General features: G+C 35.8%; 55 protein-coding genes and 1 pseudogene (1 of these 56 running past the window's edge). 45 read left to right on the top strand and 11 right to left on the bottom strand.

What is annotated here, in order from left to right; genetic code table 11:
• From TS1_RS04185 to TS1_RS12780, 14 genes are all read left to right on the top strand, one after another.
• Positions 1–1,900, top strand: partial view of a sigma 54-interacting transcriptional regulator gene (locus TS1_RS04185; protein WP_068708160.1) — the 3' portion only. It extends 830 nt beyond the left edge of the window; 1,900 of the gene's 2,730 nt are visible here — the last part of the coding sequence; the start codon falls outside the window, past its left edge; it ends in the stop codon at positions 1,898–1,900.
• Between the two features lie 55 nt (positions 1,901–1,955).
• Complete coding sequence (locus TS1_RS04180; protein WP_068708158.1) at positions 1,956–2,387, top strand: PTS sugar transporter subunit IIA; 432 nt, start codon at positions 1,956–1,958, stop codon at positions 2,385–2,387.
• Positions 2,362–2,844, top strand: a complete 483-nt coding sequence (locus TS1_RS04175; protein WP_068708155.1) for a PTS sugar transporter subunit IIB — start codon at positions 2,362–2,364, stop codon at positions 2,842–2,844. Before TS1_RS04180 ends, TS1_RS04175 begins: the two co-directional genes overlap by 26 nt.
• A gap of 22 nt (positions 2,845–2,866) precedes the next feature.
• Positions 2,867–3,658, top strand: coding sequence for a PTS mannose/fructose/sorbose/N-acetylgalactosamine transporter subunit IIC (locus TS1_RS04170; RefSeq protein ID WP_068708149.1), 792 nt, complete (start codon positions 2,867–2,869; stop codon positions 3,656–3,658).
• Complete coding sequence (locus tag TS1_RS04165) at positions 3,651–4,448, top strand: PTS system mannose/fructose/sorbose family transporter subunit IID (protein WP_068708147.1); 798 nt, start codon at positions 3,651–3,653, stop codon at positions 4,446–4,448. Before TS1_RS04170 ends, TS1_RS04165 begins: the two co-directional genes overlap by 8 nt.
• A gap of 18 nt (positions 4,449–4,466) precedes the next feature.
• Positions 4,467–5,522 carry an SIS domain-containing protein gene (locus TS1_RS04160; protein ID WP_068708145.1) on the top strand — a complete coding sequence of 352 codons (1,056 nt, stop codon included), beginning with the start codon at positions 4,467–4,469 and terminating at the stop codon, positions 5,520–5,522.
• 292 nt (positions 5,523–5,814) lie between these two features.
• Positions 5,815–7,440: a BglG family transcription antiterminator gene (locus tag TS1_RS04155; RefSeq protein WP_068708143.1), complete on the top strand. Its 1,626-nt coding sequence runs from the start codon at positions 5,815–5,817 to the stop codon at positions 7,438–7,440.
• Positions 7,437–7,868 carry a PTS sugar transporter subunit IIA gene (locus tag TS1_RS04150; RefSeq protein WP_068708141.1) on the top strand — a complete coding sequence of 144 codons (432 nt, stop codon included), beginning with the start codon at positions 7,437–7,439 and terminating at the stop codon, positions 7,866–7,868. The genes TS1_RS04155 and TS1_RS04150 overlap by 4 nt, the downstream gene beginning before the upstream one ends.
• A gap of 14 nt (positions 7,869–7,882) precedes the next feature.
• Positions 7,883–8,164 (top strand): PTS sugar transporter subunit IIB, encoded by a 282-nt coding sequence (locus TS1_RS04145; protein ID WP_068708139.1) that lies wholly within the window; start codon positions 7,883–7,885, stop codon positions 8,162–8,164.
• A gap of 2 nt (positions 8,165–8,166) precedes the next feature.
• Positions 8,167–9,417 carry a PTS ascorbate transporter subunit IIC gene (locus tag TS1_RS04140; protein ID WP_068708137.1) on the top strand — a complete coding sequence of 417 codons (1,251 nt, stop codon included), beginning with the start codon at positions 8,167–8,169 and terminating at the stop codon, positions 9,415–9,417.
• A 1-nt stretch (position 9,418) separates the two neighbouring features.
• Entirely contained in the window at positions 9,419–10,153 is a 735-nt protein-coding gene (locus tag TS1_RS04135; protein ID WP_068708135.1) for a sugar isomerase domain-containing protein, read from the top strand.
• Between the two features lie 196 nt (positions 10,154–10,349).
• Positions 10,350–12,413: a BglG family transcription antiterminator gene (locus tag TS1_RS04130; protein WP_068708133.1), complete on the top strand. Its 2,064-nt coding sequence runs from the start codon at positions 10,350–10,352 to the stop codon at positions 12,411–12,413.
• Between the two features lies 1 nt (position 12,414).
• Positions 12,415–12,687: a PTS sugar transporter subunit IIB gene (locus TS1_RS04125; RefSeq protein ID WP_068708182.1), complete on the top strand. Its 273-nt coding sequence runs from the start codon at positions 12,415–12,417 to the stop codon at positions 12,685–12,687.
• A gap of 17 nt (positions 12,688–12,704) precedes the next feature.
• Entirely contained in the window at positions 12,705–12,836 is a 132-nt protein-coding gene (locus tag TS1_RS12780) for a hypothetical protein (RefSeq protein WP_281177358.1), read from the top strand.
• On the opposite strand, the gene TS1_RS04120 is transcribed toward TS1_RS12780, so the two are convergent.
• The 6 genes from TS1_RS04120 to TS1_RS04100 form a co-directional block, all read right to left on the bottom strand.
• Positions 12,819–13,232 (bottom strand): divalent metal cation transporter, encoded by a 414-nt coding sequence (locus tag TS1_RS04120; RefSeq protein ID WP_068708131.1) that lies wholly within the window; start codon positions 13,230–13,232, stop codon positions 12,819–12,821. The two genes, TS1_RS12780 and TS1_RS04120, sit on opposite strands and share 18 nt — an antisense overlap.
• 314 nt (positions 13,233–13,546) lie before the next feature.
• Entirely contained in the window at positions 13,547–14,653 is a 1,107-nt protein-coding gene (locus TS1_RS04115) for an Ldh family oxidoreductase (protein ID WP_068708129.1), read from the bottom strand.
• A 417-nt stretch (positions 14,654–15,070) separates the two neighbouring features.
• Complete coding sequence (gene pepG1 / locus TS1_RS12370; RefSeq protein WP_083498237.1) at positions 15,071–15,214, bottom strand: type I toxin-antitoxin system toxin PepG1; 144 nt, start codon at positions 15,212–15,214, stop codon at positions 15,071–15,073.
• A gap of 193 nt (positions 15,215–15,407) precedes the next feature.
• Positions 15,408–16,055, bottom strand: coding sequence for a pyroglutamyl-peptidase I (gene pcp / locus TS1_RS04110; protein WP_068708127.1), 648 nt, complete (start codon positions 16,053–16,055; stop codon positions 15,408–15,410).
• Positions 16,056–16,369: 314 nt separating this feature from the next.
• Complete coding sequence (locus TS1_RS04105) at positions 16,370–17,290, bottom strand: DUF979 domain-containing protein (RefSeq protein ID WP_068708126.1); 921 nt, start codon at positions 17,288–17,290, stop codon at positions 16,370–16,372.
• A complete protein-coding gene (locus TS1_RS04100) occupies positions 17,274–17,981 on the bottom strand; it encodes a DUF969 domain-containing protein (protein ID WP_068708124.1) in 708 nt (235 codons plus the stop codon). Before TS1_RS04100 ends, TS1_RS04105 begins: the two co-directional genes overlap by 17 nt.
• A gap of 319 nt (positions 17,982–18,300) precedes the next feature.
• Between TS1_RS04100 and TS1_RS04095 the strand changes: the two genes are divergently transcribed.
• Genes TS1_RS04095 through TS1_RS04085 form a run of 3 tightly spaced genes read left to right on the top strand, consistent with a single transcriptional unit; the run spans position 18,301 to position 22,492 of the window.
• Complete coding sequence (locus TS1_RS04095; RefSeq protein WP_068708122.1) at positions 18,301–20,142, top strand: beta-glucoside-specific PTS transporter subunit IIABC; 1,842 nt, start codon at positions 18,301–18,303, stop codon at positions 20,140–20,142.
• 20 nt (positions 20,143–20,162) lie between these two features.
• Positions 20,163–21,635 (top strand): glycoside hydrolase family 1 protein, encoded by a 1,473-nt coding sequence (locus TS1_RS04090; protein ID WP_068708120.1) that lies wholly within the window; start codon positions 20,163–20,165, stop codon positions 21,633–21,635.
• Positions 21,636–21,652: 17 nt separating this feature from the next.
• A complete protein-coding gene (locus tag TS1_RS04085; RefSeq protein ID WP_068708118.1) occupies positions 21,653–22,492 on the top strand; it encodes a PRD domain-containing protein in 840 nt (279 codons plus the stop codon).
• A gap of 205 nt (positions 22,493–22,697) precedes the next feature.
• Here TS1_RS04085 and TS1_RS04080 read toward each other — a convergent pair whose 3' ends face one another.
• Positions 22,698–23,285, bottom strand: a complete 588-nt coding sequence (locus TS1_RS04080; protein ID WP_068708116.1) for a TetR/AcrR family transcriptional regulator — start codon at positions 23,283–23,285, stop codon at positions 22,698–22,700.
• Between the two features lie 225 nt (positions 23,286–23,510).
• On the opposite strand from TS1_RS04080, the gene TS1_RS04075 reads away from it, so the two are divergent.
• The 9 genes and pseudogenes from TS1_RS04075 (at position 23,511) to TS1_RS04035 (ending at position 35,796) form a co-directional block, all read left to right on the top strand.
• Entirely contained in the window at positions 23,511–24,449 is a 939-nt protein-coding gene (locus TS1_RS04075; RefSeq protein ID WP_068708114.1) for an ABC transporter ATP-binding protein, read from the top strand.
• Positions 24,436–25,338: an ABC transporter ATP-binding protein gene (locus TS1_RS04070; RefSeq protein WP_068708111.1), complete on the top strand. Its 903-nt coding sequence runs from the start codon at positions 24,436–24,438 to the stop codon at positions 25,336–25,338. Before TS1_RS04075 ends, TS1_RS04070 begins: the two co-directional genes overlap by 14 nt.
• Positions 25,331–26,776 (top strand): ABC transporter permease subunit, encoded by a 1,446-nt coding sequence (locus tag TS1_RS04065; protein ID WP_068708109.1) that lies wholly within the window; start codon positions 25,331–25,333, stop codon positions 26,774–26,776. The genes TS1_RS04070 and TS1_RS04065 overlap by 8 nt, the downstream gene beginning before the upstream one ends.
• Positions 26,777–27,002: 226 nt before the next feature.
• Entirely contained in the window at positions 27,003–27,671 is a 669-nt protein-coding gene (locus TS1_RS12365) for an HXXEE domain-containing protein (RefSeq protein ID WP_217994580.1), read from the top strand.
• Between the two features lie 294 nt (positions 27,672–27,965).
• The gene (locus TS1_RS04055; protein ID WP_068708107.1) at positions 27,966–29,300 is read left to right on the top strand and encodes an NCS2 family permease; all 1,335 of its coding nucleotides are present in this window, start codon (positions 27,966–27,968) and stop codon (positions 29,298–29,300) included.
• A gap of 49 nt (positions 29,301–29,349) precedes the next feature.
• The gene (locus tag TS1_RS04050) at positions 29,350–31,143 is read left to right on the top strand and encodes an adenine deaminase (RefSeq protein ID WP_068708105.1); all 1,794 of its coding nucleotides are present in this window, start codon (positions 29,350–29,352) and stop codon (positions 31,141–31,143) included.
• Positions 31,144–31,431: 288 nt separating this feature from the next.
• Entirely contained in the window at positions 31,432–33,225 is a 1,794-nt protein-coding gene (locus TS1_RS04045; RefSeq protein WP_068708103.1) for a heavy metal translocating P-type ATPase, read from the top strand.
• Positions 33,226–33,470: 245 nt separating this feature from the next.
• Positions 33,471–35,049: pseudogene (locus TS1_RS04040) on the top strand (alpha-glucoside-specific PTS transporter subunit IIBC).
• A gap of 24 nt (positions 35,050–35,073) precedes the next feature.
• Entirely contained in the window at positions 35,074–35,796 is a 723-nt protein-coding gene (locus tag TS1_RS04035) for a phosphatase (protein WP_068708101.1), read from the top strand.
• A gap of 19 nt (positions 35,797–35,815) precedes the next feature.
• Here TS1_RS04035 and TS1_RS04030 read toward each other — a convergent pair whose 3' ends face one another.
• Positions 35,816–36,574: a MurR/RpiR family transcriptional regulator gene (locus TS1_RS04030; RefSeq protein WP_068708099.1), complete on the bottom strand. Its 759-nt coding sequence runs from the start codon at positions 36,572–36,574 to the stop codon at positions 35,816–35,818.
• A 65-nt stretch (positions 36,575–36,639) separates the two neighbouring features.
• Between TS1_RS04030 and TS1_RS04025 the strand changes: the two genes are divergently transcribed.
• Complete coding sequence (locus tag TS1_RS04025) at positions 36,640–37,380, top strand: HAD-IIB family hydrolase (RefSeq protein ID WP_068708097.1); 741 nt, start codon at positions 36,640–36,642, stop codon at positions 37,378–37,380.
• A 34-nt stretch (positions 37,381–37,414) separates the two neighbouring features.
• Here TS1_RS04025 and TS1_RS04020 read toward each other — a convergent pair whose 3' ends face one another.
• A complete protein-coding gene (locus TS1_RS04020; RefSeq protein ID WP_068708095.1) occupies positions 37,415–37,669 on the bottom strand; it encodes a helix-turn-helix domain-containing protein in 255 nt (84 codons plus the stop codon).
• A 113-nt stretch (positions 37,670–37,782) separates the two neighbouring features.
• Entirely contained in the window at positions 37,783–38,013 is a 231-nt protein-coding gene (locus tag TS1_RS04015; RefSeq protein WP_068708093.1) for a helix-turn-helix domain-containing protein, read from the bottom strand.
• A 630-nt stretch (positions 38,014–38,643) separates the two neighbouring features.
• On the opposite strand from TS1_RS04015, the gene TS1_RS04010 reads away from it, so the two are divergent.
• From TS1_RS04010 to TS1_RS03925, 18 genes are all read left to right on the top strand, one after another.
• On the top strand, positions 38,644–39,735 hold the full coding sequence (locus TS1_RS04010) for an alcohol dehydrogenase catalytic domain-containing protein (RefSeq protein ID WP_068708091.1): 1,092 nt from the start codon (positions 38,644–38,646) through the stop codon (positions 39,733–39,735).
• A 23-nt stretch (positions 39,736–39,758) separates the two neighbouring features.
• The gene (locus TS1_RS04005) at positions 39,759–40,184 is read left to right on the top strand and encodes a PTS sugar transporter subunit IIA (RefSeq protein WP_068708089.1); all 426 of its coding nucleotides are present in this window, start codon (positions 39,759–39,761) and stop codon (positions 40,182–40,184) included.
• 131 nt (positions 40,185–40,315) lie between these two features.
• A complete protein-coding gene (locus TS1_RS04000) occupies positions 40,316–41,152 on the top strand; it encodes a class II aldolase (protein WP_068708087.1) in 837 nt (278 codons plus the stop codon).
• 17 nt (positions 41,153–41,169) lie between these two features.
• A complete protein-coding gene (locus TS1_RS03995) occupies positions 41,170–42,213 on the top strand; it encodes a zinc-binding dehydrogenase (RefSeq protein ID WP_068708181.1) in 1,044 nt (347 codons plus the stop codon).
• Positions 42,214–42,234: 21 nt separating this feature from the next.
• Complete coding sequence (locus tag TS1_RS03990) at positions 42,235–43,704, top strand: xylulokinase (RefSeq protein WP_068708085.1); 1,470 nt, start codon at positions 42,235–42,237, stop codon at positions 43,702–43,704.
• 70 nt (positions 43,705–43,774) lie between these two features.
• Positions 43,775–44,248: a PTS sugar transporter subunit IIB gene (locus tag TS1_RS03985; RefSeq protein ID WP_068708083.1), complete on the top strand. Its 474-nt coding sequence runs from the start codon at positions 43,775–43,777 to the stop codon at positions 44,246–44,248.
• A gap of 31 nt (positions 44,249–44,279) precedes the next feature.
• Complete coding sequence (locus TS1_RS03980) at positions 44,280–45,035, top strand: PTS mannose/fructose/sorbose/N-acetylgalactosamine transporter subunit IIC (RefSeq protein WP_068708179.1); 756 nt, start codon at positions 44,280–44,282, stop codon at positions 45,033–45,035.
• On the top strand, positions 45,036–45,917 hold the full coding sequence (locus TS1_RS03975) for a PTS system mannose/fructose/sorbose family transporter subunit IID (protein ID WP_068708081.1): 882 nt from the start codon (positions 45,036–45,038) through the stop codon (positions 45,915–45,917).
• A 273-nt stretch (positions 45,918–46,190) separates the two neighbouring features.
• Positions 46,191–47,108, top strand: a complete 918-nt coding sequence (locus TS1_RS03970) for a nucleoside hydrolase (protein WP_068708079.1) — start codon at positions 46,191–46,193, stop codon at positions 47,106–47,108.
• A gap of 17 nt (positions 47,109–47,125) precedes the next feature.
• Positions 47,126–48,532 (top strand): C4-dicarboxylate transporter DcuC, encoded by a 1,407-nt coding sequence (dcuC, locus tag TS1_RS03965; protein WP_068708076.1) that lies wholly within the window; start codon positions 47,126–47,128, stop codon positions 48,530–48,532.
• Between the two features lie 11 nt (positions 48,533–48,543).
• Positions 48,544–49,005 carry a GNAT family N-acetyltransferase gene (locus TS1_RS03960; protein ID WP_068708073.1) on the top strand — a complete coding sequence of 154 codons (462 nt, stop codon included), beginning with the start codon at positions 48,544–48,546 and terminating at the stop codon, positions 49,003–49,005.
• 71 nt (positions 49,006–49,076) lie between these two features.
• Positions 49,077–49,823, top strand: coding sequence for a GntR family transcriptional regulator (locus TS1_RS03955; RefSeq protein ID WP_068708071.1), 747 nt, complete (start codon positions 49,077–49,079; stop codon positions 49,821–49,823).
• A 54-nt stretch (positions 49,824–49,877) separates the two neighbouring features.
• A complete protein-coding gene (gene rbsK / locus TS1_RS03950) occupies positions 49,878–50,792 on the top strand; it encodes a ribokinase (RefSeq protein ID WP_068708069.1) in 915 nt (304 codons plus the stop codon).
• 203 nt (positions 50,793–50,995) lie between these two features.
• Positions 50,996–51,655, top strand: a complete 660-nt coding sequence (gene deoC / locus TS1_RS03945) for a deoxyribose-phosphate aldolase (protein WP_038025609.1) — start codon at positions 50,996–50,998, stop codon at positions 51,653–51,655.
• Between the two features lie 46 nt (positions 51,656–51,701).
• A complete protein-coding gene (locus tag TS1_RS03940; protein WP_068708067.1) occupies positions 51,702–52,889 on the top strand; it encodes a phosphopentomutase in 1,188 nt (395 codons plus the stop codon).
• A gap of 21 nt (positions 52,890–52,910) precedes the next feature.
• Positions 52,911–53,858 carry a sugar-binding transcriptional regulator gene (locus TS1_RS03935; protein ID WP_068708066.1) on the top strand — a complete coding sequence of 316 codons (948 nt, stop codon included), beginning with the start codon at positions 52,911–52,913 and terminating at the stop codon, positions 53,856–53,858.
• A 19-nt stretch (positions 53,859–53,877) separates the two neighbouring features.
• Entirely contained in the window at positions 53,878–55,176 is a 1,299-nt protein-coding gene (locus TS1_RS03930) for a pyrimidine-nucleoside phosphorylase (protein ID WP_068708064.1), read from the top strand.
• Between the two features lie 49 nt (positions 55,177–55,225).
• Positions 55,226–56,422: a NupC/NupG family nucleoside CNT transporter gene (locus tag TS1_RS03925; protein WP_068708062.1), complete on the top strand. Its 1,197-nt coding sequence runs from the start codon at positions 55,226–55,228 to the stop codon at positions 56,420–56,422.
• 175 nt (positions 56,423–56,597) lie between these two features.
• On the opposite strand, the gene TS1_RS03920 is transcribed toward TS1_RS03925, so the two are convergent.
• Positions 56,598–57,530, bottom strand: coding sequence for a LysR family transcriptional regulator (locus TS1_RS03920; RefSeq protein WP_068708060.1), 933 nt, complete (start codon positions 57,528–57,530; stop codon positions 56,598–56,600).
• Positions 57,531–57,671 lie beyond the last annotated feature (141 nt).

Below are 57,671 nucleotides of genomic sequence, written 5' to 3'. Positions count from 1 at the left end.
TTACATCCCTAGCGTTTCTGAACGTAGTCTTTTTGAAAAACGACAATTGGTTGAATATCTATTTAAAAAGGAAAGTCAAAATATTAAGCGTACAATCGAAGTGACCCCTCGAGTCATGGATATCTTATTGCAAACAAATTTTCCAGGAAACATTGGTGAAATGGAAAATGTCATTAAGTATGCTTGCGGTAGCGCGATTGCACACAGTAATGAAAGCACACAGGTAGAAATAAAAATAAAAGACTTACCGCAAAAGATTTATGAATCCTTTGATTCTCCTATAGAACTTGCAAACATAGAGGAAGAAAATCTAGTCTTTTCCGACCAAGATACTTTTTCTACTGTGGCAAATTCGGCAGGGGAGTTGCCTAAACTTATTCAACATTTGGTTTGGTTATACCAGGACTATCAAAAAGAAACGAGTTACACTGTCAAACAGCAGCTGCATCAACAAATTGTGAAATTTATGGATGACGTCGTTTTCAGAGAAAAGCAAAGAAACTTAGCTGCTTTAGAAAAATTTATTTCGACAGTGATGCAAGAGATTTTCCGCGAAATTGATGCGCATACTAAATTTCAATACGATGGCAATCTTGTATTGCTCCTTTCTTACTATATTTATCATTACAGTTTAAAGGGAATTGATCTGACGAGCTTTCTAGAAGATGATTTTACGACTTTTGTAAAAAAGAATTATCAGACAGAGTTAAATCAGATTACCCCTTTGCTTCCTGAAATCGAAAAGCGCCTGGATGTCACTTTTACCAAAGCAGATCATTTACTGTTTGCTCTTTTTTTCTCAACACTCAACTATGAAGTAAAAAGTAATGAGGTTCATGCGATTATGATTGCTCACGGTTATGCCACCGCAAGCAGTATTGCCAATGTTTGTAATCGGATGCTCGGCAGTGCGGTGTTTACGAGTATCGATATGCCGGTGGAATCAACCATCTTTGATATCTCAGAAAAAGTACTTCTTTACCTTGAAGAATATTCTGTCAAACAAGGCTTGCTGGTCTTAGTTGATATGGGCTCATTAAATATGATTTATGAGCAGTTGAAACAAAATATAAATCAACCGGTTTTATTTATTGACCAATTAAGCACGCCTCTTGCTTTGGAAGTAGGAAATCTGATTCAACAAGATCGTTCGTTAAATGAAATCGCTGAAAGCATGCAAGAGGTTGTTGTTCCTAACGTACAGCTCTATCAGCCTAAACGAAGGAAGAAAAAAGCAATTATTACCACATGTTTTTCTGGTTTAGGCGTGGCTATCCAAATTCAAAAACTGCTTTATGATTGTTTAGATGGTATTTTGGCAATCGATATTTTACCGATCGAGTTTGCGGATTTACAAGCAAATGGTTTATCAGAAGCATTTTTAAGCCAGTATGAGGTATTGTCGATTATCGGAACCAATGATGTACATATTCCAGAGATGAAATTTGTCTATTTAGAAAATATTATTTCTGGTGATGGGCACGGACAACTAGGTGAGATTTTTGAAAATTTATTATCTGAAGCAGAAATTCGCGAAGTCAATGATCGGTTGGTCAAAAACTTTTCACTCATCCGTGTTTTAGAATCACTAACCATTCTTGATACGAAACGTATTATGGAAGTCATTGAAAGTTGTATTCAGGAACTGGAACGCCGCTTGCATTTACATTTATCTAATGCCCGCAAAGTCGCCATTTATGTCCATGTGGCCTGTATGGTGGAGCGCTTGATTCGGCATGCAGAAATTACCGATTTTCCTGATTTGGAACAATTTGCTTTTGATCATGCAAAAGAAATAAGAGTGATTCAGGATATCTTTAGTGTGCTAGAACCCATTTATAGTGTGACAATCCCACTGGAAGAAACCTGTTATATCTATAATATTCTCTATCTTGATTAGCGTGTCACTAGTTGGCACGCTTTTTGCTTTTATATAAAAGTGAAAGGAGGATTCGATGAAATATTTAATCGCAACACACGGTGAGCTTTCAAAAGGTATGATTGACGCGGCTCAATTAATAGCAGGAAATAATAATGACCTTGATTATTTTTCAATGACGAAATCAAAAGGGCAAGAAGAAGCAGAAGAAGAGGTAAAAAATTATTTAGAAAACAAACAAGGAAAAGAGCTTGTGGTGTTAACGGACGTTTTTGGCGGAAGTGTTGCCAATTTGTTTACCGACTTTTTATTAAAAGGCTATGAGTTTCAGTTGGTTACGGGAGTGAATCTTCCTTTGGTATTAACGATGCTGCTATCTGGTGATGCAGATAGTAAAACAATAATTACAAACAGTATCGAGGAAGCAAAAAAAGGAATTGTCTATATTAACGAACTGATTGAAAAACAAGGAGGAGATCACAATGACGATCGCATTATTGAGGATTGATGACCGATTGATTCACGGACAAGTGGCTTTTGGGTGGACATCATCTTTAGGTGTAAATACGATTTTGGTGGTTAACGATGAAGCAAAAAATGATCAGATGAAAGCCATGTCTTTGAATTTAGCTAAACCAAGTAATGTCAATCTTTACATAAGAGGTGTAGAGGAATCTGGTGAAATCGTACAAAAATTTAGTGCTTCTAAAAAGAGTCATGTACTTGTATTAACAAAAAATACTAAAGATACTTATCAATTATTGAAAAATACCAAAGATGCTGTAAAAGAAATTAATATCGGCGGTTTGCGTTTTACAGAAGGAAAAAGAAAGTTAACTGATTTAGTCGCAGTAGATGATCAAGATGTCAGTAACTTAAAAGCCATACGTGATATGGGGATTGACATTGAATTTCGGATGTTGCCAAACGATAAGAAGAAAAAACTAGAAGATTTTTCGATTTAAATAAAGAAGAGGAGGGCTGTTTATGCTAGCACAAGCTTTGACATTAGGTATATTAGCTGGGATAGGCATATTAGATGGACGTCTCTTTGGTCAAATGATGTTTGACAGGCCACTTGTTTTAGGGTTATTTGTGGGCTTAATTTTAGGTGATGTAAAAGAAGGAATTATTATCGGTGCACAGCTAGAATTGATTTGGATGGGAATTGCAGGGATTGGCGCTGCAACGCCTCCAGATATTGTCACAGGTGGGATATTAGGAACCGCATTTGCAATTATTTCTGGCAGGGGCGTTGAAGTTGCTCTGGCACTCGCTGTTCCTATTGCAGTATTAGCGCAAACTTTGGGCGTATTGGTACGTATTGTAAATACTTACTTTTCTCATAAAGCCGATGAATATGCTAAAGAAGCCAATTATAAAGGAATTGCTTTTTCCATGTGGGTTCCTGTCTTGTTATTTTTCTTGAGCACATTTGTCCCGACATTTTTAGCGATTTTGTTAGGCGCTCAACAGGTAAGTAGTTTAATTAATGCAGTGCCAGATGTGATCTTAGATGGCTTAGGTGTTGCCGGGAACTTGTTGCCGGGTGTTGGATTCGCTCTGTTAATGGACATGTTATTTTCTAGAAAAATGGCGCCATTTTTCTTTGTTGGTTTTTTAGCAGCGGCTTATCTAGAATTAGACATTACGGCGATTGCCTTATTTGCAGCATGTGTGGCTTTTGTTATCCATTTTTATATTGAACCTAAAAATAATAACAAACAAGAAGTGGAACAACCAGACAATCTGACGGAAGGGGAGATTGACTTTGACTAAAGTAGCGAAAAAAGAACTTCACAGTGTGTTTTGGCGCTCTTTTGCATTGCAAGGTGCCTTTAACTTTGAGCGGATGCAAAATATTGGATACGCTTATTCAATGGTACCGATTATCAAAAAATTGTACAAAAATAAAGAAGAGCAAGCTCAAGCGCTAGACCGCCATTTAGAAATTTTCAATACAACACCGCAAATGGTTCCTTTGATTTTAGGAATTTCTACGGCGATGGAAGAAGAAAACGCTAATAACCCAAGTTTTGACGAACAATCGATCAATGCAGTCAAAGCGTCTTTAATGGGTCCTTTAGCTGGGATTGGCGACTCCATTTTTTGGGGAACTTTACGAGTGATTGCTGCCGGTATCGGCGTTTCTTTGGCAAAACAGGGAAGTATTTTTGGACCGATTTTGTTTTTAATTATTTTCAACGTGCCAAATTTCTTACTGCGTATTTTTGGTTTGAAAATGGGCTATCAAGTCGGTGTAAATTCGCTGGACCGGATTCAAAAAGAAGGTTTGATGGATAAAATTATGTCAGTAGCGACCATTATTGGATTAGCCGTTGTAGGGGGGATGGTTGCAACGATGCTTGATATTACTACGCCATTGGAGTGGTCAAGTAGTGGCGCGGAAATTGTCGTTCAAGATATCCTTGATGAAATTATGCCGAAAATGTTACCGCTCATTTTCACTTTGATTTTGTTTAAACTCATCAAAAAAGTGAGTGTCACCAAACTAACGATTGGAATTATTGTTTTTGGCGTTGCTATGCATGCATTATCGATTTTATAAAAAAAGGAGGAATTTTAAATGGCATCTATTGAAAGCTATTTACAAGAAACACCGGAGAAAATGTTTACCATTATTGAGAAGGCGGACGAATTATTTGCAAAAGTAAAACAAGCCCCAATCGAACGGATTGTGATTACAGGTTCGGGTACGAGCTACCATTCAGGTAAACAAATGGCCAAGCAAATGCAACGTTTACTACAATTCGAAGTGGTCGCACTTTACCCATTTGAAATTACAACAGAGACCTTTTTAAAAGAGAGCGACAAAACATTGGTTGTAGGTATTTCTCAAGGAGGCAGCAGTTATTCTACTTACCATGCGATGAAAATCGCTCGAAGTTGCGGGTGCATGACCGCTTCAATGGCAGGTTGTGAAAATGCTTATATCGATGAAGTTGCTGATTACGTTCTGACTGTATATTGCGGAGAAGAAACAGCAGGCGCAAAAACCAAAGGGTTCTACTGTACAAAGTTAAATTTGTTATTGTTGGCATTAAACATTGGTACAGCACAAGGACAAATTTCTGAGGAAACATACGAAAAAGAAATTGCAGCAGCTAAAGCAGCCGCTGAACACTTCAAAGCTGTCTACGATGTTTCAGAGAAATGGATTGAAGCACACAAAGAGACGTTAACTTCTGCCGAAGAAATTCGTATCACTGGCCCTGCTTCCTTATATGGAGACATTTTAGAAAGTGCACTTAAGTTATTGGAAACCATGCGTTGTCCTGTCACAGGCTACGAATTTGAAGAATTCATCCATGGTATTTACAATGCGATCAATGAAAAATCAACTGTGTTTATTTTAGACGATGGCAATGAACCACGGACAAATAAGATGAAGGAAGTCCTTTCCGGCTGGTCAGATTCGATCTTCTTAATTACAAATTACGAATCCGAACAAGCAGACTTAGTTTTACCGACGGTCAAAAATTCAGAAGCACTCACCTTTAATTTTATTATTCCCTTGCAATTAATTTGTGCAAAAATCCCAACCCTACGTGGTGTAGATCCGTCCACCCCGAAAGATCCAGACTTCCATATGAAATTAGGATCGAAAAAAATGAATAAATAATGTAAAAAATGTCTGAGCATAATTCCGAAATATGGATGATGCTCAGACTTTTTTTGTGCCCCGATAAAAATTACTAGGATAAAAAAAGAGAATTAGAAAGAAGGGAACTCCTGGAAACTTCCCTTTATTTTCTTTAAAAAGAAGGGAAAACTACGCAAGAAGCCTTCTTTTTGGGAAAAACAGGGGGAAGTTTCTGCAGGTGTTCAACTATTTTTCAATATTTACTTACATTTATTTGGTCTCCTCGATAAAGAAATAGTGTGCTAATTTATTAACAGAAGGTGAGGGAGAAATGGATACTCAGTATACTGATAGCAAAGCAAGAAGATTACACATATTTGAAAGATTATTGAATTATGAGCATTTGAGTTACCAGCAGCTTTCTGAAGAATATTTTGTTTCTAGAAGCAGTATTGCCAATGATATTTCATATATAAAAAAGTTATTTTCAAAAGAGGATTTATCATTAACTTTTGATAATTCAGGTACTTTTTTCGCTGGAAATGAGATACAAGTTCAAAAATTGCTCAAAAGACTAATGTTGCAGCAAGAAGTAATAGCTAATGATAACTATTTGTTGACAAGAATCACAGATGCCTTTCGTAAGGCGCTTAATGAAAGGGAATTTGATATTCCTGAAAGTTATATTGAGCAAATTGTTATTTCTATTTATTTGATTGTTTCTCGTTCTAAAAAAGGCCATACCATTCAACTAGATGGAAAAAATCAGCTTGGACGTTTTTTTCTTGAATTTGATAAATACCCTATTATATATGATCTTTTAAAAGAAATAGAAAATCAAGGAATCTATCATTTTTCAAGCGAAGAAGTACAGCACTTGACTTATTTAATTGTGGGGAGCGGTTTACGTTTTTTCTTAAAAGATGAAAAAATCCCTTTCTCCTTTAGAGATAGAATTAGAAAGCTGATTCAAAAGGTCAGCGAGGGACTTCGTATGGAACTGACACAAGATAATCGTTTAGAAAATGATTTAGTTGTACATTTATATCAGCTTTTTTTAAGAACTGGAGCACAAACAACGATAGTTAATCCATTAATTAATGAAATTAAACAGATGTATCCTTCATTGTTTGGTGTGGTTTGGTTTGCTTTAAGCGACTTCTGTAAGCCTTATCAATTATCTCTTACTGATGATGAAGTTGGCTTTGTTACAATCCATTTTCAAGCAGCTATTGAACGTTTAAAGAAGATGAATAAGATTTTATTTGTTTGTCCTAATGGAATAGGAACAAGTTCTTATGTATCCGCGAAGATTAGAAGAATATTACCAGATGTTAATAGTGTTGAAACAGTCTCCACTGCGAAACTTAATCATATGGACTTATCTGATGTTGATTTTATTATTTCTACCGTAGAGATAAAAGACAATAGGAAAAAACCAATAGTAACGATTTCGCCAATGGTTACGGCGAATGATATGAAAAAAATTATGAATTACTATATTGATTTAATTGTAGCTAAAGAAAAGCAGAACACTAAGAATTTTACGTTCAATTTTGAAATGAACGAAACAGTTCATAAAAATGTAGAGTTTACAAATTTTTCTTCCAAGCAGGAAGCTTTAAGTTATTTACTTTTGAAGCAAAATTTCACTAGTAAGACAGCAAGAGATAAATTTATTGCTTCCGTTTGGGAAAGAGAAGAACTGCAATCCACTTATCTTGATAACGGTTTTGCTATTCCCCACGGAAACCCCGAATTTATCGAAGAATCATCCGTTTCGATACTGATTTTAGATAAAGCGATCACATGGGGAAATCAGTTAGTAGATGTTATTGCTTTGTTATTAATTCGTGAAAAAGATGTTGAAAAAGTTGAACCAGTGATGAATTTACTGATGCGAGGAATTGAAGATAAAACTTGGTTTATTTCCAAAATGATGGAGGTTAAGGAATGAATGAACTAAAGCAACTGCTTCCGGAAAATCATATAAAGGTAGTCGAGTCAGTCAATAATTGGCAAGAAGCCGTTAAATTAGCAAGTGAGCCTTTAGAAAGAGAAAAATTGATTACTCAAACTTATGTGGGAAATATGATCGAGAGCGTAGATAATCATGGGCCATATATGGTATTAGCTGACTACTTTGCATTAATGCATGCTCAGCCAGGAAAAGGTGTAAAAAAACAAAGTATGAGCCTTCTAATTACTAAAGAAGCGATTGATTTAGAGGGAAAACCGGTAAAAATATTTTTGATTTTAGCAGCTAAGGACAGTCAAAGCCACTTAAAAAGTTTGCAAGAGATTATGGAGGTGTTTATGGATGAACAAAAATATCAAGTTATTTTGAGTGGAGATAAGTCTAAAATAATAAAACTTTTTAAATAATGGAGGAATTGAGAATGAAAATTTTAGCAGTATGCGGTTTTGGTGTAGGAAGTTCAATGGTTTTAAAAATGACATTAGACAAAGTAGTCAAAGAATTGGACATTAAAGCAACCGTTGAAAATACAGATTTATCAACAGCAAAAGCAACTACAGCAGATGCTTATTTTACGAGCAGTGAGCTAACAAATGAACTGCAAAATTCGGTGAAAGGACCAGTTTTTCCAGTGAAAAAATATATGGATAAAAATGAAGTGAAAAGCCAAATGGAAAAATTTTTAAATGAAAGGAATGAATAAGCATGAACTTTGTCACAGATTATATTTTGAAGAATCCACCAGTTTTACTAGGGCTCATTGCAATGTTAGGATTGGCAGTTCAAAAAAAGCCCTTTTCTGAAATAATCAAAGGATCTATGACTGCGGCGTTTGGTATGGTCATTTTAAACGCTGGAGTAGACATGTTGACTGGAACAATTTCACCAATCAATACAGCAGTTCAAGAAGAATTAGGCGTTAAAGTTGCTAAAGGATTATCTGACGTTACATTTACAGCTGATTATGGCGGTACAGTTGGTTTAGTTATGTTTTTAGGATTAATTGTTCATTTGTTCATTGCACGTTTTACTCCAGTGAAAACAATTTTTTTAACTGGGCATATGCTCTGGTGGTTTCCTTTCGTTTTAGTGGCAGGTGGAGTAGAAGCAGGTTTAGCAGGAACGCCTTTAATAGTAATAAGTGCTATTTTAACAGCTTGTTATTGGTCTTTTATGCCTTGGATTATGCGTAAATATGTTTGGGCTGCAACAGAAGATGATTCATTTTTAATTGGACACCCTACAGGAATCCTATCTCTAGTTTCAGGTTTTGTTGCAAAACGACTGGGTAATAAGGAAAAATCTACAGAAGATTTAAAAGTTCCGGAAAGTTTATCATTTTTTAGAGAAATTTCAATTACAGGGGGTATTGTTATTTTTCTAATGTATATCGTTGTGGGTATCATAGCACCCGCACTAGTACCCGAAGGCGAAAACTTATTTATGTTTTCGATGATTGCTGGGCTAAATTTTGGTGCTGGACTATTAATTATGCTTTATGGTGTTCGTTTGTTAATCAATCAAATCATCCCAGCTTTCCAAGGAATTGCAGAAAAAGTTGTTCCAGGAGCTAAACCTGCTTTTGACTTACCGATTTTATTTAATTATCGCCCTAATGCAGTAATCATTGGTTTTGTTGTGGCAATGGTCACTTCTACTATATTGGTGATATTTGCTAATTCATTTAATGTTTTTGGTGTAACGATTGTTCCTTTAGTTATTACCAGCTTTTTTGAATGTGGTGGTGCTGCTATTATTGGTGAAGGACAAGGAGGATTCCGTGGTGCGGTTATAGGGACTGTAGTGGCATCTATTTTAATGGTTATACTTGTCGGTTTTTCTGCAATGTTATTTAGTTCAACCATTCAAAATTGGTTGTTAATTTTTGGTGGAAATGATCTTTCATTGTGGGCAATGTTAGGACGCTTCATTAGTGGATTGTTTGGAGGATTTTAAAATGCAATATTTTACTCGTATAAAAGAAATATTAAACCAGGTTGAAGTAGATGAGACAAACGCAATGAAAAAAGCCATAGAGTTACTGACTGAAGCAAACTTAAACAAGCAATCTATTTATATTTTTGGTGCTAGTCATGCTGGGATTTTAGCTGAAGAGATGTATTATCGAGCTGGGGGAATGATGACAATTAATGCAATTTTTGCTAAAGAAATCATGTTAGATCGACAACCTATTACATTTACAAGCCGTATGGAACAGCTTGAAGGTTATGGTCAAGCTATAGAAACCACAGTAGATTTTCAAGAAAATGATGTTTTAATTTTACATTCTGTATCAGGACGCAATCCAGTAATTGTTGATTTAGCACTTGCGGCAAAAGAAAAAGGAGTAAAAATTATTGCTTTGACTAATGTCACTTATTCTAAATCTGTGACAAGTCGTCATTCTTCCGGTAAGCGTTTATTTGAACTTGCTGATGTGACTATTGATAACCATGGAGACATTGGAGATGGTAGTTGTACTATTGACGGAATTAAGCAGAAAGTAGGGCCAAGTTCTACAGTTGTGGGCGCTACTATTTTAAATGCAATAGTTGTTGAAGTGACAAAAAAGCTATTGCAAAAAGGCGTTACTTACCCGCCCATTTTCTATTCTGCTAATTTAGATGGCGGTAGTCAATTGAATCAACAATTATTTGAACAATATCAAGATGTTATTCATTATAATTTTTAGCTGGTTAACTTAGATAATAAAAAGAAATAAACATAGGAAGCCATTCATTTAGTTTGTGGTTTCTCTATGTTTTTTTATTATTAAAATTAGGCGATATTAGCTTAATTCTTGTAAATAATCAGTACAAAATATACACCTAATTGTTATTGAAAGCGGTATATTTAATGGCTAAACTTTAAATCAGGAGGTGATATAAGTGATTGATAATCAAGGACTGGAGATATTAAATGAAATAACTTTTAAAGACGAGAGGAGTATTAGCAAATTAAAAAACAACTTTAAACTTTCTAGACGACAAATAACTTACGCAATAGATAAGATAAACGAAAATTTAACAGAAAATAAACAGATAAAAATAGATAGCGATGATCTAATTTTATCAAGAGCTACAGAAGAATATTTGCAAAATTATTTAATGGAACTGCAACTTTTTGACGATGTTTATTATTCAAAAGAAAATCGACAATTAATGATTATTTTTTTAATTACTTGTTCCTATGATTATCTCTCATTAAACCATCTTATTATAATGCTACAAGCTAGCAAATCAACTGTATTGAATGACTTAAAAGAAATAAAAAAAGAATTAAGCAAAAAGAACCTGCAAATTAAATATTCTCGTTTAAGCGGCTATCGATTATCAGGATCAGAGGAGAATATTCGTTTCTTTATCATGAGAGAAGTTATCAATTTTTTACACCAAGATAATGGCGAAAAGTTTGTTCGCCAATTTATAGAAAAATATTTAAATGTCAATTATGAGAAATTTGAAACAACTGTATTATTAGCTAGTAAAAAATATAATATTGATTTTTTCGAAAATAGTCTAAAAGAGTTTTCCTTTTGTTTTATTTTACTTAATGAGCGTTTTAAACATGAATCGATTAAGCCAAACCACATAAATAATGTAATTAATCATCAAGCTGAAGAATTCCAATTTAGTAAAGAGATATGTAATTACTTTCAAATAAATAATAATAATGTTAACTATGTTACTGCTTGGGTCTTAGGTCTGTCTGTTGGCAATATTGAAAAAGATACGCAAGATCGTTTAGTAATAAAACAAATTGTTCAAGGAATCGTTTATCGGTTTGAAAGTCTAGCAGGCATACGTTTTTTAACACGAGATTCTTTTGTTAAAAGGTTATATGAACATTTTAGACCTAGCTATTATCGAATTTTATATCACTTACCTATAGTAAACCCATTGACTTTTAAAATAAAAAAAGAATACACCGAAATGTATTCATTGGTTAAAGAAGTCGTTCTTCCACTTCAATCTCTTTTTGGTAGAGAACTCCCGGAAGATGAAATTGCTTTTCTAACTGTTCATTTTGCTGTAGCAACTTTTGAAGAGCCTGAAGAACAAGTAAAGAAAAGTCGGTGTTTAGTACTTTGTCCAAATGGTATAGGGACTTCTTTGATTTTATTGAAAGAACTAGAAGCTTTATTTCCTACAATTGGGTTTGAAACAGATGATTTTCGACAAACCACGAAATTGGATAAATTTGACATTATTTTTTCTACCACAGTTACTCCTAAAATTGTAGGAACAAGTACTCCCTTTATTATTGTAAACCCAATTATGACAACCAAAGAAAAGTTCGAATTAATTAGTCGAGTCTATAATCTTTTATATGAAGATTTATTAATTGATCCTAGTTTGAGAGACTTTTTAATGGTAGTAAAAAAGTATGTGACTGGTGAACAATATAAAAAAATAGAGAGCGAATTGTTTTATGAATCAAACAAGAATTCTTCAAATTTAGTTATAAAAGAAAGGGGTGATTATCCGGTGCTAAGTGAAATAACTACCACTGATTTGATTCAGTTAAATGTGGAGGCAACAAATTGGGAAGAAGCAATTAGGAAAGCGACAAAAGTTTTAGTTAATGAAAATAAGGCTTCGCCATCGTATATTGATGGAATGATTCGAATAGCTAAAGAGACTGGGCCCTATATTGTGATAACTAAAAATGTCGCTTTGCCACATGCTAGACCAGAAGACGGGGCCAAAGAAGTTGCCATAAGTATTGCTACATTAAAAAAACCTATACGATTTGGCAATTTAGACAATGATCCAGTTAAATATATTATCGGGCTTAGTGCTATTGATAACCAAACGCACTTGACAGCGATGTCGGAATTGGCAGAACTGTTGGAGCAAGAAAAGTTTTATGAGGCTTTAGATAACGCCAAAGATCCGCAGGAAATAATGAAATATATTAAAAATTTTGAAAGTAGGGATTATCATGAGTGAAATGAAAAAAGCATTAATTGCTTGTCGGACAGGCATGGGCTCGAGCATGATGTTAAAAATTAAAGTTGATCAAATTGTACGTAAGAATAATTTTCCTCTAGAAGTTGAGCATGGAACTTTGGACGATGTGAAAGGGTTTCGCGGAGATTTAATAATCACAATGACTGATGTAGCTGATGATTTAAAAGGACAAGCCCCTAATGTGATTGGTGTGGATAATTTGATGGATAAAAATGAAATTGAAACTAAGTTAAAAGAATTTTTTGATCAATAATATGAAGGAGAATAATTATGGAATTTCTAAGAGTAATTGTTTTTGACTTACTTTCATCAGCACCTATATTGGTAGGAGTAATTGCATTAACTGGATTGTTATTGCAAAAAGAATCATTTGATAAAGTAATTTCAGGAACTAAGCGCTGAGGTCCATTGAGGTAAGTTTACGGCGTCGGCTAATCCCAATGAACCGCCAATCAGATTCCCAGCTTCAAGTCCGAAGGCAGTAGCAAATAAGGTAATGATAATAATACTTTTGATAATAACTCCCGCTATTTTTTTATTTGAAAAACTTGCCGTTGCGGCTTCTGCTATATCATGGTTGGAAATAATGCCAATTCTACCTGCCATTTCCATTAAAACAACTAAAGATAAACCAGAAAAAAGTACAGCCCATAATAATGAATACTTAAAATTAACACCGGCTAAAGTCGTTGTTGTAATCGTTCCAGGACCAACAAAGGCACTGGTTACTATCGCAGCCGGCCCCATACCTTTCAACTTTTCCACCAAGCTTTTCTTATTTTTCTTCTCTTTTTTCATCTACAATCTCCCCAAAACTACGACTTTAAATACCTAAACTAACAAAAGTTAGTAATTATTAACATAGATTGTATCCATTTTTTATAAATAATACAGCTTAAACTTCATTGATAATTAGGTATTTATTTGTAACAAGGTCAAAATTATGTCTATTGCAATAATAGTTTTTCTATTAGGATCTGTTTCTAGTTTTTCAGGGAAACTACGGTATATTATCAAAATAAGTTATTTTTAACTTCCTTAAACAGTTACCATATAGCGACCAACATTTCCAGAATGATACTGACTAAAAATTATCTTTTATTGCAGAATTCTTACTCTTCAAATGAAAAATGATAATCGGTTAGTCCTGCATCATCGCGAATTGTAATGAGTTCTTTTTGAACAGATTCGTTGATTGGAAGACCTGTTTTTTTACGTTCTTGCCAAATCAGATATTCTTTCTCGCCAGGTGTGTAAATTCGATCTGCATCAGGCGCTTTTTCTGCGGCACGTAGTTCACGAAGAATATCGCCAGCTGTTTTTTTAAAGCTTTCTAATCCCATAAATGCTTCTGTGTTAATAGCAATAAAGAAATGTCCTAGATGATACTTTGTTTTTTCACCGTTTTCACCAATTCCTGAAAGCATGCTTAAAAAATTTCCTTGTTGTAATGCAGCAGAGAGAACTTCAACGATCGTAGCGTAGCCATAGCCCTTATAGCCTGAAAGTTTTTCGCCGATACCTCCTAAAGGTGCCAGAGCAGCTTCACCAGTCTGAAGAGCTTTTAAAATTTCGGGAGAATCGGTCATCGCAGATCCATCACGCCCAATCACTGCACCGGCTGGCGTGTCTTTTCCTTGTCGTTCATATAATTCAATTTTGCCACGTTGGATAATGGAAGTCGCACAGTCTAATGAGAAAGGAAATGCTTCATCTGTTGGAAAACTGACTGTTAAAGGATTGGTCCCTAGTTTGTTTTCTACACTAAAGGTAGGGGCGATAGAAGGGCGCGCATTTGTTCCAGACATCCCAATACAGCCAGCTTCAGCTGCCATGTCTGTATAATAACCTGCAATTCCAAAATGGGTAGAATTGCGTACAGCCACCATTCCCATGCCATATTCTTTTGCCTTATCGATGGCTAATTGCATCGATTGTCGCCCAATGACTTGTCCCATGCCGTCATGACCATCAACAACGGCTGTCGTAGGCGTTTCTCGGACAATATCAAATTTTGTGATCGGATTTTGGATTCCTTCTTTGATTCGATCGATATAAATTGGTTTAAAACGATTGACACCATGGCTTTCAATTCCCTTTTTGTCGGCTTGTAATAAGACGTCAGTACAAATTTTTGCATCTTCTTGTGGCACACCATAGGCAGCAAAAGCTTTTTCAATAAAATCAGTTAAAAAATCCCATTCTACATAACTTGTCATGCTCAATTCCTCCTCAGGTTGTTATTTTATTGGACCAAATAGAAAATGGTTTAGTAAGCGCTTGCTTTATGTACAGTTTAGCATAGTGCAGAAATTGGCTCAAATGACAGGGAAGTGGTAGCAAAGATTCTTTTTACAAAAAAATAGACCGACACTTAATGGCGTTAAGGAGAGTCACATTAAGCGTCGGTTTGTACACAGTGCAGTTTGTTATCAGTCGCTTTTTTAACAATTACTAGAACTTTTTTATGTTACTTTAAAAAGCAACATAAAAGTTGAATAGAGCCAGAAAATTTGTTATAATTACTATGTAAAGAAGAGTTGTGCAAACAACTCTTCAATAACAGCACCGATTAAGACGGTGGCAAATTCTAGTTATTTATAAAAAATAACCGTTCGACCTGCTAAAGTAGACGGTTATTTTTTTCTGTCATTTTTTAGCAATTTCACGACTAAAGCAATTAAGGGGATGGTAAATGTACCAAAGCTTAAAATTACTTGAATCGTCTCAAATGCTGACAAAAAGCTTCTCCTTTCTTCAGATTTAGTTAGCACGTACATACGCACCACCTCACTTTAAAAAAAGATAGCCACCGTCATAAACTTTACTGTTACTTAATGAAGTAACATAAGAATACTGAAATTCTATATATTCCATGTTATTAAGTCTTTTTTTAATAATCTTTGACGTAACAGTCAACTACCGGAAACAAACACCATAAAAAATGTTTGTTTCCGGTAGTTTTATTACCTATTAATGTGTTTGTCCGCCAACAATTTTCAAATCTTCTTTGCCTTCAAAAGAAACCACTGCTTCAAGTGCTTTTTCAATACAAAAGGCCATATCAGAGATATTCATAAAAGGTTGGTTAGGCTTGTCGACAACCTGTTCAGCAATGAAAGGTACATGAATAAAGCCGCCCTTCATATTGGGAAATTCTTTATCGATCATATATTGTACTTGATACATAATATGATTGCAGACAAAGGTTCCAGCTGAATTGGATACTGCTGCTGGAAAACCGTTATCTTTCACGTTTTCTACCATCGCTTTGACGGGTAGCTGTGTGAAATAAGCTGCTTGACCGTCTGTTTGAATCGTTTGGTCAATGGGTTGATTGCCTTCGTTATCAGGAATCCGGGCGTCGTCAACGTTAATAGCAACTCTTTCTGGCGTAATAGTAAAGCGTCCGCCTGCTTGGCCAATATTCAAAACAACATCTGGTTGATGTTTTTGAATCGCTTTTTTACAAACATCGGCTGATTTGCCATAAACGGTTGGGATTTCTTCTTTAACAATTTCAGCCCCTTTGATGGTGTTAGGAAGTTTTTTGACTGCCTCCCAAGCAGGATTGATTTTTTCGCCGCCAAATGGGTCAAACCCAGTAACTAAAATTTTCATATTGATTCTATCCTTTCTATTATTGAGGAATATATTTTGTTTTTACTCCCTGAGATTGTAAAGATAGGGAGTGTTTTTTCAATTCTCTCCCTGATATCAAAAAGATGGGGAGTGTTTTTGTAAAGTACTCCCTGTTATCAAAGAAAAAGTCGAATAAATTAAGAAATAGAGCAAAAAATCGGAAAAGACAGGGAGTAGATTTTCAATTCTCTCCCTGATATCGAAAAGATAGGGATTATTTCATGAATACGTTCCCTGTCTTTTTCAACATAGGGAGTAAAAACTCGAGTCTTTCCCTGTTATTTATTTCTTAGTTAAAAAGCTAGTACATACATTAAGACAATATGAACAACAATCATAATCAATGCCATAGGGATTTGCGCTTTGATGACACCATTTGCATCTTTCATTTCCAACAAAGCAACCGGCAAAGCATTAAAGTTCGCGCCCATGGGCGTTAATAATGTACCACAAAAGCCAGCGGTCATCGCTAAGCTACCAGCAATTACTGGGTCTCCACCTTGAGCAATCACAAAAGGAATTCCAATCCCAGCTGTAATAACAGTGAAGGCAGCAAAAGCATTTCCCATAACCATTGTAAATAGTACCATGCCTAAACAGTAGGCAACGACCCCAAGAAATTGGTTTCCGGCGGGGATGACATTAGAAATTGCATCGGATATGACTTCACCAACGCCAGCTAAATTAAAGATCACGCCCAAAGCAGCTAACAGCTGGGGTAAAATCCCAGTGGTTCCGACAGATTGGAACATACGGTCTGTATCATCTACGATTGTTTTAGGTTTAGCAGAAGTGATGATGACAGCAACAATTAAAGCGACAATCGAGGCAACGCCAATACCTACCTGTCCGCCTAACGGTGTATAAGAGATTCCCACTGCTGTCAAAGCAAGTATTACAGACGGGAAGAAAACCCAGCTGCCTATTCGTTTAGCTGCTTTTTCTCCTTCTTTTTCGTTTAGTTGAGTAATGTTTCCAATTTTTACTTGTTTAAACAAGGTGAGGATACCAATCACTACTAACATGATGCCAGATACAGCATAAGGCAAGAAGTTCCCAAAAGCAAAAATAATTCCTAATAATAGCCAAAACAGCCCAGTCCCTATTCGAGCGGAATTGGTCTGGTCTCGAAACGAACGGACAGCTGTCATCATCGCTAAAAGTCCAATTAAGATATAAAAAAATTCAAGGATCATGTTAATTGTCTGTGTCATCAGTTGTTTTTCCCTCCTTTATAAGACCATACTTTTTAGCCAATTTGCGATCAAATAACATATTTGAAATTGCTGTTAAAACAAGGGCAATGACGGCAATAATTAATGAATATTGCACAATACCAGCTTCTGAAACATCGTAATTTAAATCGCGTAACGTTCCGGCAATCAATAAGACACCAGAAGCAGCAACAAAAGTATTTTGTCCATAAAAGTTAGCATAGTTCTCGTTTGCTGCGGCACGAGCTTTCAACTCTTCATAATCTCTTTCAGAAATATCCCCATACTTTGTTTTAGCCGCCGCTTGTGTCATCGGATTGACAATTGGACGAACAAATTGTGGATGTCCCGAAATCCGAATTCCAAGAAAACCTGCAACTTCACGAATAGCTGTATACAGTGTTAGGAATTTTCCAGGTGTCATTCCTTTTATTTTTCGGATCAAAATGACTGCTTGTTGGCGTAAACCAAAACGTTCAGAAAGGCCAATCATCGGCAATGTCAATAGAAAAATAGTAACAAGTCGGTTATCTACAAAAGCTTTGCCAAACGCTTCTAAAAAATCCATGACAGAAATGCCGGAAACCATAGCAGTAGCAAAAGCTGCGATAACGACAACTGCGATCGTATCAAATTTAAATAAGAATCCTACTAAAATAATTAGGATGCCAATTAATTTAATCCACTCCAAAATAAGTGCCTCCTTTAAAAATATTACATAAAAACGAATTTCTTATGCTTAGCACTATCCTACCTGAAATTTTGTTATTTTTCATTAGTTTTATGTAAGTGAATGAAAATTTTTACTTTGCTGGACTGAATGGACTTGAGAAGTTATAAAAAAGTGTTTGCGTTTGCAGACGGAATATGTTAGATTGAAAGCAGTTAAATACAGGCATGTGACTGGTAGTGCAGGCAGGACCTTTTATATTAGGAAGAGACTTCCTAGTATATTTGGTTCTGCCTTTTTTTATTTAGCTAAATACTTAAATAAAAATGGAGGGGATCTTATGGATTACAAAAAAACGGCAAAAGAAATTGTTGTTGCACTTGGCGGCAAAGAGAATATTTCACTTTTAAATCATTGCTCGACCCGCTTAAGAATTACTTTAAAAGACGATAGCAAAGCGGATATTACAACTCTAGAAAAAATTGATGGGGTGCTGGGTGTACGCAAAAATGTTCAGTATCAGATTATTATCGGTAATGATGTTATTGAAGTTTATAATGAAGTAAACAATATTGTGGGGAATATTTCTTACGAAGATGCCCAAGATAAGCCAGCACAAAAAAGAAGTATTGGGAGTACGATACTTGATTTTATTATTGCAGTCTTTCAGCCGTTAGTCCCGGCAATCGCAGGCGGCGGTGTTCTTAAATCTATTCTGCTTTTGCTAGCAGCGATTGGTGTAATGGATGATGGAAGTTCTACTTATCAAATTTTAGATAATGTAGGTACAGCGCCATTATATTTTCTACCCATCTTAGTTGCAGTAACATCAGCCAATAAATTAAAAGTCAACCCGCTTGTTGCTGTATCTGCGGTAGGAGCTTTGTTATTGCCGGGTATGGGAGAATTGATTTCTAATGGAGCAGATTTTTTATCACTTAATATTCAGGAAATTGATTATAGTTCGCAAGTATTTCCAGCGATCTTGACAGTGTTATTTTATGCACAGTTGGAAAAAGGATTTAATAAAATTACACCTAAATCAATCCGAGTGTTCTTTGTACCAATGATGAGTTTGCTAATTACAGTGCCTATTTCGCTACTCATTCTAGGTCCACTAGGTTATAATTTTGGGACACTATTTTCTTCAGCAATTATTTGGTTATATAGTCATTTTGGGTGGGTAGCTACGGGTATATTAGCCGGAATTCTACCATTTATGGTTGTGACGGGTATGCATAAAGCCATGATTCCATACGCCATTAGCTCAATGAGTGAGTTAGGCAAAGAATCATTGTATATGCCAGCTTCATTAGCGCATAATATTGCGGAATCAGGTGCTTGCTTTGCGGTGGCTTTAAAGACCAAGGATAAGCGGTTAAAACCGACTGCGATTTCGGCAGGGATATCTGCTCTTTTTGGGATTACTGAACCTGCTTTATATGGGGTGACGATTTTACACAAAAAAGTATTATATAGCGTGGTTTTAGCTAGCATTATCGGAGGTTCTTTTAGTGGTTTAATGGTACTTGAAGCCTTTGCTGTTGTCGGCCCGGGCCTTGCTAGTATTACAATGTTTATCAATCCGCAAAACACTATGAACATCGTATGGGCTTTTGCGACACTGGGGCTTTCGTTTGTAGCGGCTTTCATTTTTGCTATTTTTCTGTATAAAGATGAAGTATTAAAAGAAGAAAACGATGATGAGGTGATTAACGAAACCAAAGATGTGATATTGAAGAGTCCGATAAAAGGCGAAGTTCTACCTTTATCACAAGTAAAAGATGAGGTGTTTTCTAGTGGTTTAGTTGGCGATGGGATTGCAGTTGAGCCCACAGAAGGGGAATTAACGGCCCCTGTAGCGGGAGAAATTACAATGATATTCGAGACTAACCATGCTTTGGGGTTGAAAACAGACAATGGCGCAGAGTTACTTTTGCATATCGGTGTGGATACTGTCAAAATGGAGGGGAAAGGATTTCAATCATTTGTGAAGCAAGGGGACCGAGTAAAACAAGGGCAAAAATTAGTTACATTTGATATAGATAAAATAAAGAATGAAGGATTCGAAGCGACTGTTATCTGTGTGATTACCAACAATAATTTTGAAATAAAACCATCTGTGAAAGGTGGAAATATTTCATCCGATGAACCCTTGTTAACCGTTAGCCAATTAACATAATAGATAGAGGAGAGATATAGATGCAACAAACAAAACAATTTCCTAAAGGATTTTTATGGGGCGGCGCGATTGCCGCTAACCAAGTAGAAGGTGCCTGGAATATTGATGGTAAAGGGCTGTCAGTGGCAGATATAGATACTTATAAACCTAATGTATCTAATAAGGATTACAACGCTCATGTAGCGACAGATTTAGCAGTGATAAAAAAAGCAATGGAAGATCCAACCGATACCTACTATCCCAAAAGAAGAGGCATTGATTTTTACCATCGCTATAAAGAAGATTTAGCTTTGTTTGCGGAGATGGGATTTAAAATATTGCGCGTTTCCATTGCTTGGTCTCGGCTTTTTCCAACTGGAGAAGAATTAGAAGCTAATCCGGCAGGGATTGAATTTTATAAAAACTTATTTACAGAAATGAAACGACTGAACATTGAGCCGATTGTAACCCTTTCTCATTACGAAATGCCTTTAGCTCTAAGCGTCAAATACAATGGCTGGGTTGACCGCAAAGTGATCGAATATTTTGTCCGTTTTTCTAATGTTTGTTTTGATGAATTTGGTCAATATGTGAAGTGTTGGCTAACCTTTAATGAAATTGATAGTATTCACCGCCATCCTTTCAAAACAGCAGGAGTGATTCCAGAAAAATCGGATGCTGGAAAAGAATCACAAGACGTTTATCAAGCATTGCATCATCAATTTGTGGCTAGTGCACTCGTAACAAAAGCAGCACATGAAAAAATTTCAGGAGTGATGGTTGGCTGTATGATAACGAAACTAATGACTTATCCGTTAACTTGTGCTCCGCAAGATGTTGAATTAACCTTGAAAAAGAACTTGGAAAATAATTTTTACGCAGATGTTCAAGTCAAAGGAGAGTATCCGAAACTGATTGAACGTCATTTAGAAAATGAAGGAATTCATATTAGGATGGAAGCTGATGATCGTCGGATTTTAAAAGAAAATACGGTTGATTTTCTGACATTTAGTTACTATATGTCCATGGCGGAATCTGGAGATCCAGAAGCTGAACGTACCCCAGGAAATACGGTCCTTGGCGTAAAAAATCCTCATTTGACTGAAACAGACTGGGGTTGGCAGATTGATCCGCAAGGGTTAAAAATTTCCTTAATCGATTTATATGATCGTTATCAGGTGCCTATGATGATCGTTGAAAATGGGGTGGGAGCTAAGGATACGATTAGTTCTGATGGTAGAATTCATGACGATTATCGGATGGATTATTTCCGAGCACACTTTAAACAAATGAAAGAAGCCATTGATGAAGGTGTTGATTTAATCGGATATACGAGTTGGGCACCGATTGATTTAGTCAGTGCGGGGACTTCACAAATGTCTAAGCGGTACGGTTTTATTTACGTCGATGCAGATGATGAAGGAAACGGCAGTTATGATCGCATGAAAAAAGATTCGTTTGATTGGTACCAAAACATTATTCATACCAATGGTGCTGCACTGTTCGATGAGTAAGACTAGGAGGAATTAAAGTGCTAATTGTCAAGAAAGTACTAAATTCTAGTGTCGTGTTAGCTGATAAAGATGGTTCAGAAATGATTGTTTTAGGAAAAGGGATTGGTTTTTCTCGAAAAAAAGAAGAGTTGATTGATGAAAATGATGTTGATAAAATATTTATTCCTTTAAATGAAAGTAAAAATGAATATATCCTTGAATTAATTGATGATATCCCTTTAGCTTTTTTTGAATTAACTAAAAAAATTGTTGCATTAGCTGAAGAGCAATTAGATACGAAATTAAATAATAACATTTTTCTAACTTTAACCGATCACCTTCACTTTGCACTGGATCGTTATCAAAGTGGCATCAATATTGCCAATCGTTTGTATTGGGAGATCAAAAATTATTATCCGAAAGAATATGCGGTGAGCACGCAAGCGGTAAAAATCATCAATCAATATTTTGATGTGGTACTCCCTCAAGAAGAAGCAGCCAATATTGCCTTTCATTTGATTAATGCTCAGTCAGAGGATGAGTCAACAGATAGCTTAGCGTCTGCTAAAATGATTGGTGGGATTGTGAACATGGTCAGATATTCTATCCAAACTGAAGTTGATGAAAATTCTGTGCATTACCTTCGCTTTATTACCCATGTGAAATATTTTGTGGAACGATTTTATACCGGCAAATTGATGGATGATGAAGGTGGAAGCGAATTATATAAACAAATGTGGACACTCTACCCGTCAGCAATGGAAGTTGGGATTAAAGTTCAGGATTATTTATCTAAGATGTATGACAAAACGATATCAGAAGAGGAAGTCGCTTACTTAGGGGTTCATATTAACCGCTTGATGAATAAAAGTGTCTAGATATTTAATAGAAAAGAATTATTCATTTCTTTTTTAAAATTAAAAAAGAAAATCGTCATAATTTATTCACTTTTTATAGGTACATTATAAGTGTACCAACGAAACAACCCTAAAACACTTTTTCATTTTTTAACTCCTTTCCCGCCAGTTACCCGCTGGCGGGTCTTTTTATGTTTTAGTAAAATCATAAAAGCTTTTCGGTTTTTCAAGAAAAAACAGTGTGTTCTAAGATGATGGGCGAAAGAATACGATCGATAATATCGATGAATTCTTCAGGCGTTTCATGAAAGTCTGAGCGAACCCATTCAGTGATTAAATTAATGGCAATTCCTCTAACGGCTGCAAGAGCATAATGTTGAGGAATGGATAAACGCGCAAAAAGATTGTTTTGTTTTATAATAGTTTCATCTGCAACAGCTAATTTATTTGCAAAAGAAGGGTCACCGTCAGGACCTATTAAAGTCAAAAATTTTGTGCCATTTTGATAGATAAATTTTACCATCTGTTGATAATAAATTTGTAGTTGTTCATCTTCAGAAGTGTCGGCCAAAATTTTTGCACGGGCTATTTCGCTATTTTCTTTAAATTGTGATAGCAGATCATTTCCTACTGCATCAAGCAGCTTCCCTTTATTGTCATAGTATTTATAGAAGGTGGCACGATTAACCTTAGCTTCATCAAGAATCTGTTGTACAGTAATTTTTGTAAACCCTTCCGATAATAGTAACTTCCAAAAGGCTTGCTTTAGCGCATGGTCTGTTTTTTTTATTCGTAAATCTATTTTCTTTGTCATGTCAAGGCTCCTTTGTAAATAATAAATTTTTTAGTCATTTTTGTTGGTTGTAATCTAATTATACTGCGATAGTAAACAAAAGTTTATTAAAAATTGAAATGGATTGATCCAATCATGTTTATTACAAATAGAATGTTGCTCTTGTTATCCTAGTTCTTCTTAAAAACCTTATGAAGAAATATTTATAACAAAGAGATGTAATTAAAAAGAAAGGATAGTTTTAGCATGCCAGTTATTGAAGTAAACCAGCTAACAAAAGATTATGGTTATCATCGCGGTGTCTTTGATGTCACCTTTGCAGTTGAACAAGGTGAAGTATTTGGCTTTTTAGGGCCGAATGGCGCAGGTAAAACCACAACGATCCGGCATTTAATGGGCTTTTCAAAACCACAGTCGGGAACAATCAAGGTCTCCAGTAAAGATTCTTGGAAAGATGCAGCTGCAATTAAACGAGAAGTTGGCTATTTACCAGGTGAATTAGCTTTTCCTAAAAATATGACAGGAACTGCTTTCATTGATTTTATGGCTAAAGAGCGTCATATTTCAGACATGACAAAAACCAATCATTTGATTGATATGTTTGAGCTAGATGTTTCACCTAAGTTGGACACGATGAGCCTAGGAACTAGACGTAAAGTAGCGATTGTCACTGCTTTTATGCACGACCCAGATATTTTGGTTTTAGACGAACCTACCAGTGGCTTGGATCCGGTTATGCAAGAACGATTTATCGAATTTCTTTTAGAAGAAAAAAGAGCGGGTAAGTCGATTCTTTTATCCAGTCATATTTTTAGTGAAGTGGATGCGACTTGCGACCGCATCGCAATTATCAAAGAAGGCGAAGTCGTTTCAACGGTGGTTGCTGATGATATTCGCAAAAATGAAAATAAAACCTATAAAGTAGAATTTGTCGATGAAAATGAATATCAACGTTTTGTAGAAGATAGTCAATTAAATATCACAGTGAAACGATCGAGTCAAAACCAAGTAAAAATAGAGATCAAAGATGAAAATATTAAGGATTTGTTTACTGAATTGAGTCAATATCAGCTGAACTTTATTACTGAAATGAAGTTTTCACTAGAAGATTACTTTATGAATTTCTATGACACAAATAAGAGTGTTTCAGCAGGAGAAGAGGTGTTAAGCCATGGCGTACATTGATTTAGAAAACTTAACCAAAGATTATGGCCAAGATCGCGGCGTATTTGATATTTCTCTTTCCATCGAACAGGGAGAAACGTTTGGTCTAGTGGGTATTAATGGCGCAGGAAAGACCACGACGATTCGCCAAATGATGGGGTTTATCAAGCCTAGTAGTGGCCAAGCGTTCATTAATGGCAATGACTGTCAGAAAAATAGTGCGCGAATTAAGCAATTTGTTAGTTATGTTCCTGGTGAAATCAATTTTCCCGCTGATAAAACAGGCGAAACCTTCTTAAAACGACAAATAGAAAAAGCAGGCCGCGGCAGTTGGGAGCGTTGTAAAGAAATTTGTGAGAGATTGCAACTGGATTATACAGCAGGATTAAAAACTATGAGTAAAGGCATGAAACAGAAAACAGCTTTGGCTGCAGCCTTTTGCTTAGGTTCGGATGTACTGATTTTAGATGAACCTTCTACTGGTCTGGATCCTTTAATGCGGGATGTATTCATTGATTTGATTAAAGAAGAAAAAAAGCTGGGACATACGGTCTTTTTATCCAGTCATATTTTTGAAGAAATCGAACAAACCTGTGACCGTGTCGCGATGATCAAAGATGGTCGGATTATCGACCAATTGACGATGAACGATCTTCTTCATAGTAAGGATAAAACGTATAAGTTGGAATTTAAAACGCAAGAAAGTTTTCAACAATTCCAAGCATTGGATTACACATTTACTGATGTAAAAGAAGAAGACCTACAATTAAAAATCAATATCAATGATCAAGATATCAATCGATTGATGGATGATCTTCAACATTACGATGTTTTGTTCTTTAAGGAAATTAAGCGTAATTTTGAAGACTACTTCACCAACGTGTTTAAGGAGGAAGTTAATCATGTTTAGTAAACCCATATTCAAACAGAGTGTACGTAGCAACGGTCCTTTATGGTTAATCATCACTATTGTTATGAGTGTACTCTTAACCTTTTTTATTGCAAGTTTTGATGCCGATGATATCGGCCAAATCGCTAGTGCAGCTGAGGGAACTGCCTTTGGTTCGACAATTTCTGGCTTTAGCTCTTTACTTGGCAGCTTAGAAATGTTCTTTAGAATGCCAGCCCTTTTACTTGGAACAATCTATGTTATTTTTACTGCCAACAATTTAGTGGTAAATGAAGTTGATAGTGGCTTAATGGCCTATACCTTATCCACCCCGATTAAGCGTGGTACAGTGATTTTTACTAAAATGATTTATATGATCGGTTCAATTATACTAATGTTTGTCATTGTTGCTGGAGCCGGGATGGGCGCAACAGAAATTATCAATCACAATCTTTCGGGCAATGCAATCACAGAAGATGTGGAAGAAGCGGCGGAATCACTCGACCGAGATCCTTCTTATGTACGTGATAACCTCTATATGATTCAAGATGACGACTATGCACTGCAAGCGGGCGCTGATGCGCGGGGAATGGATACAACAGCTTACAGCAAGTATCTAGATGAAGCGATGAAACGCGATAGCCTGGACAAAGCTTCAGACGAAATTACGAAGACTCGCGAAGACAAATATGACGATGATGACGATATGGATCATGATGATATCGAAATCACGACAGACGAGTTAGCGGATAAACCTGGTATGATTTTAAATGATAAAGATGCCTTACAAGAAGGTGGAAAACCACTGGGCATGAACATTAATGAATATCGTGATTATGTGAATGATTTGGTCGACGAGCAAGAAAAAGAAGAGGACAATAAGCAAGCTGATAATGAACAAATGGACCCCTCTGCTATTTTATCTACGGCTAAAGAAGTCACAGAAAACGAGTTGGATGTAAGTTCTTCAACTGTGGATGACAATATGAGCTTGATGAAAAATGACAGTGCTTTAAGCGCAGCCGCAAAAGCAACGGGCGTCTCTAAAGATGACTTGTCAAACTTGATCGATGAATCAATGGTTAATTCGGCTATAAGCTCTGATGAAGGAACAGAATTTGATCTTGAAACTTATGGCTGGTTGATTTTAGGTTCTTGTCTATTAGTCTTAGCTATGGGTAGCATTTCCTTTTTTGCAAGCACCTTGTTCAATCGTTCAAATACGGCAATGGCTTTGGGCGGAGGCTTGCCATTAGCATTCTTTATTTTAAATATTGTGATCGAACAAAGTGAAAACTTAGAGGATTTGAAGTATTTCACAATTACAACCTTATATAATACCAGTGAAATCCTAGCAGATGGCGATTTTCTTGTTCAAATGGGTGTGCTAGCGGTAATTCCTGTAGTATTGTATGCTGCAAGTGGAATAATATTTACTCGTAAAGATTTACCACTTTAAAAGCTAGCATATTAAAAAATAATGCACTAGAGCCAGTCCTCCAGTAAATTTTATGAGCGATTTATGGGGGGCTTTTCTGTTTGCTTATTCAAATTATAATTTAGGCAATCTCCAACAAAAAATATGAACAACTTTTGCATTTTAGAAATTGGGAAAAATAGATTAAACAATAGATAATTGTTAACAAAATTGAATGGATAACTAATTATTAAAGAGGGGAAAGAAATTGTTAAAAATTTGGCGTAGATATTGGTATTGGATAGGCGGCATATTATTTATTGCTTTATCATTTTTTATGGGGCTTTGGGGGAGCGTGCATCTTGAACACATCCAGGTCATCATGGTTTTTAGTTTTATGGCGATGCTTGCTCATCAGGTGGAAGAATATGGTTGGCCGGGAGGGTTTCCAGCAGTTTCGAATATTTTACAATTTGGTGAGGTTGAAGGTTACGAACGATACCCTTTTAATCAAAATTTGAGCTTTTTTGACAATGTTTTTACAACATATACTTTCTATATTGTTCCGATTTTCTTCCCAAATTTAATTTGGTTGGCGCTTGCGCAGAGTTTAGCAGGTTTTATTCAAGTCTTGGCTCATGGCATTATATCGCCACTGCGCATTAAAAAAATTTATAATCCAGGGCTTTTTACAGCGCTTACTCTCTTTTTGCCTATAGGTATTTACATGATTTATTATACAGCTATACAGGGTGCAACAGTCTGGGATTACACATTAGGCATAGTTGGTGCTATTGTTGGCTATGGTATTGTCTTTGGCATTCCGGTGGCTTTAATGAGAAACAAAAATTCAAAGTATCCATTTGCATCTGAGGAAATATATGGAGCTGGAGATAGTTGGAAAAAAGTGATCACTGAAAGAATGAATAAGAAGTGATTTTTGAATATTTTATTCATAGTAGAGTAATACCCAAAGGTAAGAAGAGTCTTTTCTTACCTTTTTTGTTAATTTTCATTGATAAAATGCAAACGAAATAAAAGGCGCTACTACATTTTTATAAGCTTTCATTTAATCGGAAAAAATATAGAACTATATCTAGTACATCGCTTATTTTCTTTAAACACGAACGATAAAAATATTTTTAGCTATTTTTTTAATTTTACCCTATATAAAGCTGAACGATAATAATACAATATAGCTACATTGTTAGTTATATTGGAGGGCTAAAGATTGCTGAATAATTTTTTTAAGATTAAAGAACGACATACAAATGTACAGACAGAAATTGTCGCTGGCTTAACAACATTTATGGCGATGGCGTACGTTTTGGCTGTTCAGCCGAGCGCTATTATAGGTTTTGGAGTAGAGTCAAATTTTGTAGATATAAATGGCGTCGTCATATCAAAAGCAGCATTACTTATTATGACGGCTCTTATTTCAGGGATTGTTACGCTGGTTATGGGATTGTATGCTAACTTACCCTTTGCTTTATCTACAGCTATGGGAACCAACTTTATGCTGGGTGCCTTAATCCAATCCGGGACGATTTCATTTGGTAATGCGATGGCGATTATTCTTATTAGCGGTAGTATTTTTATCTTTTTAACAGTGTTTGGAGTTCGAGACTTTATCGTTAAAGCGATCCCTAAAAATATCAAGGCTTCTATTTCAGTTGCTATCGGATTTTTTATCACTTATTTTGGATTTAGCAATGCAGGGATTGGCAGTTTTGAAGAAGGGATTGGATTAGGCAATTTTTCCGATCCCAATGTTTTCTTAGCGATTGTAGGTCTTGTTCTTATTGCTATTTTGACGCTTTATAAAGTGCCAGGGGCATTACTCATTGGCATTATTGCGATAACAATTATCGGAATCCCTTTTGGAGTGACTCAAGTGCCCAACCAATTATTTGGAGTACCTGCTATTAATGAAATCAATCATTTAACTTTTTCTTTTGACTTTGATGGTTTATTCAATGGCCGTACACTTGTACTTATTTTCATTGCTTTTTTCGGTGATTTCTTTTCTACATTAGGGACAGTACTAGGTGTCAGTCAAAAGGCAGGATTACTAGATGACAGTGGCAACCTCCCAGAAATCAAACGTCCTTTTCTAGTGGATGCTATTGGGACAGTAGCCGGCGCAATTGCTGGATGTACAACGATTTCGACCTTTGTTGAATCTTCTGCAGGCGCACAAGCAGGCGGAAAAACTGGTTTGACTTCCGTTTCAACGGCAGTGATGTTTTTTGTTTCAATTTTGTTTTCTCCATTGTTTTTAATGATTCCAGATGCTGCGACGAGTCCGGTGCTTATTTTTGTAGGTTATAGTATGATTTCTTCGATTACGAATATTGATTTTTCCGATTTTTCGGAGGCCTTTGGTCCGTTTGTAATGGTTGTGTTTACTGCCTTTACAGGAGGCATTGCTTCAGGTATTAGTGCGGGAATTTTAGCAGATGTTGCCGTTAAAACATTTACGAAAACTGAAAAAGCAGAAAAAGCGGTGCATCCGGTAATGTATGTTTTGTGCATTCCCTTAATGTGCTATTTTATTTTTAATTAAATAGCAAAATCTATAAAACAAAGAGATACTATCATTGGAGGAAGAACTATTGAAAAAAATACCCATCCCAAATCGTAGAGAACTATTGCAAGCAGCCTTAAATGAGATACCTACGGATTTAGCTGTTACAAATACTCGTTATTTAAATTTATTTACAGGAGAAGAGTATCCTGCTACTGTTTTTATCCATAAAGGTTTTATTGTTCATGTAGAAGCAGACGAGCTTGAAGAAGGACTGGATAATGTAAATCAAGTGATCGATGCTTATGGTGCTTATATTGTACCGGGCTTGATTGACGCGCATATGCATGTGGAAAGTTCGATGTTAACTCCCAGACATTTTGCTGAAGCAGTGATCCCCCACGGAACAACGACGGTTATTACTGATCCTCATGAGGTCGCTAATGTTGCCGGTGAAGAAGCGGTACGCTATATGCATGATGCTGGATTAGACCTACCAATGCGACAATGGATTAATATCCCATCTTCGGTTCCAGCGGTGCCAGGTTTAGAGGAAGCAGGCGCTGTTTTTGACGCAAGCGTTGTAGGTCGATTAGCTAAATTAAAAAATGTTATTGGCTTAGCAGAAGTGATGGATTATAAAGGTGTTGAACAAGGAACTGACCGAATGATGGATATGATTGAAGCAGCTGAACGTAATGATTTATATATTCAAGGACACGTTCCAGGCGAATCAGGACGCTTGTTAAGCGCCTATCTTGTTGGCGGACCTACGACAGATCATGAAACAAGAGCACCTGGAGAAGCAAAAAATAAATTACGTGCAGGGATGTATGTCGATGCAAGAGAATCATCGATGGCTAAAAATATCGAAACGATTTGGAAGGATGTCAAAGACCTTCCTTGGCGTGAACGCCTGGCATTGTGTACAGATGATCGAGAAGCTTCGGATATTTTAAAAACCGGGCATATGAATGATGTTGTTAGACAAATCATCCAAAATGGAATGTCGCCGATCGAAGCAATTCGTGCAGGTTCTTTACATGTAGCAGAAGAAGTGGGGATCACTAACTTAGGGGCCATTGCTCCTGGCTATGTGGCGGATTTCTTACTTGTACATGACCTAGAAGATTTTAATCCAGAAAAAGTTTTCTTTGAAGGAAGATTAGTGGCAGAACAAGGCAAAATGGTCACTTCTATTGAACATAAAGAATTTGAAATTGAATCTAGAAATACGATTAATGTTTTACCTTTAGCGTTAACAGATTTTTATTTAAAAACACCAGCCGAAAAACAAACTGGAACGATAAAGATAAATGTCCCTGTTTATGAAGACTATAATGGCTCTATTACTTATCTGCAAGAAGAAGAGCATGTTGTTAAAGATGGGATTGTAGATATTAGTGACGATCCTGATTTAGCCTATGTCATCATAGTCAACCGTTATGGAAAAGCGAACAAAACGGTCGGACTGATTCGACATTTCGGCGGAGTAGAAGGAGCTGTCGGTAGTACAGTTGCACATGATCACCATAATATGATGATTGTCTATCGTTATCCTGAAGCGGCTCAGCGTGTTTATAAAGCACTTGTAAAATGTGGCGGTGGTATTAGTTGTTCTGGAAAGGACGAATTACTTCAAACGTTAAAACTTCCTGTGTTTGGACTCATGAGTGCGATGGACTGTTTTGATACGGCGGAACAAGCAGAAAAAATGAAAGAAACGCTTAGAAGTATTGGAGTAGATACTTTGAACCCTCTATTACGTATCGTAACATTGGGATTGACTGTGATTCCTGAGTTTAAATATAGTGACTTAGGGTTGGTAGATGTACTAGAAAGCCAGTTGATTCCTATTTTTCCCGAATACAATAACAAATAAAGAGACTTTGAGAAAATGTTATAGTTTTTACAAGGGAATATTTTAACGAAAAAATACCGGTCCTCAAAAGTTAGAACAAAATCCTAATTTTTGGAGGTCGGTTCATTTTTGTGTATTTTTTTATGTTTAAATAACTATGGTAATGTATAACTGTATTATTTAGAACTATTATAAATGATAATTTAAAAAAATCTATTTGTTAATGATTATCCTTCTCAATTAGCTTTTTTCACTATCAATTAGTAAATTTGAGTGCTAAGCTTGAGTAGAAAGTTGGAGGGTGATGAAGTGAGTAATTTCAAAAAATTTATACTAACAATTTTTATTGGAATGATTGCCTTAATTATGGAATTTATGTTTGACCAACCACAATTTGCCTTTTGGATGATCGCTATTGCAGGCGGCGTTATGGCATTTTCTATGTTTATTGGTATGGTTCAAACCTTAAAATCTGGGAAATACGGCGTGGATATTTTAGCGATTACTGCAATTATTGCAACATTGTTAGTAGGGGAATATTGGGCTAGCCTAGTGGTGTTGGTCATGCTCACAGGAGGAGACAGCTTGGAGGACTATGCAAGTCATCAAGCAGGACGTGAACTTCGTTCTTTATTGGAAAATTCGCCACAAGTAGCGCATAAAATTGTGAATGAACAATTACATGACATCGAAGTAGAGGAGGCAGCTGTTGGCGACCTGCTTTTAATCAAACCAGGGGAAATCGCCCCTGTGGATGGGAAAGTGATTGCAGGGACCACTTTGGTTGATGAATCTTCTTTAACAGGCGAATCCAGACCTATTGAGAAAAAACAGGAAGACGAAATCATGTCGGGATCTATTGTGAAAGATGCTTCAATCCGTATACAAGTAATCAAAAAAGCCAGTGATAGTCAATATCAAAAATTAGTTAAATTAGTAGAGGAATCTGAAGCAAAACCCGCTCATTTTGTACGGCTGGCAGATCGCTATGCAGTCCCTTTTACTTTAATTGCCTATATTATTGGAGGAATTGCTTGGTTTGTTTCTAAAGATCCGGTACGTTTTGCAGAAGTCTTGGTGGTTGCTTCCCCATGCCCATTAATTTTAGCTGCCCCGGTAGCTTTAGTAGCAGGAATGAGCCGTTCAAGCAGAAATGGAATTGTGGTTAAAACCGGAACAACGATTGAAAAGTTAGCTAAGGCCAATTCTATTGCCTTTGACAAAACTGGAACTCTGACAAAAGGCCAGCTGACTGTAGATGATATCCAACCTGCCAACGATCAAATTTCTAAAGGGGAACTACTGGCTTTAGCTGCAAGTGTTGAACAAGAATCAACACATATTTTAGCCCGTTCTTTAGTTGCACAAGCCAAAGAAGAGAAAATTCATTTAAAAACGGTGAAAGATTTGCAAGAGCTGACAGGAAAAGGCGTGGAAGCCTTTGTTGATGGGAAAAAAGTTCGTGTTGGAAATGTTGCATTTGCCGGAGATGACGTTGTAGAACAAACGAAAAAAACGGTCGTATATGTTGCAATAGACGGACAATATGTGGGTTATATTACCTTTAAGGACGTACTTCGTCCAGAAGCCAGCAAGACAATTGAGCAGTTAAATCAAATGGGGATTAAAAAAACCGTCATGTTGACAGGAGACGATCCAGAAATTGCAAACCAAATTGCTGAGAAGGTCAATATTTTTGATGTCCATGCCCAATGCTTACCAGAAGAAAAAATCCAAGTATTAAAAGAGCTAGAAGAAGAGCAACGCCCACTTATCATGGTAGGTGATGGTGTGAATGACGCACCTGCATTAGCTGTAGCAGATATCGGAATTGCTATGGGTGCGCATGGTTCCACCGCAGCTAGCGAAAGTGCAGACGCCGTGATTTTAAAAGACGACTTAACACGAGTGTCAGAAGCCGTTCGTCTATCAAAAGATACCATGAAAGTTGCGCAACAATCTGTTTTGATTGGGATATTTATTTGTGTCGCACTCATGTTAATTGCCAGCACCGGCTTAATCCCCGCCTTATTCGGAGCTGCGTTACAGGAAGTTGTCGATACCGTATCAATTTTGAGCGCATTACGAGCAAGAAGAGATTAGAAAGTAAGGTAATAGTCTATAAATCATTCACCGATTGTCCATCAAAATTTTTGATGGACAATTTTTTTTTAGTTTTCACATCTTATATTAACATCCGCTATTGCGATGATTACAATGAAATTTTTTTCAGTTTAGTGGAACTTTTCCTTCTTTTGTTTTCTTCCTTCCTAAATGAAAGCGATATATTGTTTTGGAGATTTGAGAAAACTATAATAAGGTCATTGCTTAGACAAGGAGGAAAAAAAGTGAAGGATAAAATACAAAAATTTGGCGGCGCAATGTTTACACCGGTCATGTTGTTGTCTTTTTCAGGGATTATTTTAGCAATTACTATCATTTTCCAAAATCCAATTATTATGGGTCCTATTGCTGAAGAAGGCACTGTATGGTTTAAAATATGGGATATTGTAAGCGCAGGAATGTGGACCGTTTTTAATAACTTAGAATTATTATTTGCTATTGCGTTACCCATCGGTCTAGCAAAAAAATCGCTTGCTAGAATTAGTATGGAATCATTTGTTGTATATATGTCATTTAACTACTTTGTTGGTGCAATCTTAGAAAACTTTGGTGGATTTTTCGGTGTAGATTTTTCAGTTGAACCTGAAACCGGCTCTGGCTTAAAGTTAATTGGAGGTATAAAGACACTTGATACAGGTATTATTGGCGCTATTGTGATTGCATTAATGGTGGTATATCTTCATGATCATTTTTTTGACAAAAAAATTCCCGATTGGTTAGCGATGTTTAATGGGTCATCGCTTGTCGTATTCTTGGGAATGATGGCAGCGATTGTCGTTGCTTTAATCTTTTGTTTTATTTGGCCTGTATTTCAACGTGGAATGGGAAATATCCAAACCTTCTTTGTTGGTAGTGGGGGCTTTGGTATATGGTGTTATTCATTATTAGAAAGACTGCTGTTGCCAACAGGGCTTCATCATTTGTTAACACAACCATTTAGTTACGGTCCGGTTGTTGTAAATGAAGGGATTACTACTTACTGGTTAGATCATCTGGTTGAATTTAGTCAGTCAGCTAAACCATTAGCTGAACTATTTCCTGGAGCAGCTTTTAAATTATATGGACATAATAAAATCTTTGCTGCACCGGGTGTAGCGGCGGCCTTATATTTCACAGCTAAACCAGAAAACAAGAAAAAAACAGGCGCACTTGTCATTCCCGCAGCGATAGCGGCGGTTGTTGGTGGAATTACTGAACCGCTTGAATTTACCTTCTTGTTTGTTTCTCCACCTTTATATGCAGTTTATGCTGTGCTTTGTGCTAGCTTATCAACAGCTCAATATGCTATTGGTATTCGAGGAGATTTTACCAGTGGTTTAATTACCTGGCTTGCCAAGAACTGGATTCCGCTGTGGCATAATCACTACAATGAATATATTAAGCAAATTATTGTAGGATTAATCTTCACACTTATCTTTTTTGTTGTATTTTATTTTTTAATTGTCAAATTTGACATTAAAACGCCTGGGCGTCAATTGGTGGGAAATACGAAATTATATACCAAAAAAGATTATAAACAAAAAAAGAATGAAGAAAAAATTGAAAAAGATGGAAAAGAAAATGAGTTTCAAATCAAAGCTCAGGCCTTTTTAGAGGGGATTAGGTGGCAAAGAAAATATCGAAAGTGTAACAAATTGCGCGACCCGTTTACGTACTTCTGTTGTTGATACCTCAAAAGTACTGGATGATGAGTACTTCCAAGAATATGGTGCTTTAGGTATGGTACGAAAGAAAAATAATATTCAAGTGATTGTGGGCCCGAGCGTTCCTCAAGTTAGAGATGAGTTCGACAAATTACTGTAATAAAAATAAGAAAAGAGCGATAGAATGTTAGAAGCAAAAATAGATACACATACTCACACAATAGCATCCATTCATGCGTATAGTACATTAATGGAAAATATTCAGATAGCTAAGAAAAAAAGTTTGACAGGTTTAGCAGTAACGGATCATGCACCCGGTCTAGGCATAGGAGAAACATTTCCTAAATCTTATTTTGGAAATATGAGAAAGGCTATCCCAGAAGTTGTTGATGGACTTCGGATTATCAAGGGTGTGGAAGCAAATGTTATGGACCACGATGGAAATCTTGATTTACCAACTTCTACCTTTGAAAAACTAGATCTAGTCATTGCTTCCTGCCATGAAAAAGTCGTAAAACCCGCTACGATTAAAGAACATGATAAGATTTGGGAAAATATTGCCAAAAATCCTTGGGTAGATATTATAGGCCATTCAGGTAATGGAAATTATGATTTCTCTCATGAAAAAATTATCAAGTTATTCAAGGAATACGATAAAATAGTGGAAATAAATTCTTCTTCTTTTCCGTATCGGAAAAATGCACGTAAAAACTGTCGAGATATTGCTTTATTATGTAAAAAATACAGAGTAAAGGTAACCATCAGTTCAGATGCTCATTTTGCGACAGATATTGGTAATTTTACAGAATCTTTAAACATGCTGGAAGATATACAATTTCCACAAGAATTAATTGTCAATCGTAATCTAGATACGTTGCTTGAAGCATTACCGAAAATAAAAAAATAAAATGGGAATCATTCCCATTTTATTTTTTGAAATTAAGATAGTCTTTAACAATTAAATCAAGTAAAAAACAAAGAGGCGCATAGGATACGTAAGGATTCTCAGGAGAAAGAGGGTTGAGTATAGGGGTCGTTTTAAGATAAAGATTTAATGAAGCAATACTTGCTAGCTCATTTGTTGCAAATTGAGTGATAGATACAACAATGATTCCTCTTTCTTTTAATAATATTAGATCCTTTTTGACATTATCGACTTTTCCTCTAATAGATACAATGAATAAAAGATCATTTTTTACCATTGTGTCGCTATATAAACGTAATTCAACGCTTGTGGGAAGTGACGTCAAAGCCCGTTGACTAGAAATCATTCCTCTTTTAAAATCCTCTAAAATTGTTCTTTGTCCGTACCCAGTTCCATAGGTATAAATATGAGGCGCCTGGTATAGCAACTGTGAAAGATAATTTAACTTTTTTGAATCAATTAAACGCAATGTTTCTTTTAAATCATTCGTAGTGCTATCGAGGATAGATTGAGTTGTTTGTTGTGTAACCAATTTTTCTACTTCGAGTTTTAACTGGTATTTAAATTCGCTGTACCCTGAATAGCCAATCTTTTTACATAATCGTATCACGAAGGATTTGGATACTAAATTTTTATTGGCGAATTCGTTAATAGTTAAATTATAAAATTGACGCTTATTTTTTATCACTTGATCTAAAACTCTGCGTTCATTTTCATTTAATTGATCAAAATTATTGTTCATTTTTTCTGTGATTGACATAAATGACCTCCCAAATTGCTACTTTTACTGTAACCTATTTCAAATGTAAAATAAAGGAGTTAGCTATGAAATTACTTGTGAGTGATTTTGATGGTACATTATATCAAAATCATATGATAGACCAGGATACACTATTACAAATTAAACATTGGCAAAACGCAGGGAATTATTTCATTATTGCTACGGGACGAGATTTTCCCAGTTTAGTAGAAAAAATAAAACATTATCAAATTTCTCCAGATTTTATTATCGGAAATAACGGCGCAACGATAAATCAAATAGCATTAACGAAAATCAATCAAGCGATGTATCGTTTGTTGGTCGACAGGATCGTGAGTAATGAAGAAATTTTCCAAGAAATAAAAATCAGTCATCTTTCCAAAAATAAGATTTATTCAAAAAGAAGTACTTTTACAGAACTAAAACTTAAAGGATTACAAAACTTTTTTCTTGAAGAAAAGGTGATCCAACTTTCTGTTAAAGCCTATTCTGTAAAAAAAGCAAGTCAATTTATAGAAGCACATGCTTCTGATTTTCCAGAGGTGAGTTTTCTTGGAAATATTGAAACAATCGATATTGTCGGGAGTTCTGTGAATAAGCTTTTTACTATTCAACAGTTAATAAAGCAACTTGAAATCTCTGAAAAAAATGTTTTTACTATCGGGGACGGTTTAAATGATTGGCAGATGGTAAATAGATATCAAAGTGCCTCTTTTCCCTGGGTAGATTCGCTGCTAATAAAAGCAGTAGATCACCAAGTGCACAATGTTGGTGAATTTATAAAACAAATTTCCTACGATAAGTAGGAAATTTGTTTTATCTGTTTATTTTAAGATCAAATTAATTTGTCTCATCTTTATAAGAATCATCGTTTTCAATGGAGATAATTTCGTTCATATCATGAAGGTCTAAAGCTTCAGCGATTCTTTTAAGATGTCCAAGATCAACTCGTTGGCGTTCGTTTCTAGCTAAACGACTTAAAGAAGAGATTTGAATATCGGTGTCTATTGCCATATCTCTTAAAGAGTCATAATTTTCTTTGGCAAGTTTATCCACATGAAGAACGATTTTTTTAGGTTGGTATCCAGCTTTCATGGTAGTCTTCCTCTCTTGTTTTATTCAACTACCAAAAGCATAGTATAGCTGTAGCAAAGAAGTGTTATACATATCTATATCAAAAGTGAAAATATTAAAACACATAGGAATTCCTATGTGTTTATTTCGTCATCCTCAATGGAAATAATGTCGTTCATATCATTAAGATCTAAAGCTTCAGCAATTCGCTTAAGATGCCCAAGGTCAATTCGTTGTTTTTTTCCATTAGCAAGCGGACTTAGCGCAGAAATTTGAATATCTGCTTGTCTACCTAGTTCCCGTAAGCTTATATTTTCTTTTTCGATTAAATCTTGTATATGAAGCACAATTCGTTTTGTTTTCATAAAAATAGGCTCCTCTGCTAGTTGCATCTAAAACTAGGATAGTATATAATGGTTTCAAAAGTGATATAGATATCTATATCATCTATTATTTATATTAATTGTTAGCGCTTTTTAACACTAAGGGAGTTATGTTGAGAAATGACAAATTTTTAGTTATAAACCAATTGTTGTAGACAATTTAAAGCGCAAAACAATGATTTCAGTTGGAAAAAGAGCGAGGTTTAATAGATAGAAAGGAGATCATATTAATAAAAATTTTGTAGAAAAGGTTTATGGAGAAAGTACTAGTTAATGGGTAACGTAATATAGAAGATATTGTTTTTTTTGGCAAAATGAAACTATCGTTATAATATCAAACATTATTTTATTTAAAATCAAGTAATGGGGAGTAACTAAATAAAAGGCTTAACCCAATTTTTTCTAACTAAGATTAGAGAAAATTGGGCTTTTTTGTTTATGTTTCAATTAGTAGAAAGACACTATCAAAGGTATAAACGAAAGGAGGGAGATAAAAAAGTAATTTCTTTAGTTAAAAAATTAAAAACTGCACGCGAAAAATATATATCGTTATTTTAAAATAAACAAGGCTTTAGTGTTTTATTTCAACAATTAAGTATTGGAGGAAAATTAATGAGCAGCAATAAAGTGAACACAAATGTACTAAGCTTGGTAGAACCATTTAAAATAAAAGAGATTGAAAAAGTTGTTGACTATGAGGAAGGCTGGGTAGAAGTACGCCCTACTATGGCAAGTGTCTGTCATGCAGACTTGCGTTATTTTAACGGATCAAGAGGGGCAGAAGTTTTAAAGAAAAAACTCCCTATGGCCTTAATTCATGAAGGTATTGGCATTGTTGAATCATCAAAATCTGAAGAATTTTCAGCTGGGGATCGTGTAGCCATTGTTCCTAATATTCCAAACAGAGTTTTACAACCATCTGTAGCTTCAGAAGGCCAGAAAATACCAGCGAATTATGCCTCAGGGTCTGAGTTTTTAGGGAGTAATCGTGATGGTATTGCACAAACCCGTTTAGTACATCCAGCAGACTGTCTTGTTAAAATTCCCGATAATATTTCAGATGAACTAGCTGTACTCTCAGAAGTTAGCTCTGTTTCGAATCATGCAATTAGTCATATAGAAAGCGATTTAAAAGACACAAGCAAAAACATTGCTCTGTTTGGAGATGGTCCAGTTGGTTATTTAACTGCCTGTATGATTTCTTTTATGTTTCATGTAGAGAAAGAACGTTTTACTGTCTTTGGTGCAGATGCTGAAAGATTAGCTCACTTTGACTTTGCTGAAACGAAAATGTCACCGGAATATAATTTCGAAGAGCCTGAGAAAAAATATGACGTTATTATTGAGTGTACCGGTGGCAATTTTAGTGCAGTTGCTATTAATGAAGCAATTGATTTATTCAAACCTATAGGGAAACTCGTTTTAATGGGGGTTTCAGAAGAGAAAGCACCTATTAATACCCGAGATGTGTTAGAAAAGGGGTTAACTTTATATGGGAGTAGTCGCTCTACCACATATAACTTTGAAAAAGTGATTGAAGGAATGACTACATTACCTGAATACAGAGAAGCTTTAAGTCGAATATTGCCAAAAGGAACGGATAAACACTTTACTGTTTCGAGCGGTTTAGACTTTCAAAACGCAATGAATTCGATCTCGAATGATAAAACTTGGGAAAAAGCTATTTTAAATTTTAATTATTAACTAAGAAAAAAGAAGGTGAAAAAGTGATAGGGATTATTATAGCCACTCATGGTGATTTTTCTAAAGGCATTTTGAATGCTGCAGAAACGATCATGGGAAAACAAGATAATTGTGAAGTGCTCACCTTATTTCACGAAACGAGTGTAGAGGATTTTGCTGATGAGATGACAGAGAAAGTAAATAATGCGTTTGAAGAAAGTGAAAATGTCATGGTGTTTACAGACCTTTTTTCTGCTACTCCTTACAATCAAGCAGTGTTGAACGGACGCAACAGAAATAAAGAGCAGTATCGTGTCATATGCGGTGTGAATCTTCCTATGCTCATTGAAGCTTTTAATCAAAGAATGCTACAAAAAGATATAAATACTATAACAGAAAAGGCAATTGATGCTGGCGAAAAGGGTATTGACGAGTTTTTTAATTTAATGGAAGAAATGGATAAAGAGTAAGAAGACTAAAGAAAAAAAGTGATTATTATGGATCAGCGCTCACTTATATTATTTCTCTTATCCAACAATGTTTGAGACACCTTCGTTTATAAAGCATTTTATAATATAAATAACAAAAAGGAATGACCTAAATGAAATTGGTTAATGGTTTTAAATTAATGGAATACGGGAAAGAAAACGGGCTGCTTTTACCCGCTTTTAACACAACAAATTATGAAGTTACCAAAGGGATCATTGACGGTTTTGACGCCATGGGGTTGGGTGGTTATATCGCTATTTCGTCTAGTAATTTAAAATTATCTAGCCCAAAGATTATCGCGGATATGGTGAATAGCGTGATGAAGGATAAGTCAACCCCCGTATCACTTCATTTAGACCATGGGAAAAGCTTTAAAGATGTTAAAGCTTGTATAGATGCTGGTTTTACTTCCATTATGGTAGATGCTTCTCACCTATCTTTTGAAGAAAATATCAAAGAAGTTCAACGTACAGTTGAATATTGTCATTTCTTTGACATCCCTGTCGAGGCGGAATTAGGAGCCATTCAAGGTAAAGAAGATGATCATGTGTTAGAAGAAGATGCGAAAACTTCTTCAGAAGATGTTAGGGAATTTGTTGAGCAAACGGGATGTGATTTATTGGCCGTGTCTATTGGAAATGTTCACGGAATGGAGTTAACACCGAACCTTGATTTTCCATTACTAGACGAAATTGTAAAAAAATCCTCTGTGCCTCTAGTTTTACATGGTGGTTCAGGAATACCTTTTGATCAAGTAAGAAAAGCTAAAAAGAGAAACCTTATAAAAGTAAATTACGGATCTGACCTACGCCAAGCATTCATCCGTACTTATGGAAAAGCTTATGAACAAAATCATAATGAATTTAATTTAATGGGGTTATCGCAAGAAGCAGTAAAAAATGTTATGGGCAGAGTAGAGTCCATTATTGAAGAAGTAAATGTTAAATAGGAAGGGGTGTATTGGATATGAAAGCAGTAGTCGAAGTTGGAGCAAAAGAAATTGTGGTCCAAGAGTTACCCACCCCAGAGATTCAAGCAGATGAAGTTTTGATGAAAGTGCGAGCCAATGGCTTATGCACTAATGACTTTCGTGACTATGCCGGAGAATCTGATTATACTTTTCCACGTGTTGGGGGACACGAATTTAGCGGTGAGATCGTTCGAATCGGGTCAAAAGTTGATAGTGATCATTTTAATGTAGGAGATCATGTAGTGAAATATATCATTCCTAACTGTGGAGAATGCCATTATTGTAAAACAGGTCGCCCAAATTTATGTAACAAAGTATATACTTCAACTACTTTTCAAAATCCGGACGGAATTTCTGGTTTCTTTGGACTAGCGCAATATATAGCAGTAAAAAGTAAAGACCTATATAAATATCCTAAGGAGATTCCTTATACAAAAAGTGCATTTACTGAACCTGTGGCTTGCGTAGTTAACAGCGTAGAAAAAGCCGGAATTGCTTTGGGACAAGATGTTTTAATTATCGGTGGCGGTGTTATGGGATTACTTCATGTTCAACTAGCTAAACTACGTGGTGCGCGAGTCATTGTTAGTGAACCAAATAAAGACAGACAAGAATTAGCACAAAATTTAGGTGCAGATATTACTTTTGATCCGACAGAAGGTGATGCTATCGAATTTGTAAAACAACAAACTGAGGGGCGAGGAGCAGAAATTGTGTTTAATACTACTGCAAATCCTAATGTTGCTCAACAGGCGTTAGACTTTACTGCAAAAGGTGGTAGGACGTTGATGTTTAGTTCTATGCATCCTAATGAGCCGGTTCCAACAGATATGGGAGCTGTTCATTCGCAAGAAAGGACGATCACAGGGACAGTTAGTCCAACGATTGCAACTTTTTATCGCGCTACTCAATTGATTGCAAAAGGTTTAGTGGATGTAGAAACATTATTAGATAAAACTTTTAACTATACCGACGCCACTGAAGCTTTTGAATATGGTGCGCGTCCAGAAACTTTAAAAACGATGATCACTTTCGATTAAGTGGGCTAAAGGAGTCATTTCATGTCAAAACTTTATATTGGAATCGATATTGGAACGACTTCCATTAAATTAACTACTGTAGATCAAAAAATGAAGGCATTGGCTGACTTACAATACAATTATCATTACCTTACACCTAAGGAAAACTTTAATGAAATTGAGCCAGATGTATGGCTGAAAATTGTGATGAAAGGTCTGAAAAAACTTTTTCAACAATTTTCATCTGACTTCATTGCAGGCATTGGAATTACTGGCCAAATGCATACCACCGTTTTTGTTGACCAAAATAAACAAGCGATTCGTCCAGCTATTTTATGGAATGATACACGTACACAAGAGATGATTCCTAAAATAAAGAAGCAATTACAACAAACAAGTAGAAGCGCGCCGATAGCAAAGATAGTTTCTACAGGGAGTCCTTTAGCTAACTTATTATGGCTAAAGGAGAAAGAATTTGAAAGTTATAGGAAAATCCATAAGGTGTTAATTGCCAAGGATTACCTTGTCTTGAAGTTAACAGGAACGTATTCGACTGACTATTGTGATGCTTCCACTTCTTCGTTTTTTGATCTTTATCAAGATCAATGGTCACAAGAAGTGGTGCAAATTTTTGATTTACCTGAGAAGATTTTTCCTGTGATTCATTACTCTTCGAAAAGAGTTGGAATGTTGACAAAAGGAATTCAAGAGAAACTAGGGATTAATGCGGCTATTCCAGTAGTAGCTGGTACAGGAGATAATGTTGCTTCTGCTTTAGTTTCAGGCTGTTTTTATAATCATCAGCCCTTAATTTCTCTAGGTACTTCAGGAGTAGTAGCTGTTCCTAATGAAGGACATCATTTAAAAGAAACAGGGAAAAATGTGGTAACTAAAATTCAAGAAGGGGATAGTTCTGTTCTTACACAAGGAACGGTTCAAGCAGGGGCCAAAGTGAACAGTTGGTGGGCGGAAAATATTTTGCACACGGATGATTTCTTTGGAGAGCAAGATAAAATACCTTCTTCGTTGATTGGAAAAAATAATGTGCTATTTTTTCCACATTTAAATGGAGAAAAGACCCTTTACGCTTCTCCCAAATTAAGAGGAGCTTTTGCTGGATTAAGCTTAGATACAACACGTGAAGCGATGTACTTAGCGGTTTTAGAAGGGTTAGTTTTTGGGATACGTAGATTATACGAGGCTATGAAAAATAAAGAAGCCCCCTCTTATTTTTCAATTGTAGGAGGTGGAGCTAAAAGTAAACTTTGGATACAGTTGTTTGCCAATATATTGCAGACACCTATCAAAAGAATTAATACTTCACAAGAAGCTGTCCATGGCGCGGCTCTTTTAGCTATTCTCGGGGTAAATGATTTTTCTGATATTGAGCATAGCGATTATCAAATGATTCAACCACAAACACAGTTGATTTCTTCATATGAAGAAAAATATCAAAACTATTTAAGGTTAGCGAATTTGATATTTGATTATACGGAAAACTTAAATTTATGACGAACAATGAATAAGAGAACAAGACGGTTTAATTGAAAAGTAGATAGTAGTATGAAAAGGGGATAATAATATGGCAAAAATAGTGTTAGCAAGAATAGATGATCGTTTAGTACACGGGCAAGTAATGACACAGTGGTTACAATATTCAGGAGGGAACCATATCGTTATTGTTGATAGCGATGTTGCAGCAGATTCGTTTAATACAAATATGATGAAAATGGCGGTTCCTAGAAGCGTTAAATTAGATGTGTTCACCGAAGATGAGGCAAAAGAAAAAATTAGTGAACTTCCTGATTCAGCTAAAGTCATCATTTTAGCTAAAAGGCCTCAAGTTTTTGATAAGTTAGCTGAAGACGGTCTGGAGCTTGGCTCAGTGATTGTAGGTGGAATGGGTCAAAATCAAGAACGAAAAAAGCTTTATAAAAATATAGCCGCTTCCGATGAAGAAAGAGAAGCCTTTCGTAAAATTATTGACCAAGGTATTGATTTAAAGATCCAAGTAGTGCCTTCAGATAAGACGATATCAGTTGAGACATTATTATAAACTAAAACATTGAGGTGAAGAGAATATGGAAATTGCAATAAACCCAATACAGGCCTTTTTAATAGGGATTGTTTATTACTTAGGTATTGATGGAACGCCATGGATTACCCATTTAGGGAACCATACTTGGTTGAGACCTATGTTTAATGGTTTCATCGTCGGGATCATTTTAGGTGATCCAGTTCAAGGGACAATCATTGGCGCAGCAATTAATTTACCTTATTTAGCTTTTATTTCAGCAGGTGGGTCGGTTCCTATGGATCCAGCATTAGCTGGTACGGTAGGAACTGCTTTAGCTTTGGGCGCCAATGTTTCCCCTAGTGTAGCTACGACAATGGCAATCCCAATCGGACTTTTGGGAACGATTATATGGATTGTTCATATGACAGTAGATACAACTTTTGTTCATATGGCAGACAAAGCAGCGGAAGAAGGAGATATCCGTAAAGTTAACATACTACATGTCGCGCCGCCACAAATCTTTTTATTTATTATTAGTGTTATTCCTGTAGCCTTTGCGGTGTACTTTGGGGTAGATGCAGTTCAATGGTTAGTTGATGCATTATCAGGAAGACCTTTGGATATTTTATCTGCTATTGGTGGTATTCTTCCTGCACTAGGTATAGCGATGAACTTACGAGCTATGAATGGAAGTGGAAAATTAATATTTTTCCTTCTAGGTTTCTTATTAACAGCATATTCAGGTTTGCCAATATTAGCACTTTCAATTTTTGGCGCAATTATTGCCTGGATTTGGACTACTCTTGATTTGAAAGGAGAATACTAAATGGCCGAAGAAAAACTTAATAACGAAGAAATAAAAAAAGAAGAAGATAATAACAATATAGTTTTGTCGAAAAAAGATATTGTTAAATCATTTTGGCGCTGGAGATTTTTTGTTCAGTCAAACTATAACTATGAAAGGCTTCAATCAACAGGTGTGATCTTCTCTCTTAGTCCAGTATTAAAAAAATTATATGGACCAAAAACAGATGAAATGTCGGAAGCGTTAAAACGACATATTCAATTTTTTAATACAGAGGCAGCTTTTGGCGGTACAATTTTGGGTATGACTATTGCAATGGAAGAAGAAAAAGCTAATGGAGCTCCTATAAATACGGATACGATTAATGGTTTAAAAACTGGAATGATGGGGCCTCTTGCTGGTATTGGAGACACTCTATGGCAAGGAACTTTGATACCAATTCTGTTATCTTTTACTTTACCTTTTGCTTCTCAAGGAAATATTGTGCTTGGCCCGATACTATTTGCGGTTTTACACATGGGGCTTATGCTAGTGCTATCATATAATGTCTGGATGTTTGGATACAGAAGAGGTAGGGAAGGAGTGCAGGAACTACTTTCAGGTTCAGCGTTACCAAAGGTCATGTCTTTTGCACAGACTTTAGGAGCCATTGTTATTGGCGGTCTAGCAGCTCAGTTTGTGGATGTTGTATCTCCTGCGACTTTAAATTTGAGTTCTGATGTTACGTTAAGTATTCAAGAAGATGTTCTTGACGAATTGGTTGTAGGGATACTTCCATTAGGCATTACTCTCTTAACTTACTATTTATTAAAAAAGCAATTCAAACCTACAACAGTTTTAGTAATATTGATTATTTTGGGGGCTGTACTTGCAGGATTTGGGTTGATAGGGACTGCTGATTAGAAATAATAGCATAAATTGTAGTTGAAATATTTATCTCTAATATTTGAAACAAATTCTACTTGTTGATGATATATTTAGTAACTAATTATATATTAGAATAATATCGGAATAAAATAAGATAGTATTATATTATATGTGTCCATCTATTTTTAGATGGGCTTTTTTATTTTGTTTATCAAAAATATAACGTTGGCTTATTTAATACAATGTTGTATTATTTCTTCTAAAGAAAGCGCTTGTCTTAATAAAAAATTTTAGAGGAGAATAATCAATATGAAAAAAAATGTCATTATAAGTACTGATCCGGGCATTGATGATGCTGTTGCGCTAGCTTTAGCAACGTTTAGCAGAGAACTTAATGTGCAACTTGTTTGTCCTTTATTCGGAAATGTAAACGTTAATAATACCGTTGCGAATACTGAAAAGTTATTAACTTTTTTTGAGAAGGATATAAGAATTGTAGCTGGGAGCCAACAGCCTTTAATACGTGAAAGCATTGAAGCTAGTAATATTCATGGAAAAACAGGTATGGAAGGTTTCGATTTTCCTAAAGCATCTCAATTGGCGGATACTTCTTTAACTGCGGTTGAAGCCATGCATCAAGTAGTCAGTCAGAATAAGACAAACACTACGTTAGTTGGAATAGGTCCGTTGACGGATATTGCATTATTTATTCATTTATATCCGCAAGACTTATCTAAAATTGAGGAAGTCGTTGTAATGGGAGGGACATTAGATAGAGGGAATTTTGGTGTTCTATCGGAATTTAATTTTGCTTCTGATCCGGAAGCTACCAAGATGGTTTTTGACAGTGGACTAAAGATAAGAGTTGCTCCGATGCAAGTTGGGCGGCAAGCAAAAGTGATGCCAGAGACTTCAGAAAAAGTTAAAAGGCTAAATAAGATTGGGGACATGTTTTACCAATTATTTTCTAAATACCGCGGGGGCAGTTTTGCGAATGGTTTAAATATGTATGATGCACTAGCTATTGCTTTAATTTTAAAACCGGAGATATTCGAAGAAGTATCTACACGGGTTGAAATCGAAACTGCTGGAAATTTAACAGCGGGTGCTTCATTAATTGATTTAAAGAATTATTTGAAATTACCTGATAACGCAAAAGTTGCTGTATCCGTTGATTCAATTCAATTCGAAGAATGGTTTGTTGCTGCGTTAGGAAAAGCCGATTAAAATTAGGAGGAAAAACCATGGAAGTTATAATAACTTGCGGAATTGGGATTATTGCAATTGGGATTTTAGTATATATGTTGTTAAAGAAAAATGACATTAAAATGACCTTATTACTTTTGGGTGTTATTTTAATGTATGTAGCACTTCTTATGAGGCGTGATCTAGGGCTTACTGAAAGTACAGGAATTATGTGGTTAGATCCTTTCCAATCCATTGTTGATCAATTTTCAGATACATTGGTCGGTCCAGGCTTTGTTATCTTGATTTTAGGCGGGTATAGTGCCTATATGAATCATATTAATGCTAACCAAGTAACAGTACATGCGTTAACAAAGCCTATTTCTAAAATTAAATCTGTTTATATTTTGATTCCTATTGTATTTTTAATAGGGAATCTACTATCACTTGTTATTCCAAGTGCTTCGAATTTAGCTATTATTTTGTTAGCTACTTTATATCCTGTCTTGCGTGCAGCCGGTGTGTCAAGATTTAGCTCAGCAGCAGTGATTGCGACATCGGCCACGATTGTACCTACACCTTTAGGTTCAGATAATGTAGCGATTGCTGCTCAATTAGGAGTAAGTGCAACTGAATACGTCTTTACAAGTCATGCAATAGTTTCTATACCAACTCTTTTAGCAATAGCACTAGTTCATTATTTCTGGCAGAAACATGAGGATAAAAAAGAAAATGAAAATTTAACTTATGCTGATGAATTAGAAAAAAATGGTTCAGACAAAGAGCAAACAGAAGAAACTTTCATGTACTCTGGATTTAAAGGTTTCATTTATGGTGTTTTGCCGTTATTACCCATTATTTTATTACTGCTAGTTTTTGTAATAAATATCATTGTAGGGACTGAGTTAAATATTAGTGTACAAGTAGTAAGTATTATTAGTTTCATTGCAGCGGTATTAGTAGAAGTTATTAACAAGAAAACTTTGAAAAATGTACTGCAAGAGACAAGTGCCTTTTTTAATGGAATGGGCGATGTTATGAGTGTAGTAGCACTATTAGTAGCAGCACAAGTTTTTGTTCAAGGATTGACTTCGATTGGGATTATCGATTTGGTCCAAAGTGCAATGACAAGCATGAATAGTGCGGGAATTTTATTACCGGCAGTAATGGTTCTTTTTACAGCTATTATTGTACTTTTAAGCGGGAGTGGAACGGCTCTATTATTTGCTATGATACCATTAATGATTCCGTTGGCAAACGCAGCAGGAATTGATCCGGTCTCTTTATCTGTACCGATGCAACTTTCTGGGAACTTATTAAGAGCAGTTTCGCCAGTTGCCGCAGTAGTTTTAATTGTAGCTGGAACTACTAAGCTCTCACCCGTTCAAATTATTAAGCGAACTTCTGTGCCAATGGTTTTTGGGGTGATAATGTCTGTCGTTTTGTCATTATTGATTTTCCAATAATGATAGGAAAAATGACGAAAAGATTAGCAACGATTGAAGATTTGCCTCGAGTGCTAATGCTTGTTGAAGATGGTAAAAAACAAATGGAAGCTAAGAGAGTTACTCAATGGAATAAAGATTATCCTACTTCGGATATAGTAAAAGCAGATATACAACAAAGGACTCTTTGGCTTTATGGTCAAGAAGATGAAGCTTGTGTCACAGTGATATTAGAAGGAAATACACTCAATATTTGTCGGCTTGTAGTAGATTCTTTATACCAAAATCAGGGATGGGCTAATTTCATACTGCAAGATATTTTAGATTATGGGGCGATCATTAAACAAGTAAAACAGGTGAAAATTGTTACGAATCATTCCAACCAAAGCATGTTAAAGTTATTATCAACTAAAGATTTTATTGCAAAACGTTCTTTTTTAGTTGAGGGACGGGAAAGTTATGGTTCTTTTATAGAGTTTAGTCACGCACTCTAAAGTAGAAAAAAATGTGATTATGGTACAATAAAGGTAATGATTTTAAATATGCTTGTAAGGAATGAAATTAAATGCACCATACACCTAAATATGTTCAAATTTATAATCAAATGATGACGATGATCAAACGTTCTCAGTTTCCACCAGGATCAAAGTTACCTTCTGAAGAAAAACTAACGCAAGACTTTGGAATTAGTCGGGTCACTTTGAGGACTGCACTATCATTACTAAAAGAAGACGGGATGATCCATAGTATTCATGGTCAAGGCCATTTTGTATCCGCTGATACTTCTGGAGAAAATCATAGAGGACTTGGCAGCTTTAGTTGTCCTATTATGGAGAGTCTTAATCTACCTTTAGAACAAATTACTGGAAAAGATGCTTACTATTATAAAAACCCTAGTAGTACTTTCACAGATAAATTATTCCAAGTGCAAGATTTATCTTATTTAACATTAAATGTTTGGTATGAAAGTAATGAACAAAATGTTGCTAACATATTTTCAATTATTTTGCCGGAAACAGTAAGGCAATTTGGTCTTGATTTAGAAAATAAGAAACAAATTATTCATTTTTTAGAAAAAGATATTTATCAAAAAGCTTTAAATTCGCATTTAACTATAACGATCTCGTCTCGAGATGTGGAAAGTTTTCGCCGAAAATTTCCTAAAGATCAGAAATTAGTTTTACTGACAGAAGATCTTTATTCAAACGATGGAAAACTCCTAGCTCAAAACAAACATTACATTCCTGAGGCTTTTTTCCGTACATCTCTAATACGTTATCGAAGTGGTTACACCAATCAATTAAATGAATGACATTAAGAGCAACGCTTGTATGTTAGAAATAAGGAAGTGGAGATAAAGATAAACATGAACAAAATTACGGTATTAGGTAGTATGAATCTTGACACTACGATTAGAACAGAACGTTTGCCCAAGCCTGGCGAAACGGTGCATTCCAAAGAAATGTTTACTGGAGGTGGCGGTAAAGGAGCTAATCAGGCGATTGCTGCTGCTAGAAATGGCGGAGAGGTAAGGTTTATTGGAGCTGTAGGAAAAGATACTGCGGGTAAAACGATCTTAGAATTACTGGAACAAGACGATATCAACGCGCAAGGGATTAAAGAACTAGCACACACACGAACCGGTAGTGCCTATGTCATGGTCGACGATAAAGGTGAAAATAGTATTATCATTCATGGGGGCGCGAACCTGAAAATTTCTGAAAGCCATGTGAGTGAAGTAAGTCAACTCATCACGACAAGTGATTTTCTGATTGCACAGTTTGAGACGAATTTATCGAGTATTGAAAAAGCTTTTGAAATTGCTAAACAGGCCAATGTGACGACTATTCTTAATCCGGCACCCGCTCCGAAAGAAATTTCAGCAAAACTGATTCAATTAACGGATATTCTCGTCCCTAATGAAACAGAATTAGAGATGATCACAGGCAGGAAAGTAACAAACCAAAAAGAGTTAGATAATGCAGCTCAGGTCATCCATCAAATGGGAGTCAAAGGTTTAATTGTTACCTTAGGAAGTAAGGGAGCATTTTATTCTTTTGCTAGCGTGGCAAGTGGGTTTGTCCTAGCTTTTAAAGTGGATGCGAAAGATACAACAGCTGCTGGAGATACATTTATTGGCGCTTTAACAGCAAAATTGTCGGTAGATATGAGAAATATAGAGGAAGCAATTCACTATGGAAATAAAGCTTCTTCTTTAACGGTACAACGTTATGGCGCTCAGCCCTCCATTCCTTACGAAAGCGAATGTCTTAAATCATAAACAGAGCGATAGTTGAAAGTGCAGCTCTAATCAATTCATAAAAAAATCGATTTTAAAACCTCTTCATTGGGATTTAAAATCGATTTTTTTTATAGAAATAAAGTGTAATAAGAAATTTATTTGAACAAAATTTCATAATTATACTTTACATTTGTAAAACAGACTGTTACGATTTAAGTATCAAACGAAAGGGGATTCAAAAAATGGAATTAACAACCAATGAATTAGCAAAATATTTAGATCATACAAACTTGCAACCGAATGCAACAAAAGCAGATATTGAAAAGACATGTGAGGAAGCAAAACAATATCAAACAGCTTCCGTCTGTGTGAATGGCTACTGGGCATCTTTTGTCACAGAACAACTTGCAGGAACAGGGATTGAAACTTGTGTAGTTGTCGGCTTTCCTTTAGGAGCAATGAGTACGGCTAGTAAAGTAGCAGAAGCGAAAAAAGCGATCGAAGACGGCGCAGATGAAATTGACATGGTCATTAATATTGGCGAGTTATTAGGAAATAATGACGAAGCTGTTCAAGCAGATATTCAAGCGGTCGCTGATGGCGTACATCAAAAAGGAAAAATTTTAAAAGTCATTCTTGAAACTTCATTTCTTAATAAAGAACAAATTGTAAAAGCTTGTCAACTATCAGAAGAAGCTAAGGCTGATTTTGTAAAAACTTCTACTGGATTTAGTAGTGCAGGGGCAAAGGAAGATGACGTCAAAATTATGCGTGAAACGGTAGGCGATCGTTTAGGTGTCAAAGCTTCTGGAGGCATCCATAGCAGACAAGAAGCTTTGGGAATGATCGAAGCTGGAGCGAGCCGTTTAGGTGTTAGTGCAACAGTAGATATTTTGAAATAAATACTTTATTGCATATTTCATATTTAGATATCAAGGAGGAATAAAAATGGCTTACAAACGTATTTTTGGTATTGTACTTGATTCTGTAGGAACAGGGGCAGCACCTGATGCAGATCAATTTGACGACCTTGGTTCAGATACTTTAGGACATGTCGGACAAGCCTATGAAGGAAAGCTTGCTTTACCTAATTTGCAAAAGTTAGGAATTTCTAACTTGCGGGAACAAGCAATTGAAGGCGTGCCCGCTGTTGAGCAACCACTGGGATACTTTGGTAAAATGACCGAAATTTCTGCTGGAAAAGATAGTATGGATGGACATTGGGAAATGATGGAATTACCTGTTGAACAACCACTAAATTTTTTCCCTAACGGTTTCCCTGAGGAACTATTGGCAAAGATTGCTGATTTTTCAGGTCGAAAAATTGTCGGAAATCGCCCAGCTTCTGGGACAAAAATTATTGAAGAATTAGGCGAACATCAAATGGAGACCGGAGACTTGATTATTTATACTTCTGGAGACTCAGTTCTGCAGATTGCAGCCCACGAAAAGATTATTCCGTTAGATGAGCTTTACCGTATTTGTGAATATGCGCGTAGTTTAGTCAATGGACCAGAGTATACTGTGGGACGCGTCATTGCTCGCCCGTATGTAGGAGAAGATAAAGATCATTTTACACGTACGTCAAATCGGCATGATTATGCATTAAAACCTACAGGAAAAACGTCTTTAGACTATCTGCAAGAAAATGGTGTGAAAACCATTGGGATTGGAAAAATCAATGATATCTTTAGCGGACAAGGTTTGGATGAAGTTTATCATAATGAGAGCAATATGGATGGCATGGACCATGTAGATCATGTTATGCAACAAGATTTTACCGGATTTTGTTTTGTTAATTTGGTGGATTTTGATTCGATGTATGGTCATCGCCGCAATCCAATGGGTTTTGGTCAAGCGTTAATGGACTTTGATCAACGTTTGGGTACAGTGTTAAACCAATTGCAAGAAGATGATCTATTAATGATTACAGCCGATCATGGAAATGATCCTGGCTTTAAAGGGACGGATCATACGCGTGAACAGGTACCGTTGTTGGTATATTCTCCAAGCATGCAAGCACCAGCAACACTAGGTACACGTACGACTTTTTCTGATTTTGGTGCAACAATTGTTGCCAACTTTGGTGTCAAGAGTAATGGTTTAGGAACTAGCTTTTTAGACCAGTTAGCATAAAAGATAAAGATGAGGGAGAAAATGGAAAATAAATACGACGAAACAAAGCTGAAACAAGCTTTGACTGTAGCCCATCTTTATTATGAGGAAAATCTTGGACAAGCAGCGATCGCTAAAAAATTAGAACTCTCTCGCCCAACCATTTCTCGGTTGTTGCAGCTAGCTAAAGATGCCGGTTTCGTCAAGATTCAGATTGAAAATCCATTTGTGAATTCAAAAGATCTCGCCCGCATATTATCTGAAAAATATCGGGCGACGATCAAAGTTGTTCCTCCAAGTTATCAAGGGAAAACGTCAAGTATGGATCGTGTGGGGGCTTATACAGCTGACTTTTTAGCAAATTTAGTCCAACCCAACGATATTATTGGAATTGGTTGGGGAAAAACGATCCATGCGGTGACAAGGCAGTTGGGAAATCCAATTGTCTCTGGCGTACAAACGGTTCAGTTAAAAGGTAGTTTTAGCTTCGGACATGAAAAAACATATGCTTATGAAAGTATCAATGAGTTGTCTCGTGCTTTTCACACGAAAACACAATATTTACCTTTGCCCACCATTTTTGATAATGAGACCACAAAGAATTTGGTCGAACAAGATCGATTTATTAAATCGATCTTGGATCTGGGCAAACAGGCCAATATTGCTTTATTTACAGTGGGAACTGTACGCAAAGATGCTTTATTATTCAACTTGGGGTACTTGGATGAAAAACAAAAAAACACCTTGCAAGAAAAGTCGGTGGGAGACATTGTTTCTCGTTTTATTGACGGTAAAGGAGAGATTGTTGACTCTGAATTAAACCGACGTACTGTAGGGATTGATTTAGCAGAATTAAAAAAGAAAGAACATTCGCTTGTGGTGGCAAGTGGGATGAAAAAAGGAGCGGCAGTTCATGCTGTTTTGCAAGCAGGATATGCGAATTATGCGATTTTGGATACCTCCTTGGCACAAAATTTAATGGAACGATAAATGATTGGAAGTGTAAGAAATGAGAATGGTAGATATTATTGATAAAAAACGTAATGGGGGTGAATTAAATAAAGAAGAGCTACAATTTTTTGTAAACGGCGTCAGTGATCAGACGATCCCTGATTATCAAATCAGTGCTTTGCTCATGGCCATTTATTTTCAAGATATGACAGATCAAGAGCGGGCCAATCTCACTATGGAAATGATGAAATCAGGGGAGCACTTGGATTTATCAGAAATCCCAGGAGTCAAGGTAGACAAGCACTCTACTGGAGGTGTAGGGGATAAAATTAGTCTTCCACTTGCTGCAGTAGTTGCCGCAACAGGGATTCCTGTCCCTATGATTTCAGGCCGTGGCTTGGGCCATACCGGAGGAACACTTGATAAATTAGAAGCGATTCCTGGCTATCAAGTTGAAATTAGCGAAAAAGCCTTTATTGACCAAGTTGCTAAAGAAAAATTGGCGATTATCGGTGCGACTGGAGATATTGCTCCTGCAGATAAAAAGATTTATTCCTTACGAGATGTAACTGATACGGTAGATTCGATTCCTCTGATTGCCAGCTCGATTATGAGTAAGAAAATTGCTTCTGGCACAGATGCTTTAGTGATTGATGTGAAAACGGGTTCAGGGGCTTTTATGAAAACGTTAGACGATTCTATCTCCTTGGCTAAAGCTCTTGTAGAAATTGGCAAGGGTGTTGGAATGCAATGTATGGCGGTCATTTCTGACATGAACCAACCTCTAGGCACTAAGATTGGCAATTCACTTGAAATTGAAGAATCGATCGATATCTTAAAAGGGCAGGGGCCTGAAGATGTGCGTGAACTTGTATTAACATTAGGAAGTTATATGGTAGTACTCGGGGGCAAAGCACAAGAATTTTCTGAAGCTAGAGCATTACTAGAAGAAGTGATTGCATCAGGAAAAGCATTAGACCGCTTTCGGGCGATGATTAAAGCGCAAGGTGGCGATGAACGGGTCATTGAAGATTACAAAATCATGCCACAAGCGAAATATAAAATCGAATTACCAGCGAAAACAAGCGGCGTTGTTGCAAGCATAAAAGCGGATGAAATCGGCATTGCCAGCATGATGTTAGGCGGTGGCAGACAAAAAGCTGAAGATGCGCTTGATTATAGTGTAGGAATTGAGCTGCACAAAAAAATTGGGGACAAGGTTGAAAAAGGAGAATCCTTATTGACGATTTATAGTAACAGTGAAGCGATCGATTCAACGAAAAATTTGTTGTATCAAAATATAGAAATCGCGGATTCTGCCCAAAAACCTCAAATGATTTATCAAATCATTGACTAACAGCAATATTCTCCAATGAAAATTTATGAAATGAAAGAGGCGCATGATAATGCAATTTGTGTTTTTGCTAACGGGTCTAGCTTTAGTCTTTATCATTGGCTGGTTAGTAAGTAGTGACCGTAAACAAATTAAATTTAAAAAGATGGGAATCATGTTTGCGTTACAATTGATTATTTCCTTTCTTTGTTTGAATACTTCCGGCGGCGTTCATGTAATGGAAAATATATCTGCCTTCTTTGGTTGGCTGACGGAACAAGCTGCTGGCGGTGTTGACTTTGTTTTCGGTGGTTTGATGATTCAAAAAGGAGCCTCTGTCTTCTTTTTAGATGTATTAATGCCTATTGTCTTTATATCGGCATTAGTAGGGATTTTAAATTACCTTAAAATCTTGCCTTTTATCATTAAATGGACAGGGTATTTATTAAATAAATTAGCCGGAATGGGCGAGCTAGAAAGTTATTTTGCGGTTTCCACGGCTATCTTAGGACAACCTGAAGTTTTTCTCACGGTAAAAGAAAAAATCCCTAAATTAGATGAGAAACGACTTTACACGATTTGTGCTTCTGCTATGAGTGCAGTTTCCGCAGCTGTTTTAGCTTCTTATATGCAGCTAGTGCCGGGTAAATTTGTTGTGACTGCGGTCTTTTTAAATATTTTATCCGCCTTGATCGTTTCATGTATTGTGAATCCCTACGATGTTTCTAAAGAAGAGGAACTTTCGGTAAATGCGGTCGAAACCGTCGATGTTTCTAAAGAACCTTTTTTCCAAGTTTTGGGTAATTATATTCAAGATGGATTCCAATTAGCCATTACTGTAGCAGCAATGCTCATTGGTTTTGTGGCTTTAGTTACTTTTTTGAATAGCACTTTTGCTGCTATTTTTAATATTGAATTTACGACCGTATTAGGGTATATATTTTCACCAATTGCCTTTTTGATGGGAGTTCCTTCTGCGGATATTACTCAAGTAGGAAGTCTTATGGCAACGAAAATCTTAACGAACGAATTTGTTGCTTTAGGCGAATTGAATCAAGTAGCAGAAACGTTGTCCCCTAAAGGGAACGCGATTATTTCTTCCTATTTAGTTTCCTTTGCTAATTTTAGTGTTGTCGGAATTATCACAGGTTCTATAAGATCAATTAGCGAAAAACAAGGCGGATTTGTTGCGAAATTTTCGATGAAGCTTTTACTAGGGGCAACCTTAGCTTCTATTTTAACAGGAACCATCGTGGGCTTGTATTTTTAATAGAGAAGATTTATAGTTTATGATCGGAATAATGGGTAGAAAATGACTAAAATAAATGTTATATAAGTATCACTAAAGTTGAAATAAAAAATTGCTTTCTTATTTTATTGCTGGGAGAACCTCAACAATGAAGTAAGAAAGCTTTTTTAGTAATAAATACCGAACAAATAGACAATTAGTAACTATGCCTTTGTTTATTTGAATTTAGAAAACCATGAATAAAGTCTTTTTCTACCTCCGATAAAATACGATTTGAAGAGTATGCAATGAAATAGTCCAATGAGAGAAACTCTTTAGAAATAGGGTATAAATTATAAGCTCCTTGCTCAAAAGGGGAAAGTACACTTTCTGGCACAACGGCAATGCCGCTACCATTTTTCGCTAGTGCTGCTACTGTATAAATATTACTACTTTCAAGCAAAATTTTTGGTTTCATTTTATAATTATTTAGCAATTGGTCTATTTGTCGCCGAATAGCAGAACCATTAGTAGTTAAAACTAAATTTTCTTGTAATAGTTCTTTTAATTTTATTGATTTTGCTGGTAGTATAAATTCATTTTCTTGATAGAATGTTGAAGTTTTGGGAATGATGACATAATAATGTTCAAAACCACAACGATGGACAGTTAACTCTTGTGAAATTGTATCTGCATTTTGTCCAATAAAAAAATCTAAAGTTCCTTCTATCACCCTTTTTTCATTTATTTGCGGAAGGTCTTCTTCAATATTTAGCCGAGTATTTTGGTGTTTAATGAGAAATTTTGGAACAAATAATGGCAATAAAAATGTCCCTAAACTTGCTAAAATTCCTAAACGAATTCTAGGCTGAGCAGAACGAGAAAATCTGGCAATTCTTTTTTGTAAATCGGCCTCTTTAGCTTCCAATGTTTCTAAATATTGATAATAAATTTTCCCTGCTTCTGTCAATTTAAAGTGAGCAGATTGACGATTGATAATTTCGACGCCTAGTTCTTGTTCTACTTTTTTGATTGTTTGGGTGAGGTAAGGTTGTGATATATATAAATTTTTAGCAGCTTTAGTAAAATTATTGTATTTGAGCAAGGTATCAATGTATTGTAACATTTGCAAGGAATCTTTTAATGACATAAAAAGCGTCTCCTCTCTAAACTATAACTATATACTTATGAGTTAATAATTAAATAAATATTTCACAATGTCAATCTTTAATTTTATAATTTAAAATGTAGTAACGTAATTATTTTTAATAAGTTTTGATCAATTAATCAC

The sequence above is a fragment of the Tetragenococcus solitarius NBRC 100494 genome (genome assembly GCF_001544195.1).
Lineage (GTDB): Bacteria > Bacillota > Bacilli > Lactobacillales > Enterococcaceae > Tetragenococcus > Tetragenococcus solitarius.
The sequence above is the reverse complement of the archived record's forward strand: the minus strand, read 5'-3'. Positions and strand labels throughout refer to the sequence as shown.

Excerpts from the sequence above, each read along its gene's own strand:
- TS1_RS04180 (WP_068708158.1), top strand. The coding sequence starts at position 1,956 with ATGAAATATTTAATCGCAACACACGGTGAGCTTTCAAAAGGTATGATT.
- TS1_RS04175 (WP_068708155.1), top strand. The coding sequence starts at position 2,362 with ATGACGATCGCATTATTGAGGATTGATGACCGATTGATTCACGGACAA.
- TS1_RS04170 (WP_068708149.1), top strand. The coding sequence starts at position 2,867 with ATGCTAGCACAAGCTTTGACATTAGGTATATTAGCTGGGATAGGCATA.
- TS1_RS04160 (WP_068708145.1), top strand. The coding sequence starts at position 4,467 with ATGGCATCTATTGAAAGCTATTTACAAGAAACACCGGAGAAAATGTTT.
- TS1_RS04155 (WP_068708143.1), top strand. The coding sequence starts at position 5,815 with ATGGATACTCAGTATACTGATAGCAAAGCAAGAAGATTACACATATTT.
- TS1_RS04150 (WP_068708141.1), top strand. The coding sequence starts at position 7,437 with ATGAATGAACTAAAGCAACTGCTTCCGGAAAATCATATAAAGGTAGTC.
- TS1_RS04145 (WP_068708139.1), top strand. The coding sequence starts at position 7,883 with ATGAAAATTTTAGCAGTATGCGGTTTTGGTGTAGGAAGTTCAATGGTT.
- TS1_RS04140 (WP_068708137.1), top strand. The coding sequence starts at position 8,167 with ATGAACTTTGTCACAGATTATATTTTGAAGAATCCACCAGTTTTACTA.
- TS1_RS04135 (WP_068708135.1), top strand. The coding sequence starts at position 9,419 with ATGCAATATTTTACTCGTATAAAAGAAATATTAAACCAGGTTGAAGTA.
- TS1_RS04125 (WP_068708182.1), top strand. The coding sequence starts at position 12,415 with ATGAAAAAAGCATTAATTGCTTGTCGGACAGGCATGGGCTCGAGCATG.
- TS1_RS12780 (WP_281177358.1), top strand. The coding sequence starts at position 12,705 with ATGGAATTTCTAAGAGTAATTGTTTTTGACTTACTTTCATCAGCACCT.
- TS1_RS04120 (WP_068708131.1), bottom strand. The coding sequence starts at position 13,232 with ATGAAAAAAGAGAAGAAAAATAAGAAAAGCTTGGTGGAAAAGTTGAAA.
- TS1_RS04115 (WP_068708129.1), bottom strand. The coding sequence starts at position 14,653 with ATGACAAGTTATGTAGAATGGGATTTTTTAACTGATTTTATTGAAAAA.
- pepG1 (WP_083498237.1), bottom strand. The coding sequence starts at position 15,214 with ATGTACGTGCTAACTAAATCTGAAGAAAGGAGAAGCTTTTTGTCAGCA.
- pcp (WP_068708127.1), bottom strand. The coding sequence starts at position 16,055 with ATGAAAATTTTAGTTACTGGGTTTGACCCATTTGGCGGCGAAAAAATC.
- TS1_RS04105 (WP_068708126.1), bottom strand. The coding sequence starts at position 17,290 with ATGACACAGACAATTAACATGATCCTTGAATTTTTTTATATCTTAATT.
- TS1_RS04095 (WP_068708122.1), top strand. The coding sequence starts at position 18,301 with ATGGATTACAAAAAAACGGCAAAAGAAATTGTTGTTGCACTTGGCGGC.
- TS1_RS04090 (WP_068708120.1), top strand. The coding sequence starts at position 20,163 with ATGCAACAAACAAAACAATTTCCTAAAGGATTTTTATGGGGCGGCGCG.
- TS1_RS04080 (WP_068708116.1), bottom strand. The coding sequence starts at position 23,285 with ATGACAAAGAAAATAGATTTACGAATAAAAAAAACAGACCATGCGCTA.
- TS1_RS04075 (WP_068708114.1), top strand. The coding sequence starts at position 23,511 with ATGCCAGTTATTGAAGTAAACCAGCTAACAAAAGATTATGGTTATCAT.
- TS1_RS04070 (WP_068708111.1), top strand. The coding sequence starts at position 24,436 with ATGGCGTACATTGATTTAGAAAACTTAACCAAAGATTATGGCCAAGAT.
- TS1_RS04065 (WP_068708109.1), top strand. The coding sequence starts at position 25,331 with ATGTTTAGTAAACCCATATTCAAACAGAGTGTACGTAGCAACGGTCCT.
- TS1_RS04035 (WP_068708101.1), top strand. The coding sequence starts at position 35,074 with ATGTTAGAAGCAAAAATAGATACACATACTCACACAATAGCATCCATT.
- TS1_RS04030 (WP_068708099.1), bottom strand. The coding sequence starts at position 36,574 with ATGTCAATCACAGAAAAAATGAACAATAATTTTGATCAATTAAATGAA.
- TS1_RS04025 (WP_068708097.1), top strand. The coding sequence starts at position 36,640 with ATGAAATTACTTGTGAGTGATTTTGATGGTACATTATATCAAAATCAT.
- TS1_RS04020 (WP_068708095.1), bottom strand. The coding sequence starts at position 37,669 with ATGAAAGCTGGATACCAACCTAAAAAAATCGTTCTTCATGTGGATAAA.
- TS1_RS04015 (WP_068708093.1), bottom strand. The coding sequence starts at position 38,013 with ATGAAAACAAAACGAATTGTGCTTCATATACAAGATTTAATCGAAAAA.
- TS1_RS04010 (WP_068708091.1), top strand. The coding sequence starts at position 38,644 with ATGAGCAGCAATAAAGTGAACACAAATGTACTAAGCTTGGTAGAACCA.
- TS1_RS04000 (WP_068708087.1), top strand. The coding sequence starts at position 40,316 with ATGAAATTGGTTAATGGTTTTAAATTAATGGAATACGGGAAAGAAAAC.
- TS1_RS03995 (WP_068708181.1), top strand. The coding sequence starts at position 41,170 with ATGAAAGCAGTAGTCGAAGTTGGAGCAAAAGAAATTGTGGTCCAAGAG.
- TS1_RS03990 (WP_068708085.1), top strand. The coding sequence starts at position 42,235 with ATGTCAAAACTTTATATTGGAATCGATATTGGAACGACTTCCATTAAA.
- TS1_RS03985 (WP_068708083.1), top strand. The coding sequence starts at position 43,775 with ATGGCAAAAATAGTGTTAGCAAGAATAGATGATCGTTTAGTACACGGG.
- TS1_RS03975 (WP_068708081.1), top strand. The coding sequence starts at position 45,036 with ATGGCCGAAGAAAAACTTAATAACGAAGAAATAAAAAAAGAAGAAGAT.
- TS1_RS03970 (WP_068708079.1), top strand. The coding sequence starts at position 46,191 with ATGAAAAAAAATGTCATTATAAGTACTGATCCGGGCATTGATGATGCT.
- dcuC (WP_068708076.1), top strand. The coding sequence starts at position 47,126 with ATGGAAGTTATAATAACTTGCGGAATTGGGATTATTGCAATTGGGATT.
- TS1_RS03960 (WP_068708073.1), top strand. The coding sequence starts at position 48,544 with ATGACGAAAAGATTAGCAACGATTGAAGATTTGCCTCGAGTGCTAATG.
- TS1_RS03955 (WP_068708071.1), top strand. The coding sequence starts at position 49,077 with ATGCACCATACACCTAAATATGTTCAAATTTATAATCAAATGATGACG.
- rbsK (WP_068708069.1), top strand. The coding sequence starts at position 49,878 with ATGAACAAAATTACGGTATTAGGTAGTATGAATCTTGACACTACGATT.
- deoC (WP_038025609.1), top strand. The coding sequence starts at position 50,996 with ATGGAATTAACAACCAATGAATTAGCAAAATATTTAGATCATACAAAC.
- TS1_RS03940 (WP_068708067.1), top strand. The coding sequence starts at position 51,702 with ATGGCTTACAAACGTATTTTTGGTATTGTACTTGATTCTGTAGGAACA.
- TS1_RS03935 (WP_068708066.1), top strand. The coding sequence starts at position 52,911 with ATGGAAAATAAATACGACGAAACAAAGCTGAAACAAGCTTTGACTGTA.
- TS1_RS03930 (WP_068708064.1), top strand. The coding sequence starts at position 53,878 with ATGAGAATGGTAGATATTATTGATAAAAAACGTAATGGGGGTGAATTA.
- TS1_RS03925 (WP_068708062.1), top strand. The coding sequence starts at position 55,226 with ATGCAATTTGTGTTTTTGCTAACGGGTCTAGCTTTAGTCTTTATCATT.
- TS1_RS03920 (WP_068708060.1), bottom strand. The coding sequence starts at position 57,530 with ATGTCATTAAAAGATTCCTTGCAAATGTTACAATACATTGATACCTTG.